We start from the raw sequence: 56,428 nt of genomic DNA on the forward strand, positions 1-56,428 counted from the left end.
CGGACGGCACGGGTGCGCAGGGCGGCGAGGTCGGATCCGGCCTCGGGTTCGGAGAAGAGCTGGCACCACTGGAGGTCGCCGCGCAGGGTGGCCGGCAGATAGCGCTCGCGCTGCTCGTCGGAGCCGTACGCGAGGAGGGAGGGGACCACCCAGGTGGCGATGGACAGGTCGCTGAGCCGGACGCCCTGGGCCCGCGACTCCTGCTGGATCGCCAGCTGTTGCACGGGTCCGGCGCCGAGGCCGTACGGGGCGGGGAGGTGCGGGGCCGCGTACCCGGTGGCGGCGAGGGCGCGGCGGGCCTCGCGCGGTCCGAGGCCCCGGGCGGCGGCGAGGTGGGGGCGGGCCTCGGCACGGTGGCGGGCGGCCTCGGCGGGGAGTTCCAGGGCGAGTTCGCGGCGGGCCCCGCCCTCGGCGAGGCGGGTGGCGCGCAGCCGGTGGTGGTCGGCGGGGCCGAGGAGCTGGCGGGCGAGGACGGCCCGGCGCAGTTGGAGGTGGGCGTCGTGCTCCCAGGTGAAGCCGATGCCGCCGAGGATCTGGATGGCGTCCTTGGCGCAGGTGTACGCGACTTCGGGTGCGGTGGCGGCGGCGAGCGCGGCGACGAGCCCGCGCGCCCCGGCGTCCTCTCCGGCGGCGCGGGCCGCGTCCCAGGTGAGGGCGCGGGCCTGTTCGAGGCGGACGAGCATGTCGGCGCAGAGGTGCTTGACCGCCTGGAACGCTCCGATGGGCCGCCCGAACTGCTCCCGTACGAGGGCGTGTTCGGTGGCGGTGCGCAGGCTGAGGGCGGCGGTTCCGCAGGCGTCGGCGGCGAACAGGACCGCTGCCAGGTCGCCGGGGAGCGCCGGGTCGGGCAGGGGGACGGTCCGGTGCGCCGGTACGTGGACGGCGTCGGCGCGCACCTCGGCGGTGGGCCGGGCCGGGTCGGCGCTGCGGTGCGGGCGGACGGCGAGCCCGGCCGTCCCGGCGTCCAGGAGGAACCAGCGCTCGCCGTCGGGCGCGGCGGCGGGCAGCAGGATCAGGTCGGCCGCGTCGGCGCCGAGGACGGGGGGTGCGACGCCGTCGAGCCGGTGTCCGCCCGGGGCGGGGGTGGCGGTGAGGGTGCCGGGGCCGAGGGCGAGGGCGGCGGTGCGGTCGCCCGCGGCGAACTCCCGGAGCGGTCCGGCCGCGTGCTCCGCCCCGGCCTCCGCCGCGCGGTGCAGCACGGCGGAGGTGAGCACGGTGGCGAGGTACGGGCCGGGGAGCATGGCGTACGCCGCCTCCTCCAGGACGACCGCGAGGTCCAGGAGGTCCCCGCCCCCGCCGCCGTACGCCTCGGGCAGGTGGATGCCGGTGAGCCCCTGGGCGGCGAGCCCCTTCCAGTGGGCGGGGCGGGAGCCGGGGGCGGACGGGCCCTGTGCGTCGAGGAGTTCGCGGGTCTCGCCGGGCGGCACGGCCCGGGCCAGCCACCCCCGTACGGAGTCCGCCAGCGCGCGGTGCTCCTCGGTGATCCCGATGCCGGTGCCGATACCCGTACCGATGCCCATGCGCGTCTCCGCCGGTCGCAGCCACTGGAACGAGCGCAGAGTAGAACACGTTCCAATCCGACGGAAGGTCGGAACATAGGAGAGTTCCAGCCGGAATAGAGCGGCACAGGGAAGCGTTCACCATGCACACACTTGGGGGGAGCCCGGGTGACGACGGCTGCCCGGGAGGCCCCACGCATGCGACGGACGCGACGAATACACACCGCCGGGCAGCCGATCGACCCGTCGAAACCGCGCTCCGGCTCCGTCGTGACCGTCCTCGCCTTCGCCGGCATCACCGTCGCCGTCATGCAGACCCTGCTCGTGCCGGTCATCAAGGACCTGCCGGTCCTGCTGGGCACGACCCCCGCCAACGCCACCTGGGTGATGACGGCCACGCTGCTCGCGGGGGCGGTCTCGACCCCGATCATGGGGCGGCTCGGCGACCTCCACGGCAAGCGGCGCATGCTGCTCGCCTCGCTCGCGGTCATGGTGGCCGGTTCGCTGATCTGCGCCTCCACCGACGACCTGGTCGTGATGATCACCGGACGCGCGCTCCAGGGCTTCGCCATGGGCGCGATCCCGCTCGGCATCGGCATCATGCGCGACGAACTGCCCCGCGAGAAGCTCGGGTCGGCGATGGGCCTGATGAGCTCGTCGATCGGGGTGGGCGGCGGACTCGCCCTGCCCGCCGCCGCCCTGGTCGCCCAACACGCGGACTGGCACGCCCTGTTCCTGGGCGCGGCCGGGCTGGGGCTGCTCGCGATGGCGCTCACGTACGCCTTCGTCCCCGAACCACCGCTGCGCGCGCCCGGCTCCTTCGACGTCGTCGGCGCCCTCGGCCTCTCGCTCGGCCTGGTCCTCCTGCTGCTGCCGGTCACCAAGGGCAGCGACTGGGGCTGGACCTCCGCGCCGACCCTGGGGCTGCTGGCCGCGTCCGTGGTCACGCTGGTGCTGTGGGGGCTGTTCGAACTGCGGACCCCGGCGCCGCTCGTCGATCTGCGCACCACCGCCCGCCGCGAGGTGCTGCTCACCAACCTCGCGTCGATCATGGTCGGGGTCGCCTTCTACGCGGTCTCGCTGGTGCTGCCGCAACTGCTCCAGCTGCCCGTCTCCACCGGCTACGGCCTCGGGCAGTCCATGGTGGTCGCCGGGCTCTGCGTGGCCCCGCTGGGTCTGACGATGATGTTCGTCGCCCCGCTGTACGCCCGGATCTCCGCCCGCCGCGGCCCCAAGGCCACGCTGATGCTCGGCATGCTGGTCATCGCGATCGGTTACGGGGCCGGGCTCGGCCTGCTCTCCGCCGCCTGGCAGACCGTGCTGATCGCGGTGGTGCTCGGCGCGGGCATCGGGCTCGCCTACTCCTCGCTGCCCGCCCTGATCATCGGAGCCGTCGACCCCTCGGAGACCGGCGCGGCCAACGGCCTCAACACGCTGATGCGGTCCATCGGCACCTCGGTGTCGAGCGCCGTCATCGGCATGGTCCTGGCCGACACCTCGGTGGCCATGGGGTCGGTCCGGGTCCCGTCCATGGAGGGGTTCCGGATCTCGTTCCTGATCGCCACCGGAGCGGTGCTGGTCGGCCTGGTGCTGGCCGCGTTCCTGCCCGCCCAGCGGCCGTCCGCGCGCCCGGTGCTGCTGGCGAGCAGCGCGGACGGCGACGCGCGGCGCGCGGACGGCGGCGGAGACGGGGACGGGGGCGGGAACGCGCAGGGCGCGGTCAGCGCGCCGGAGCGTCGAACCGCGGCTCCGTCGTGAGCAGTCGCGACACGTCGGAGTCCGGCGCGAGTTCCCGGGGCGCGGCGGTGCGGGAGAACAGCCGGGCGGGGCGGGCGCCCCGGACGTGGGCCCGGTCCCCGTCGACGCGGAGCCAGGAGCCCTCGCGCAGCCCGAGCACCGGTACGTCGTTCTCCTCCAGGAACTCGGTGAGCCGCTCCTCGCGGGTCTCGCCCTTGTGGGTGCTGGCCGGATCCGGGTCCAGGTAGTGCGGGTTGATCTGGAACGGGACCAGGCCCAGCGCCTCGAAGGACGGCGGCTGCACGATGGGCATGTCGTTGGAGGTGCGCAGGGTCGGGGCGGCCATGTTGGTCCCCGCGCTCGCGCCCATGTAGGGCAGCCCGCCCCGTACCGCGTCGCGCACGGCCTCGCGCAGACCGGTGCGGTAGAGCGCGTCGAGCAGCCGGAAGGAGTTGCCGCCGCCGATGAACACGGCGTCGGACGCGGCGAGTTCGGCGACCGGGTCGGGGTTCTCGTGGACGCCGCGCACGGTGATGCCGGACGGCTCCAGGGCCTCGCGGACCCGGGCGGTGTACGTGGTGTGGTCGGCGAGCGCGTACGGGACGAAGGCGAGCCGGGCGTTCGCGGGAAGGAACGCGGTGACGGTGTCCAGCGCGTGTTCCAGGTAACCGCGGCCGTACTGGGTGGAGTTGGAGAGCAGCAGCAGATTCACGAGATTCCTCGGGTACGTCGGGCGGATCGGGTCGGTCAGGTGGCGCGGGGCCGCCCGGCGCGGGACTTGGGCCGCTGCGGCGGGTGGGTGAGGCGCTGTTCCAGCAGTTGGGCGGCGTGGCGCAGGGCGTCGATCCGGTCCTCGGGCGCTCCCTGGAAGCGGTCCTCGCCGCCGCCGAGGCTGAGGCTTCCGTACGGCTCGCGCCCCAGGAACACCGGTACGGCGACGGTGGCGATCCCGGTGTCGTACTCGCCGACCGTCCAGGCGTAGCCCTGGGCCCGGATCTTGATGAACTCCGCTTCCAGCAGGTCCGGTTCGGTGACCGTGCGGTCCGTGAAGCGCGCCATGGGGCGGCCCCGGAAGAGCCGGTGGCGCTGTTCGTCGGGGAGGTGGGCGTAGTACGACTTGCTGGTCGCACCCGCGTGCGCCGGGTAGAGCTCGCCGACCAGCGGGTAGTAGCGCAGCGGTCCGGCCTCGCCCTCCTCGGCGGCCACGCACCGCATGTGGAAGCTGTCCGGGAGGCAGAACAGGACCGTGTCGCCGGTGGTGCGGCGCAGCTCCTCCAGGACCGGGCCGGCCAGCAGCTCCAGTGAGCCCGAGCGCTCCCAGAGGCGGCCCAGCCGCAGCACGGCGGGGCCGATGCGGTAGCGGCGGGTGACCGGGTCCGAGACCAGGAAGCCCCGGCCGGCCAGGGTGGCGAGCAGCCGCTGGGCGGCGGAGGTGTCCCAGCCGAACTCCTCGGCGACCTCGGTGACGCCCCAGTCGGGCCGGGTGCGCTCGAAGGCGAGCAGCACCAGGAGCGCCCGGTCGACGGTCTGCAGGGCCCCGGCGGGCGTACGCCGGTCCAGATCGAATGCGGTCATCGTCATCTCACCATTCAGACCGGAATTGCATATAGCGGGAAACCATTGCGCTCAACGCTATCCGATCCCGAATGTTGCCTCAGCACCGCGCCCCGCGCTCTTCCCCGTCGAGCGCCGGGCGGGTGTCAGGATCAGGAGAGAAGCCCCCATGTTGAAGTACGTACTGGACATCGTCGAGCTGCTGGACGATCCCCAGGTCACGGGCAAGGCGGTCGTCGGGTACCTCGACGCCGCGGCAGGGGCCGAGGGCTCGTCCGCGCAGGTCACCACCGTCATGGGCGACCAGGGCTCGACGGACTTCGTGCTCGTCCGCATCCCGGGCTCGCGCGGCCGGGCGTCGGGCGGCGACGCCCGCACCCTCGGCGTGGTGGGACGGCTCGGCGGTATCGGCGCCCGGCCCGAGGTGACCGGCCTGGTCTCCGACGCCGATGGCGCGACCGCCGCCATCGCCACGGCGGCCAAGCTGCTCGACATGCGCCGGCGCGGCGACGTGCTGCCCGGTGACGTGGTCGTCGCCACCCACATCTGCCCGAGCGCGCCGACCGAGCCGCACGACCCGGTTCCGTTCATGGGGTCGCCCGTGGACATCGCCACGATGAACCGGCACGAGGTGACCGCCGACATGGAGGCCGTGCTCTCCATCGACACCACCAAGGGCAACCGGATCATCAACCACAAGGGCCTGGCCCTGTCGCCCACCGTCAAGGAGGGCTGGGTGCTCCGGGTCGCCGAGCCGCTCGGCGAACTGCTGGCCGTGGTGACCGGTGAGCCGTTGGTCACATACCCGGTGACCACCCAGGACATCACGCCGTACGGTAACGGTGTACACCACATCAATTCGATCCTGCAGCCGGCCACCGCGACCGCCGCTCCGGTGGTCGGTCTCGCGGTCACCTCGGCCGCCGCGGTGCCGGGCTGCCAGACGGGCGCGAGTCACGAGAGCGACATCGCGTCCGCCGCCCGCTACGCCGTGGAGGTCGCCAAGGGCTTCGGCGCCGGGAGCCTGGACTTCCACGACCCGGTGGAGTTCGACAACCTCGTCCACCGCTACGGGTCGCTGGCACACCTGCAGACCCTCGGCCGCACCACCCAGGAGGTCTGATGGCATCCGCCCCGCGGGCCGACGCCCCGGCCCCCGAAACGAAGAGCATCGGCAGCGACGACTACGCGCTCTCGCGGGTCCCGCGCGACAAACGCTTCGGCTTCTGGTCGATGCTCCTGCAGTGGCTGGCCCAGTCCGGCTCGATCTCGCAGTTCACGCTGGGCGCCACCATCGGTGTCGGCATGACCTTCGGCGACGCCTTCCTCGCCTTCACACTCGGCGCGGTGATCCTGGAGATCGTGATCTTCGCGATCGGTCTGGCCGGCATGCGCGAGGGCCTGGCGACCCCTCTGCTCACCCGCTGGGCGGGCTTCGGCCGCAACGGTTCGGCCCTGGTCAGCTTCGTCATCGCGGTCAGCCTCGTCGGCTGGTTCGGCGTCCAGAACACGATCTTCGGCAACAGCGTCTCCGCGCTGGTCGGCGGCCCGTCCTGGATGTGGTGCGTGATCGCGGGCGTCGCCATCACCGCCCTGGTGATCTTCGGCTTCCGGTACATGGCCCTGTTCGCCAAGATCGTCACGCCGCTCTTCTTCGGCATGGTCGCCTGGTCGATCATCACGACGCTCAACGACCACTCGATCAGCGAACTGATCAGCTCCCCGCCGCCCGGCGAGGCGATCCCGCTGGCCGTCGCCGCCACCGCCATCGCGGGCGGCTACATGACCGGCGCGATCGTCTCCCCGGAGATGACCCGCTACAACAGGAAGGGCTCGCACGTCTTCGTGCAGAGCGCCTCCTCGATGATCCTCTCCGAGTACATCGTCGGCATGGTCGGTGTGCTCCTCGGCCACCTGGTGAAGTCCGCCGACGTCTCGCACATCGTGCTCTCCACCTCCGGCGCCTTCGGGGTGATGGTGGTCCTGATGTCCACCGCGAAGATCAACGACTGGAACCTGTACGGCTCCTCGCTCGGCGTCGTCAACTTCTTCCAGGTGGTCTTCCGCAAGCGGCTGCACCGCGGCGCCGTCACCGTCGTGCTCGGCGTCGCCGGGACGCTCCTGTCCGCGGTCGGCATCATGACCCACTTCACGGAGTTCCTCTCCCTGCTGGGCGTGATGATCCCCCCGATCGGCGGGATCATCGTCGCCGAGTACTGGGTCGTGAAGCGGATGCGCAAGCCGCTGGACGACACCCGCGAGGCAGAGACCCTCCCGGCGACCTCGCCGACCTGGGTGCCGATGTCCCTGGCCATCTGGGCCGTCGCCTTCTGCGTCGGCAAGTTCTACGACGGCGGCATACCGGCCCTCAACTCGCTGGTCGTCGCCTTCCTGCTCTACTGCGTCCTCGGCCGGCTGGGCTGGGTCACGCCGTACGGCACCTCCACCCTGAACGACGAGGACGGCGGCGACCCCTCCCCCGCCGCCCGTGAGACCACCGCGGCAGGAGCGGCATGACTCCCACCCCCGCCTCCGAGCAGGCACAGACCGAGGTCGTGGACCTCTGCGCCGAACTGATCCGGTTCGACACCTCCAACCCGACCAGCGACGAGCGCGCCGCCGCCGACTGGGTGGTGGACCGCCTCGCCGAGGTGGGCCTCGCCTCCGAGCTGGTCGAGTCCGCCCCGGGCCGGGCCAGCGTCATCGCCAGGATCGCCGGGGCCGACCCCGCCCGCGGCGCCCTCCTGGTCCACGGGCACCTGGACGTCGTCCCCGCCGACGCCTCCGAGTGGCAGGTCCCGCCGTTCTCCGGCGAGATCCGCGACGGCTACCTCTGGGGCCGGGGCGCGATCGACATGAAGGACACCGTGGCGGTCATGCTGGCCACCGCCCGGCACTTCGCCCGCACCGGCACCAGGCCGGCCCGCGACGTGGTGCTCGCCTTCCTCGCCGACGAGGAGGCGGGCGGGAAGTTCGGCGCCCACTGGCTCGTCGAGCACCGCCCGGACCTGTTCTCCGGGGTCACCGAGGCGATCGGCGAGGGCGGCGGCTTCTCCTTCGCCCTCGACGACACGCGGCGGCTGTACCCGATCGAGAACGCCCAGCGCGGCATGGCCTGGATGGAGCTCACCGCCAACGGCCGGGCGGGCCACGGCTCGTCGCCCAACGACGAGAACGCGGTCACCGACCTCGCCGAGTCCCTCACCCGGATCGGCCGCGAGACCTTCCCGATCCGGCTGATCGAACCGGTCCGCGCCCTGCTGGAGGAGGCCGCCCGGCTCTACGGCGTCCCGTTCGACGAGAACGACGTCGAGGCGAGCCTGGCCAGGCTGGGCCCGGTCGCGGACTTCATGCAGGTGGTGCTCCGCAACTCGGCGAACCCCACCATGTTCACCGCCGGCTACCAGACCAACGTCATCCCGGGGAAGGCCACCGCACGCGTCGACGGCCGCTTCCTCCCCGGCCACGAACAGGAGTTGATCGACACGATCGACAAGCTCCTGCTCCCCTCCGTGAGCCGGGAGTGGGTCAACCACGACATCGCGATGGAGACGGCGTTCGACGGCCCGCTGGTCGACGCGATGTGCGACGCCGTCCGCGCCGAGGACCCGGACGGCCACCCCGTCCCGTACTGCAACCCGGGCGGCACCGACGCCAAGGCATTCACCCACCTGGGCATCCGCTGCTTCGGCTTCAAGGGCCTGAAGCTCCCGCACGACCTGGACTACGGCCGCCTCTTCCACGGTGTGGACGAACGCGTCCCGCTGGAGGGCCTGCGCTTCGGGGTCCGCGTCATGACCCGCCTCTGGCAGAGCTGCTGACCCGGGCACACGGCTCCGCCGGAGGCCGCCCGCACCCGGGCACACCCCGCGTACGCCCCCGCCGATCCGTTCGGCGGGGGCGTACGGCACGATGGGGCGCCGTTCCGCACGCGCCCCGCCCCACCTGGAGGAACCCGTGACCGCCGACTCCGCCGCCGCTTCCGCTTCCGCGTCCCCGGGCGGTTCCGGTTCCGCCGGTTCCTCCCGGTCCGCCGGGCCCGCGCCGGAGATCCTCGCCGCGTTCGAGGCCGCCAAGGGGTTCATGCCGGTCCACGAGGGGCTCGCCCTGTACGCGGCGGCGACCGAGGCCGGCGCGCTCGGACTGCCGATGCTGGAGGTGGGCACGTACTGCGGCCGGTCCGCCATCCTGCTCGCGGACGCGGCGCGGGCGGCCGGGGTCAGCGCGCTGACCGTGGACCACCACCGGGGCAGCGAGGAGCAGCAGCCGGGCTGGGAGTACCACGACCCGAGCGTGGTGGACCCCGAGATCGGGCTGATGGACACCCTGCCGACGTTCCGCCGCACGCTGCGCCGGGCCGGTCTGGAGGAGCACATCGTGGCGCTCGTCGGCCGCTCCCCGCAGATCGCCGCCGTATGGCACGGGCCGCTCGGCCTCGTCTTCGTCGACGGCGGGCACACCGACGAGCACGCGAACGCGGACTACGAGGGCTGGGCCCCGCACGTCGCGGAGGGCGGGCTGCTGGTGATCCACGACGTCTTCCCGGACCCCGCGGACGGCGGGCAGGCCCCGTACCGGATCTACCGGCGGGCGCTCGCCTCCGGAGCGTTCACCGAGGTCGCGGCCACGGACTCGCTGCGCGTGCTGCGCCGCACGGCACCCGGAATCTGATCGGCCCCGGACCCGCCCGCTCACCTGAGGGACCCGGACCGCACGTACGCCCGCGGGAGCCGGCTTCCGGCGCGGGGGCGGGGTGCTCCGGTACACCCGCGGTATAACCCCGTACGCCCGCGAGGCCCGGTTCCGACGCGGGGGCGTGGCGCTCCCGTACGCCCGCGAGGCCCGGGTCCCCGCGCCGTACGGGATGCTCCGGTACGCCCCATGGGGGCCGGGTTCCGGCGGCCCGGGCGGTCCGGCGCGCCGCGCCGGGGCCGGGGCCCGGGCTGCCCGCATGGGTAGCATCGCCGCGTGCCGTACGACGACAGCCCTCCCCCCACCCGCCGCGCCCGGCCACTGGCCGTGGCCGCCGCGCTGGCCGCCGTTTCCCTGACCGCCGCCGGATGCGGCGGCGAGCAATCCGACCGGCCCGACGCCGCCCCGCCCCGCCCGGGCGCGGACGGGGCCTCTCCCTCCGCTTCGGCTTCCGCTTCCGCTTCCGCTCCCGCCTCCGGGAAGCCGCTGCCGAAGGGCCCGCTCACCGGCCGGACCGTGGTGATCGACCCGGGCCACAACCCGGGCAACCGCGACCACACGCGGGAGATCAACGAGCAGGTGGACATGGGTACCGGCCGCAAGGAGTGCGATACGACCGGTACGTCCACGAACGACGGTTACGCGGAGGCCCGGTTCACCCTCGACGTCTCCCACCGGCTGCGCGCCCTGCTGGAGGCCGAGGGAGCCCGGGTGCGCCTGACCCACGACGCGGACCGCCCGTTCGGGCCGTGCGTCGACGAGCGGGCCCGGATCGGCAACGAGGCGAAGGCCGACGCGGTGGTCTCCGTGCACGCCGACGGATCGGCCGTGGGCAACCGGGGATTCCACGTGATCCTGCCCGCCCGGGTGAAGGGCGGCGGGGCCGACACCACGCCCATCGTGAAGAGTTCGGCCGATCTCGGCGCGCGTATCGCCGGGCACTTCGCTCGTACGACCGGAAGCGCCCCGTCCAATTACGTCGGCGGAAAGACCGGCCTGGACACCCGCGACGATCTCGGCGGACTGAATCTGTCGACCGTGCCCAAAGTGTTCGTCGAATGCGGCAATATGCGTGACCCGGAGGACGCCGCGCTGCTCACCAGCGAGAGTTGGCGGCAGAAGGCGGCCCAGGGCATGGCCGACGGCGTCAGCAGCTATCTGAAGGGGTAGTTCTGCGGTGATATTGGGGGGATACCCGATCACGATCCGGGTTCAGGAGCAACCCGCCCGGTCAGACGATAGATTCATCCGTACGATGGGGAGCCGCTCCCGAGCTTCGAGCCGCACCGGCGGCAGCGACGACCGCCCCGACGAGACGACCGACTAAGGACCTTCACGTGAATATCCGATCCCTCACTCGAGGTGACGGCGTGGTGATCGGAGCAGCGGTCGTGCTGTTCATCGCCTCTTTCCTCGACTACTCCAACTACTGCCGGTCGGGCGTCGACTGCGCCGGGATGGACAACCCGAACGCCTGGGACTCGCTCGGCCTTCTGATGAGCGTCTTCCTCGCCGGTGTCATCGCCGCGGCCCTCGTGGTCGTCAGCCGTGCGCTGCCGGGCCGCAAGGTGGCCTGGCTCGACCTCGGCCAGTTCGGCGCCGCGCTCTCGATCTTCGCCCTGTGGACCGCCTTCTGGACGATCCTCGACATCAGCAACGCGGGCGCCGGCCTGATCCTCGGCCTGCTCGCCGCCATCGTGCTGGCCGCGGGCGCGGTCGCCGGGCCGCTGGTGCCGTTCCTCAAGGCCCCGCTGCTCAGCCCGGCCTCTCCGGCGCAGGGCGTCCAGGGCGGCCAGGCCCCGTACGGCGCGCAGCCCAGCCAGGGCTACGGCTACCCGGGCGGCGGCGCCCAGCAGCAGCCGTACGGCGCGCAGCCGAGCCAGGGGTACGGCTACCCGGGCGGCCCGCAGCAGGGCCGGCCCGCGCAGGCCGACCCGGCGCATACGCAGCAGGCCCAGGCTCCGCAGCCCGCGCAGGGCGGCGCCGCTCCGGCGGGCGACTTCACCCCGTTCTGGTTCGCCGTGCCGGTGGCCCGCCCGCTGTACGGCGAGGACGGTTCGCCGAACCCGATCGCCGAACTGGCTCCGGGCACCTGGTACCTCGCGGTGGAGCAGCGCGGCCAGAGCCTGATCGCCCAGACGCAGGACGGCCGTCGCGGCGTCCTCCAGGACACCACGGGCATCCAGCGCGGCTGATCCCCGACGAGCGTCCCGCGGCCCCTCGCCCTTCCGGGCGGGGGGCCGTTGTCGTACAGTCCACCCGGCATGCTCACCTGACTGGGCGTCAGTTTCGGCTGGAGGAGGCGGAATGCGGCTCGGACTCGCGCTCGGCTACTGGGGCCGCGGCCCGGACCCCGGTCAACTCGCCCTGGTCCAGGAGGCCGAGGCGCTCGGCTACGACTCGGTGTGGACGGCGGAGGCATGGGGCTCGGACGCCTTCACACCGCTGACCTGGATCGCCGCCCACACCTCGCGCATCCGGCTGGGCACCGGCATCGCGCAGATGGCGGCCCGTACGCCGACCGCGACGGCCATGCACGCGCTGACCCTGGACCACCTCTCCGGCGGGCGGATGATGCTCGGCCTCGGCCTGTCCGGACCGCAGGTGGTGGAGGGGTGGTACGGGCGGCCGTTCCCCCGGAGCCCGCTGACCGCGACCCGCGAGTACGTGGAGGTCGTCCGGCAGGTGCTGGCGCGGAAGGGGCCGGTGGAGCTGGCGGGACGCTTCCACTCCCACCCGTACGACGGCCCGGACGCCACCGGCCTCGGCAAGCCGCTGAAGCCGATCACGCATCCGCTGCGGGCCTCGCTCCCCCTCCTGCTGGGCGCGGAGGGGCCGAAGAACATCGCGCAGACGGTGGAGATCGCGGACGGCTGGCTGCCCCTGTACTGGTCGCCGCTGCGCACGGACGTCTACGAGGCGTCGCTCGGCGGCCTCCGGGACGGTTTCACGGTCGCTCCGATGGCCCGCGCCCATGTCTGCGACGACGTGGCGGAGGGGCTGTGGCCGGTGAAGGCGATGCTCGGCTTCTACATCGGCGGGATGGGGCACGCGGCCCGCAACTTCCACGCCGACCTGATGGCCCGCATGGGGTTCGAGGAGGAGGCGCGCCGCGTCCAGGACCTGTTCCTCCAGGGCCGCAAGGAGGAGGCGGTGCGGGCGGTGCCGGACGCGTTCGCCGACGAGATCGCGTTGATCGGGCCGCGCGCCCGGATCGCGGAGCGGCTGGAGCTGTGGCGCGCGGGCCCGGTGACGGATCTGCTGGTCACCGCTCCGGACCCGCACACCCTGCGGGTCCTGGCGGAGCTCAACTCCTGAGGGCCGAGCCGCCGGCCGCTCAGCCGAACGAGGAGCGGTCCAGCCAGAAGTCCAGCAGCGCCGCGTCGCCGAGCACCTCGACCCGCGAACTGGTCGGTTCCAGGCGGCGGTTGAAGACGAGCATCAGATCGGTGAGCGAACCGCGCAGCGCGACGGTCGCCTTGTCGTGCGCGTGCCGCCAGGTGAAGCGGTCGTCGCCGAACTCGATCAGCCACTCCGCACCGGGCACATCGGTGGCGTGCAGGTGCAACGAGCGTCCGCCGCCGCGCAGATCCGCCGCCTCCGGGTCGCCCTCCTCCTGGGCCAGGGCGACGATGCCCAGCCACTCCTCGATGGTGTCGGCGGCGACCTCGGCGTCGACCTCGTACGGGGCGCGGGCGGCGAGCGCCGCGTCCGCCCGGTGCACGGCCGTCTCGTGCGTCATGCGGCGCGCCCAGAAGGCCGTACGCCGCTCGGTCACCCACGTCCACACCTCGGTGTCCGGCCCGGCTTCCCGCAGCGCGGCGACGACGGCGGCCGCGCCTTCGGCGAGCCAGGCGTCCAGCGCGGCCGGGTCCTCGCCGTCCGGCCCCTCGGCGCCGGGCACCTCGTCCTCCGGGAACTCCTCGGTGGCCCGGCTGCGGACGATCTCACCGGCCCAGCGGTGCGCGGCGCCGACATGGACCGCGAGCTCGCGCAGGGTCCAGTCGGGGCAGGTGGGGACGGTCGCGGTGAGATCCGCGCCGGTCAGCACCGCGCGCAGGGCGTCGGTCTGGGCGAGGATCTCATCGCAGTAACGGGCGTGGGAGAGAAGCGTCATGGGGCGCACCTTAACCGGCGGCTCCGGGATGATCATCCGGATTACCGTCAGGGTGGCCATCTGCGCGGATCGGCATTGCGGCGCCCCGCCGCGACGGCCTCGGCTCCGTCCGCCCCCGGTCCACCGCGCGGGCTCCCCAGGCCCTTCGGACGACCGCCCCGACCCGTCCGGCCATCGCCTGGGTTTCACCCTGCGTAAAGCGGCAACCAGACCTCCATGTCTCCCAGAACCCGTTCAGGAACCAGTTCAGCGGCGCGTGTGATCGCCGTCGTGGCCGACATCCTGGCCTTCATCATCATCCTCTGGATCGTGATGTACCTGCTGGACGCCAACCGCGGAAACGACTTCGTGCAGTGGGTGCACGACGCGGCCCGCTGGCTGGCCGGCTGGTCGTACGACCTGTTCACGTTCGACCGGGCCTGGGCGAACGTCGTCGCCGGCTACGGTCTGGCGGCCCTGGTCTACCTCTTCATCGGACACGCCGTGGCGGGCCGGATCCGGCGCTGAGCCGGACTCGCTCACCACACGGCACTGGTTCGGCCCGGCGCGTACGACAGCGCCGGGCCGAACCGCCCTCGTCCCGGCCGGTGTTCAGCGACAGCAGTCCGGCTCCAGGCCGACCGGCAGCCGGTCGCCCCCGAAGACCGCGGTGGTCGCCTCGTCCCCTCCGAGCGCGGCCACCGCGAGCAGCAGTGATCCCGCCGTCCAGGTGGTCAACTCCTCGGGCCAGAAGGCCCGTTCACCCTCGAACACGTATCCCGTCCAGTACAGCCCGCCCTCGGCGCGCAGGTGCTGGATCGACTGGAGGATCTCCAGCGCCCGGTCCGACTCCCCCGTCACCCAGAGGGCGAGGGCCAGTTCACAGCTCTCGCCGCCGGTCACCCAGGGGTTGGGCAGTACGCAGCGCACCCCGAGGCCGGGTACGACGAAGCGGTCCCAGCCCTCCTGGATGCGGGCGGTGGCCTCGGCCCCGGTGACCGCGCCGCCGAGGACCGGGTAGTACCAGTCCATCGAGTAGCGGCCCTTGTCGAGGAAGCGCTCGGGGTGGTTGCGGATGGCGTGCGCCAGCGCTCCGGTCGCCAACTCCCAGTCGGGCTGCGGCTCCTCGCGCTGCTCGGCGATGGCCAGCGCGCAGCGCAGCGCCTGGTGGATCGAGGAGGAGCCGGTCAGCAGCGCGTCGTCGACGGGCTTGCCGTCCGGCTCGCGCTTCCAGCCGATCTGCCCGCCCGGCTGCTGGAGCCGGAGCACGAACTCGACCGCGGCGAAGACCGTGGGCCACATCCGGTCGACGAACGCCTCGTCCCCGGTGGCGAGGTAGTGGTGCCAGACGCCGACGGCCACGTACGCGACGAAGTTGCTCTCCAGGCTCCGGTCGGTCGGCCGGTGCGGATCACCGTCGTGGTAGGCCGCGTACCAGGAGCCGTCCGCGTTCTGGTGGCGGGCGAGCCACTCGTAGGCGCGGGCGGCCGCCTCGTGCTCGCCGGCCGCGTCCAGGGCCATCGCCGCCTCGGTGTGGTCCCACGGGTCGAGGTGGTGCCCCCGGAACCAGGGCAGCGCCCCGTCCTCCCGCTGTACGGCGGCGATCGCGGCAACCGTCTCGGCGGCCTGAGACGCCGTCAGGACGCCGGGGAGAACGAGGTGTTCGGTCTGCTCGGGGGTGCTCACGCCTCGGCCTTCGGAAGGTGCGGCTTGGTGGCGTAGGCGACGAAGCTCTTGCCGACGACCGGGTTGAGGAGCTGCTCGGCGACCCGGGTGGCGAGCGGCTTCTTCATGATGTCCCAGACCAGGAGCTTGTGGTACGCCCGCACCGGCAGGGCCTTGTCGTTGTCGACGCCGAAGGCGCACTTGAGCCACCAGTACGGCGAGTGCAGGGCGTGCGCGTGGTGGGTGCCGTACGGCTTGAGTCCGGCCTCGCGCATGCGGGCGAGGAGCTGGTCGGCCTTGTAGATGCGGATGTGACCGCCCTCGACCTCGTGGTACGCGTCGGAGAGGGTCCAGCAGATCTTCTCGGGGCCGTAGCGCGGGACGGTGACGGCGATGCGGCCGCCCGGCTTGAGGACCCGGACCATCTCGGCGAGGACGCCCTTGTCGTCCGGGATGTGCTCCATGACCTCGGAGATGATCACGACGTCGAAGGAGTCGTCGGGGAACGGCAGGTTGAGGGCGTCGCCCTCCATCGCGGTGGCGGTGGCGCCCTCGGGGGCCTCTCCGGCCTCCTTCATCGCGGCGAACCACTTGGCGACCTCGCGGATCTCCTCGCCGTTCTGGTCGAGGGCCACGACCTGTGCTCCGCGCCGGTAGCACTCGAAGGCATGCCGCCCGGCACCGCAGCCCAGGTCGAGCACTCGGTCGCCGGCGGCGAGCGGGAAGCGGGTGAAGTCGACGGTCAGCACGGGGGCCTGCCTTCGAGGTCGGAGGTACGGGTGGCGATGTGCGGGCGGAGGGCGCCCCGGGGGTGCGCGGTCACCTGCGGACTCCGCGGGCGGCGATCGCCCGGCGGTACAGCTCGGCCGTCCCGGCGGCCGCGCGGGCCCAGGTGAAGTTGGCCAGCACCCTCTCGCGCCCGGCGGCCCCGAGGCGGGCGCGCAGCTCGGGGCTGTCCAGCAGTCGGGCCAGCGCCCCGGCCAGCGCGTCGGGGTCACCGGGGGCGACGGCGAGGCAGGTCTCCCCGTCGCGGCCGGAGACCTCCGGGATCGCGCCGCCGGTGGTGGCGACGAGGGGGGTGCCGGTGGCCATGGCCTCGGCGGCGGGCAGCGAGAAGCCCTCGTACAGCGAGGGCACGCAGGAGACCTGGGCGCTGCGCACGAGGTCCACCAGCTCGGCGTCGCTGATGCCCTTGACGAACCGGACGGCGTCCGCGAGGCCGTGCCGCTCGATCGCGCGGGCGACCGGCCCGTCCTCGGCGCGCTTGCCGACGACGACGAGGTGGGCGTCGGGATTGCCGGTGCGCAGTTTGGCGAGCGCGTCGACGAGGTGGACGAGCCCCTTGAGGGGGACGTCGGCGCTGGAGGTGGTGACGATGCGGCCCGGGACCTCGGCGACGGAGGGGTCGGGTGACCAGAGGTCGGTGTCGGCGCCGATGTGGACGACGCTGATCCGGTCCGCGCGGACGCCGAGGTCCTCGACTATCTCGTCGCGGGAGGAGCCGGAGACGGTGAGGACGGTGTCCAGCTTGCGCGCGACCCGCTTCTGCATGCGGGTGAAGGCGTACCAGCGGCGTACGGAGGCGCGTCGGCGGCGGCCGGTCGCGGCCGCCAGGTCGAGCCGGCGGTCGACGGTGATGGGGTGGTGGATCGTCGTCACCAGCGGGGCCCCGATGTCGCCGAGGAGCCCGTAGCCGAGGGTCTGGTTGTCGTGGACGACGTCGAACTCGCCGCGCCGGGCCAGCAGGTGGCGGCGGGCGCGCAGGCTGAAGGTGAGGGGTTCGGGGAAGCCGCCGGTCCACATGGTGGCGACCTCGGCGAGGTCGATCCAGTCCCGGTACTCCCCGCGCTTCGGCGTACGGAACGGGTCAGGCTGCCGGTACAGGTCCAGGCTGGCCAGCTCGGTGAGCGGAACGCCCTCGTCGAGCACCGGGTAGGGCTGGGCGCCGATCACCTCGACGCTGTGGCCGAGGCGGGCCAGCTCCCTGCTGAGGTGGCGTACGTACACGCCCTGGCCGCCGCAGAACGGATTCCCCTTGTAGGTGAGGAGTGCGATGCGCAACGGCCGGTCGGCGGCCCCGGAGGTGGTGCCGTCGCCCGTGCGGGGGCCTGTCTCTACGGCCTCAGCGGTCACACTCGGCCCCCTTCTGACTGCGTGTTCGCCGGAGCGTAACCGGTCGCGCTAATCTAGAACAAGTTTCAGAGTTGCTGGAACTAGTTTGCTACTTGATCGCTCGACGTGCATCGAATCTACCGGCAGGTAGCGTCGGCGGAGAGGCCGGATCAGGTGATTCGCGCCACGACGGACGCCCCTGGCATGCTGTGCGCGCCCGGACGGCCCGTTTCGCCCGTCCGGGTGGATCAAGCCATGGATCATGGACGTGGATCGGGGGCAGCATGACCGCGGACGCCAGACCGGCAGCGCCTGCGCTGACCGAGCGCCAGGAGGCCCGTCGCCGCCGCATCCTGCACGCCAGCGCGCAGCTGGCCTGCCGGGGCGGGTTCGAGGCGGTGCAGATGCGGGAGGTGGCGGAGGCCGCCGGGGTCGCGCTGGGCACCCTCTACCGCTACTTCCCGTCCAAGATCCATCTGCTGGTGGCGACCATGCAGGATCAGCTCCAGCAGCTGCACACGACGCTCCGCAAGCGGCCTCCGGCCGCCGACGACGCGGCCCAGCGCGTGGCCGAAACCCTGATGCGCGCGTTCCGCGCCCTGCAGCGCGAACCGCACCTGGCGGACGCCATGGTCCGCGCCCTCACCTTCGCGGACCGCGGCGTGAGCCCCGAGGTGGACACGGTCTCCCGGCTCACGACGGCGATCATCCTGGACGCGATGGGCCTGGAACACCCCACGCCGGAACAGCTCTCGGCGGTCCGGGTCATCGAGCACACCTGGCACTCGGCCCTGATCACCTGGCTCTCCGGCCGCGCCTCGATCGCCCAGGTGAAGATCGACATCGAAACGGTCTGCCGCCTCATCGACCTGACGGCGAAGCCGGCTCAGGGCTGAGGGTTCGGGGGCCGGGGCTGAGGATTCGAGGGCCCGGAGCCCATGGGCCAAGGGCCCAGGGGGCTGACCGGGCGGACAGGGGGGCGCGCCGGGGCCGTTCCCCTCGTCCCCTCTACAGCGGCTACTGAGGTTGAACTCGTGATGTCGTGTCTCTGCTCAGGCGGGTCTGATGGTCAGGCCGGTCTCGGCGAGGCAGCCGCCTATGAGGTCGCTGCGGTACTGGATGTGCCGTGGACCGCGTCGGATGCGCTGGACGAGGTGTTCGGGGGTGGAGAAGGCGACGTTGGAGAGCCAGCCGCGTCGTAGGAGGGACCAGATCCCTTCGACGGGGTTGAGGTCGGGTGCGTAGGGCGGCAGATAGTAGATAGCCCGCCAGTCCCGGGAGGCGGCGAACTCCCGCAGTCCGGCGGCTTTGTGGACGTTGAGGTTGTCCCAGATGAGCACGATCGGGCCGCCGAGCTGCTGGTGTGGCGGTCAACATGTCCTGGTAGTCGCGCCAGGAGAAGCTCTTACGGCCGTCGCGCCGACCGTCGCCCTTTCGCGGCCGGTAGATCAGCCGGGACCGGTGGCCGGGTTCGTAGCAGGTCAGCGCTGCGATGGATATCCGTCTGCGGGAATGGCCGGGGACCCGCACCACCGGGGTCCGCCCGCGCTGCGACCAGGTCTTCGCCTGCGGCGGCGTCATGGAGAAACCGGCTTCGTCCTCGAAGACGAGCCAGGCCCCACTTACCGCCGCAAGTCTTCCGCGCAGGGCCACACCTCCCGGGCCCACCCGGCCACCGCACCGTCGTCCCGCTCCATCGCCCGCCGGGCCGGGACCTGGCAGGACCAGCCGTTGCGCACCAGCAGCTTGCGCACACCCTGGATCGTGCAGGTCAGGTGGAAGCGCCGGCCGATCACCGTTCTCACGCGGCTCAGGGCCCAGCGCTGGCCCTCCCAGCCGTGCGCGGCCGGCCCCTTCGCCAGCTCCGCCTCCATGTGGCCGAACTGCTTCTCGCTACGTCGCACGGTCGACAGAGAACAGCGATGCCATGCTCCGAACCCTCGCCAGAGCCTCGCCGACGGTCGAGATCCAGTTGAACGACCTCTCGTTCTCGTAGCGTCCCTCCACATCTTGAAGGCGCTCAACAGGTGAGGCTTCAGGGGTTGTTCCTGTCAGATGCGTGCGATGCTGTGCCAGGACACCGAGATGTTCTCGGTCCGCTTCGGATACTTCGCCAACTCCCGCGCGGACCAGTGCGAAATCCCGGCCCTGTCCGGCGGCGTCACGCGTGTCAGCGCAATGATGCGGGCCCGCTCCTGGGCCGGGGCGGGCACGTGGCGACCATGCGCAGGTATCGCATTTCATTGCGGAGGCGTACAAATATGGCCGAATGCAGCCAGCTGCAAATTTACGAGATCGAGAAGGCAAGTGATCACGGAAGAACATGTACAGTCCGGTGCATCAGCGGAACTGCTCGCCTCGGACAGGTTTTCGTGCTTGCTCCAGAAGATTATGACGCGCCCGCAGGCCTGCATCTCACTTTGACCAGGATTGAACGATATGGAAATGCCGTCGAATTCTTTGACCCTCCCCACACTGCCAAAGTGGAGCTTTCCGGAGACTCAGGGGCGCCCCTGAGTCGCGGGTCGATCATTCAGAGCTCACTCTGATGCATGCTCACCAGCTTCGCTCGCCCACTCGATCAGTCGCGTGCCCTTCGGCCAGTCCTTCCGCCCGTTGAGCCCCTCGGCAACCCCCAGGCCGAATCGTTGACCAGTTCACTTCTGTCCACCAGGCCACACAGCAGGCATGACAGTGCCGGCGGAACACATTCGATATGACCTGAAGGCTTCAACGGGCCTCGTCGCAGGCGAAGGCCACCGAAGGGAACGGCATGGCCATAGGAAATAAGAACCTCCTGGGAATCGCCGGAGATCTTTCTTCATCTTCACCGAAGGCGAGAGAGGAAGCTTCGGAGAGAATCTGCGATTGGGTTCACTCGTTCGACCGGAGAGAGGTTCGAACAGTAGCCACACTTCTCTCATCGGCAGTGGCGACAGAAGAGGACAGAGATTGCCGCGAAAGCGAACTGAACGCTCTCAGCGAACTGACTGCGTCCGGTCTGGTCGAAGCCGAGGACGTCGTAGCACTCCGCGAGCTACGACGTGACCTCCTGACGGAGCCGGACGCCGAACACTACGATTACCTCGCGAGCGAATACTTCTGACATCGGATCGGGGAGATAGACAGAAATCCGATCACTGATTGAAGCATGATGCCTATCCACCACAAATGGTCAATCCTGGCGACCTTCGCCGGCCCGTCAGAGCCGACACGCCCAACGGTCGAGAGCACAAGATGAGTCGAAAAATCGACGAAACGAAATCCCTGGAGCAGATCGAGGGAATCAAATGGCCAGCACCTCCACCCGATGCTACCGGCCTGGTGAAAGCATCCTACGAACTACGCAAACTACCCATGGGCCGTCTTGATGCGCACGAGGTCAGCAGGCTCATCGGGCAGGACATCGGCGTTCCCTGGCTACTCCCGATCGCGCTGGATATCCTTCACAGAACGGCGCATGACCAGTCCTTGAGTGACTTCAACGATGACGATCTGCTGACGGCGGCACTGACGAGGAAGTCGCACGTATGGCGATCCAACCCGGGCTGGGTTACCGAGATGAAAGAGATCATCGCAGCGCTCGACGGCATTTCGTCATACATTCGGGAGGACATTCAGAATTCCTCAAAGAGAGTAGCTCCCAGAAGTAGCTTTCACCGTTCCAAACGTGCTCAAAGCAAAGAGCGCCCATGTGGTCGCCGGCATCGACGTGGAACCGGCCCCCTGACGATCGACGCCACGATGCCCGATGCTCTGGAGCAACTCGACGTACAGCGGCACGCGAAGGCATGGCACCTCGCCGGTCCAAAGTGCGGAGCTGCCCTCATTCCACCGCCACAGGACGGTGGCGCTGCCGTCGGATGGGTTCCCGTACACGACATCGCGCCCCCAGCCCCGCTCCCCTCACTCCTCCGGCGGGAAGACCACCTCGCCCGATCCCGCCAGCGTCAGCGTGATCGCCTCCACCGGGCAGCCCTCCGCCGCCGTCAGGAGCTGTTCGGCCGCGTCGCGGTCCTCCGGGGTCGGGTGGGACTGGCGGGCGGTGTCCAGGCGGAAGGCGTCCGGGGCGTGGTGGACGCACATGGCGGAGCCGATGCAGACCGAGCGGTCGACCTCCACGTGCCAGCGGTCGCCCATCACGCCTCCCGGTAGCCGGCGGGCAGGTGGATCATCTTGTGCTCGAAGAACTCGCCGTAGCCCTCGGGGCCGAACTCCCGCCCCAGGCCGGAGTCCTTGTAGCCGCCGAACGGGCCGAGCATGTCCAGGCTGAAGGTGTTCACGCTGTACGTGCCCGTGCGCACCCGGCGGGCCACCTCGATGCCGCGTTCCGTGTCCGCCGTCCAGACGCTGCCGCTGAGGCCGTACGGGGAGTCGTCGGCGATGCGGATCGCCTCGGCCTCGTCGGCGTACGGGATCAGGCAGATCACCGGGCCGAAGATCTCCTCGCGGGCGATCCGCATGGAGTTGTCGACCGAGCCGAAGAGAGTGGGTTCGACGTACCAGCCGCGCTCCTGCGAGGCGGGGCGGCTGCCGCCGGTGAGGATCTTGGCGCCCTCCTCCTGGCCCAACCTGATGTATTCCAGGGAGCGTTGCTGCTGGCGCCGGGCCACCAGCGGGCCCAGTTCGGTGGCCGGGTCCAGGGGGTCGCCCACGCGCAGGGCCCCCGCCGCCGCCGCGAACGCCTCGGCGATCTCGTCGTACCGGGAGCGCGGGGCCAGGATGCGCGTCTGGGCCACGCACGCCTGGCCGTTGATCATCCAGGCGAACGGGACGATGCCCGCCACCGCCGCCTCCAGGTCCGCGTCCGGCAGGATGACCGCCGCCGACTTGCCGCCCAACTCCAGGGTGACGCGCGTCAGATGGCGCGAGGCCACCTCCATCACCCGGCGGCCGGCCGCCACCGATCCGGTGAAGGACACCTTGTCCACGTCCGGGTGGCCCACCAGGTACTCGCTGACCTCGCGGTCGGCCGGGAGGATGGAGAGGACCCCGGGCGGCAGCCCCGCCTCCTCCACGATCTCCGCCAGCACATAGGCGTCCAGCGGGGTCTCCGGGGAGACCTTCAGGACGGCCGTGCAGCCGGCCAGGAGGGCGGGGGCCAGTTTGGCGGCGGCCGTGAACTGCGGGACGTTCCACGGGACGACCGCCGCCACCACGCCCACCGGCTCGCGGCGGACCAGGAGCGGGCCGAGGACGCCGTCGCGCCGTTCCTCGTACGGGAACGTCCGCGCCACCGTGATCGCCGAGTCCCAGACCATCATCGCGGCCAGCGCCTGCACCATGACGCTCGAACTGTAGGGCGTGCCGTTCTGCGCGCTGATCAGCCGGGCGAACTCCTCGTGGCGTACGGCGAAGGCGTCCTTGATCCGGGTGATCACCGCGATCCGCTCGTCCGGCGTCATGCGGGGCCAGGGGCCCTCGTCGAAGGCACGGCGGGCGGCGGCGACCGCCCGGTCCACATCGCCCTCCGAGGCGTGCGGAACGCGGCCGATGACCTGTTCGGTGTGCGGCGAGATCACCTCGATGACCCCGGTGGAGAGCGGGTCGGTGAACTCCCCGCCGATGAACAGCTTTCCGTGTTCCACGCGCTCGGTCATGCCCGTCGCCTCCCGCCGCCCGGCACCGCCGTCTGACTGTGCGTCAGAACTGATACCAGTTCCTGTTCCAGGAGTCCACGGTGCGAACGGCCCCCCGGCCGAAAGAAGTGGTGGCCCCGGGCTACCACTGGAACGAGTTCTCGTTACAGTGGAGGCCGAGGCGGAGAGGGGAAGCCCATGACGCGGGTGACCGACCACGGCGGAGGCGTCCACAGCATCGAGGTCCCGATCCCGGACAACCCGCTGGGGCACACCCTGGTCCATCTCGTGGACACCGGCCGAGGGCCCGTCCTCATCGACACCGGGTGGGACGACCCCGCCTCCTGGGACACGCTGGTCGCCGGGCTCTCCGCCCTCGGGACCGCGGTCTCCGACGTCCACGGCATCGTCATCACCCATCACCACCCCGACCACCACGGGCTCTCCGGCCGGGTCCGCGAGGCGTCCGGGGCCTGGATCGCGATGCACGAGGCCGACACCGCGATCGTCCGCCGCACCCGGGAGGCGGAGCCCGGCACCTGGCTCGACTACCTCACCCGCAAGCTCGCCGCCGTCGGCGCGCCCGACGACCACCTCGCCCCGCTGCGCGCGGCCCGCGCCGGCGGCCGGCTGCGGACCCTGCCCGGACTGAGCGCCGCCCTCCCCGACCGCGAGATCGTCCCCGGCGAGCTGCTGGACCTCGCCGGACGGCGGCTGCGGGCCGTCTGGACGCCCGGCCACACCCCCGGCCACGTCTGCCTCCATCTGGAGGAGCGGCATCCGGCGAACCTCCCCGGGCACGGGCGGCTCTTCTCCGGGGACCACCTGCTGCCGGGGATCAGCCCGCACATCGGGCTGTACGAGGACCCCGACGACACCGCCGTCACCGACCCGCTCGGGGACTACCTCGCCTCGCTGGAGCGGATCGGCCGGCTCGGAGTCGCGGAGGTGCTGCCCGCCCACCAGCACGCGTTCACCGACGCGGGCGGACGGGTGCGGGAGCTGCTGGCCCACCACGAGGAGCGGCTGACCGGACTCCTCGCCCTGCTGGCCACCCCCCTCACCCCGTGGCAGCTCGCCGAGCGGATGGAGTGGAACCGGCCCTGGGAGCAGATCCCGCACGGTTCGCGGTCGATCGCCGTCTCCGAGGCCGAGTCCCATCTGCGGCGCCTGGTGAAGCTCGGCCGCGCGGAGGCCATCCCGGGCGGCCCCCCGGTGACGTACATCGCCGTGTGAGCCCCACCCGGCCCGGACCCGGTGACGTACAGCGCCGCATGAGCCCGGGGCCCGGCCCGGACCCGGTGACGTACAGCGCCGTGTGGTCCCCACCCGATGACCTGGGTTCTCCCGGCGACGCGCCTCGCCTCTCGGGCCTCGCCCGCCCGGAGCCCCGGTGACGTACGTCGCGACGTGGAGCCCCCGGCCGCTCGCTACGGACCGGTAGAGTGGGCAGGTCGTCATCATGCCCGTACAGGGGGAAGCCGGTGCATATCCGGCACCGCGCCCCAGCCGTGACCCGTCCGTCCGACGGCAGCCGGACCGCCCTCCGCGGAGCGTGACCGGCTCGGGCCACCGGAACCCCGGTGGCCGGCACCGTCGAGGCATACGGGGCCGGAGCCCGGCGCCCCCGTGCGTCCGCGGAGTCCGGCCCTCGCAGGAGAGGCCCAGCCAGCCATGACCGTACGCCGCAGCGCAGCCGCGCTCGCGACCACCGCCGTGCTCCTGGGAGCCGCCGCCCCCGCGGCGGTCGCCGCGCCGAGCCCCTCCCCGTCGGCGGAGCTGCCGGCCGGGCTCTACGGCACCACCGACCCGACCTACGACGGGGTGTGGCGGCAGTCGCTGGCCTTCCTCGCGCAGAAGATCGAGTTCGTCACGCCGTCGACGCAGGCGGTGGACTGGCTGGCGGGCCAGCAGTGCGACAGCGGCGCGTTCACCTCGTACCGGGACGCCTCCAAGCCGTGCGACTCCTCGACGGTGATGGACACCAACGCCACCGCCGTCGCCGTCCAGGCCCTGGTCGAGATCAACCAGCGCCGCGAGGAGGCCAACAACGGGGCCGACTGGCTCAAGTCCGTACAGAACCCGGACGGCGGCTGGGGCTACAACCCCGGCAGCCCCAGCGACGCGAACTCGACGTCCATCGTGATCGGCGCCCTGGCCCGCACCGGCGTCCCGATCAACGAGGTCTCCACCCCCGACGGCAAGACCCCGTACACCGCGCTCCAGTCGCTGGCGATCGCCTGCGGCGAGAAGGACGGCGGTGCGTTCGCCTACCAGCCCGGCAAGAAAGGCGAGCTGGCCGCCAACCCGGACGCCACCGCGGCCTCGGTGCTCGGTCTGATGGGCAAGGGCATCGCCGCCGGGACGTCCAACGCGGTCAAGGACCCCTCCTGCACGAAGGGCGACGACCTCAGCCCGGAGCAGAGCGCCCAGAACGGCGCCTCCTTCCTCGCGGACACGCTGAAGAAGAAGCCGTACCTGGAGCAGGCCCCGATGCCGGGCGCGGAGGACACCGCACCGCAGCCCGACTACGGCAACACCGCCGACGCCGTCGTCGCCCTCGCCGCGTCCGGGCACACGGACAAGGCCGAGGCGTCCGTCGACTGGCTGGAGAAGAACGCCGCCGCCTGGTCGAAGGCGGGCGGCCCCGCCGCCACCGCGCAGCTGATCCTCGCGGCGCACGCCACCGGCGCGGACGCCCGCGGCTTCGGCGGCGTCGACCTCGTCAAGCAGCTCAACGGCATGGGCCCCTCCCCGGCCGCCACCGCGCAGCCCTCCCCCACGCCGACCGGCCCGCAGCCCTCCAGCGGCACCGACAGCGACGACAGCGGGCTGAGCCTGGGCTGGCTGATCGGCATCGGGCTGCTCGCCGGCACCGGCATCGGCTTCCTGCTCAGCATGCGCCGGAAGAAGCAGCAGCCGTGAGCCCCGCCTCGCAGGAGACGGCGGGTGCCGGCCGTACGCCGGGCCCGGCGCGGCCGCGCGTCCCGCTCGTCTCCCTGCTGGCCGCCCTGGTCGCCGCCTCCGCCGTGCTGCTCGGCGGCGCGGGCAGCGCCGAGGCCGCCGGGTACCGCTACTGGTCGTTCTGGCAGGGCAACGGCACGACCTGGGAGTACGCCACCCAGGGGCCGTCCCTGCTGCGCCCGGACGACGGCACGGTCCAGGGGTTCCGGTTCGCCGTGAGCGAGGACTCGGGCGACGCCTCCCAGCCGCGCCGCGCCCCGGACTTCGGGGCGATCTGCGCGGACACCCCGGCGAAGGACGGGTCCAAGCGGGTGGCGCTGGTGATCGACGCGGGTACGGCGGCGGACGCCCCGGACGGGGAGGAGCCGCCCGCTCTGCGCACCGCCTGCGCCCGGGTCGCGCCGGACGCCAGCAGCGCGGAGGCGCTCGCCGCGGTGGCGAAGCCGCTGCGGTACGACAGCAGCGCCATGCTCTGCGCGATCTCCGGCTACCCGAAGTCGGGCTGCGGCGAGCAGGTGTCCGGCGACTCGGGCAGCGCCGAGCCGTCCGCCCCCGCGAAGACGCCCGGTGACCGGGCCGGGGGCGGGGAGGGTGACGGCGGAGGCCCGTCCGTCGGGCTCGTCGTCGGTATCGGCGCCGTCCTGCTGCTGGGCGTCGCCGCCGTGGTCCAGGCGCGCCGCCGCCGGTGACCGGCTCCCCCGCCGTCCCGGCCCGGGTGCTGCGCCGCGCCCTGCACGCCCCCGAGGCGGACCGGGGCAACGCGCTGCCCGCCGGGGCGTGGTGGCTCTGGGCGCTGGGCCTGGCCACCGCCGCGTCCCGGACGACCAATCCGCTGCTGCTGGGTCTGCTGGTCGGGGTCGCCGGGTATGTGGTGGCGGCGCGGCGCACGGACGCGCCGTGGGCCCGGAGTTACGGCGCGTTCGTCAAGCTCGGGCTGTTCGTGGTGGCGGTGCGGCTGCTGTTCTCCGTCTTCCTCGGCTCGTCGATCCCCGGTTCGCACACCGTGCTGACCCTGCCCGAACTGCCGCTGCCCGACTGGGCGCAGGGGGTGCGGATCGGCGGCCGGGTCACCGCCGAGCAACTGGTGTTCTCGCTGTACGACGGGATGAAGCTGGCCACGCTGCTGATCTGCGTCGGCGCGGCGAACGCGCTGGCCAATCCGGCGCGGCTGCTGAAGTCGCTGCCGGGTGCGCTGTACGAGGCGGGGGTCGCCGTCGTGGTGGCGATGACGTTCGCGCCGAACATGGTGGCCGATGTGGTCCGGTTGCGCACCGCGCGCCGGCTGCGGGGCCGGCCGACCGGGGGTGTGCGGGCGGTGGCGCAGATCGGACTGCCCGTGCTGGAGGGCGCGCTGGAGCGGTCGGTGGCGCTGGCCGCGTCGATGGACGCGCGGGGGTACGGGCGTACCGCCGAGGTCCCGGCGGCCGTCCGGCGCACCACGAACGTCCTCACCCTGGGCGGGCTGCTCGGGGTGTGCGCCGGCGCGTACGGACTGCTGGCCGCGCAGGGGGCGGTGTACGGGCTGCCGTTGCTGCTGGCCGGTCTGGTGACGGCGATGGCCGGGCTGCGGCTCGGCGGGCGGCGCTCGGTGCGGACCCGCTACCGGCCGGACCGGTGGGGGGCGCGGGCCTGGCTGGTGGCGTGCTCGGGTGCGGCGGTCGCGGCGGCGATGATCTGGGCGGGCGCGGTCGATCCGGACGAGCTGCGCCCCGGGGTCGTGCCGCTGACCGCGCCGGTGCTGCCGCTGTGGCCCGCCGCGGCGGTGCTGATCGGGCTGGCGCCCGCGCTGGTCGCCCCCGTACCACCGCCGTCCCGGGGGGCCAGGAAGCAGGAGCGACGCGGCAAGGAGAAGGCGTGATCAGGTTCGAGCGGGTCTCCGTACGGTACGAGGGTGCGGAGCGTCCCACGCTGTCCGGGGTCGACCTCACGGTCCCCGAGGGCGAACTCGTGCTGCTCGTCGGACCCTCGGGTGTCGGTAAGTCGACTCTGCTGGGTACGGTCCCGGGGCTCGTCCCGCATTTCACGGGCGGGCTGCTGTCGGGCCGGGTCACGGTGGGCGGGCGGGACACGCGGACGCACAAGCCGCGGGAGCTGGCCGACCTGGTCGGGACGGTGGGCCAGGACCCGCTGGCCCACTTCGTCACGGACACGGTCGAGGACGAGCTCGCGTACGGCATGGAGTCGCTGGGGCTGGCCCCGGACGTGATGCGGCGCCGGGTCGAGGAGACCCTGGACCTGCTGGGCCTCGCGGAGCTGCGCGACCGGCCGATCGCCACGCTGTCGGGCGGCCAGCAGCAGCGGGTGGCGATCGGTTCGGTGCTCACCCCGCACCCGAAGGTGCTGGTGCTGGACGAGCCGACCTCGGCGCTGGACCCGGCGGCGGCCGAGGAGGTCCTCGCGGTGCTCCAGCGCCTCGTCCACGACCTGGGCACGACGGTGTTCATGGCCGAGCACCGGCTGGAGCGGGTGGTGCAGTACGCGGACCGGGTCGTGCTGCTGCCCGCCCCGGGCGAGCCCCCGGTGACGGGGCCGCCCGCCGAGATCATGAAGGTGTCGCCGGTCCGGCCGCCGGTGGCCGAGCTGGGGCTGCTGGCGGGCTGGGACCCGCTGCCCCTGTCGGTACGGGACGCCCGGCGCGCGGCCGGCGGGCTGCGGGAGCGGCTGGCGGGGGCGGCGCCCGCGCTGGCCCCGGGAGCACCGGGGCCGGTGCCTCCGCTTCCGGCGGCTCCGCTTCCGGTGCCTGCTGTGCCGCCGCTTCCGCCGGTCGTGGAACGGCCGCGTCCGGGGCGGTTCGCCCGGCTGCTGGGCCGGGGCCGGGAGCGGGGCGGCGACCGTACGGAGGGTGTGCCCGCCGACGGGTCCGCCGTGCCGTCCGCCGACGGCCCCATCGCCCTGGTCGAGGGACTCGGAGTGCGGCGCGGCCGGGTCGAGGCGCTGCGGCGGGTGTCGCTCACCGTGGCTCCGGGCGAGGCGGTGGCCCTGATGGGGCGCAACGGGGCCGGCAAGTCCACCCTGCTCGGGGCGCTCGTCGGGATGATCGAGCCCACCGCGGGCACCGTGCGCGTCGGCGGCCGGGCCCCCGCCCGGACGGACCCGCGGGCGATGGTGCGCCGGGTGGGGCTCGTACCGCAGGAGCCGCGCGATCTGCTGTACGCGGACACGGTGGCGGCCGAGTGCGCCGCCGCCGACCGGGACGCGGGCGCCCCGGAGGGAACGTGCCGGGCGCTGGTGTCGGAGCTGGTGCCGGGGGTCGCGGACGACACCCACCCCCGGGACCTGTCCGAGGGCCAGCGGCTCGCGCTCGCCCTGGCGCTGGTGCTGACGGGCCGCCCGCCGCTGTTGCTGCTGGACGAGCCGACACGGGGCCTGGACTACGCGGCGAAGGCCCGGCTCGTCGGGGTCCTGCGGGGGCTGGCGGCCGAGGGGCACGCGATCGTCCTGGCGACGCACGATGTCGAGCTGGCGGCGGAGCTGGCGCACCGGGTGGTGATCCTCGCGGACGGGGAGGTCGTCGCGGACGGCCCGACCGGGCGGGTGGTGGTCTCCTCGCCCGCGTTCGCCCCGCAGACGGCGAAGATCCTGGCCCCGCAGGAGTGGCTGACCGTGTCCCAGGTGCGCGGCGCGCTGGAGGCGGGAGCGTGAGGGCCGAGGTGAGGGAGCGGGCGCCCCGGCCCGTGCGGCTCGGGCCGAAGTCGGTGGCCGCGCTGGTGCTGGTCAGCGCGGTCGGAGTGGTCGCCTTCGGGTGGCCGCTGCTGGCCGGTGCCGACTCCGGGCTGGCCCACGCCCAGGACGCCCCGTGGCTGTTCGCCGCACTGCTGCCGCTGCTGGTCGCGGTGGTGGTGGCGACGATCTCCGAGTCCGGAATGGACGCGAAGGCCGTCGCGATGCTCGGCGTGCTGGCGGCGGTGGGGGCCGCGCTGCGCCCGCTGGGGGCGGGCACCGCGGGCCTGGAGCCCATGTTCTTCCTGATGGTGCTGAGCGGGCGGGTGCTGGGCCCCGGGTTCGGCTTCGTCCTCGGCTCGGTGACCATGTTCGCCTCCGCCCTCCTGACGGGCGGGGTGGGGCCGTGGATGCCGTTCCAGATGCTGTCGATGGGCTGGTTCACGATGGGCGCGGGGCTGTTGCCCGGCCCGGACCGGCTGCGCGGGCGGGCGGAGTTGGCGATGCTCGCGGTCTACGGGGCCGTGGCGGCGTTCGCGTACGGCACGATCATGAATCTGTACGGCTGGACGATCGTCCCCGGTCTGGCCTCGGGCATCTCGTTCGTCGCGGGCGACCCGCTGCACGAGAACCTGGTGCGGTTCCTCGTCTACTGCGCGACCACCTCGCTGGGCTGGGACCTGGGGCGGGCGGTGCTGACGGTGGTCCTGACGCTGGCGCTCGGCCCGACGCTGCTGAGGGCGCTGCGCCGGGCCACCCGGCGCGCCGCGTTCGACGCGCGGGCGGTGTTCGGGGAGCCCGAGGGGACGGCCCCGGGCTCATCGTGAAGGGCCACCGGGGCTACTGGGGCCCTCGGGTCGGTCGGGACCACCGGGGCCGTCGGGCCTGCTGAGGCCGTCGGGTCACCGGGGCCCTCCCGGTTGCTGGGGCCGTCGGGGCCACCGGAGCCCTCCTGGCCGCTGGGGCCGTCGGGGCCACCGGGCCTGCCGCCGCCACCGGGCCCGCTGGGGCCGTCGCCGGGTCACAGCCGCTGAATGATCGTCCCCGTCGCCAGGGCGCCGCCCGCGCACATCGTGATCAGCGCGAACTCCTTGTCGCGGCGTTCCAGCTCGTGCAGGGCCGTGGTGATCAACCGGGCGCCGGTCGCGCCCACCGGGTGCCCGAGCGCTATCGCCCCGCCGTTGACGTTGACCTTCTCCAGCCCGTCGAGGTCCGCCTCGAACTCCTGCGCCCAGCTCAGCACCACCGAGGCGAACGCCTCGTTGATCTCGACGAGGTCGATGTCCCGCAGCGACATCCCGGCCTTGCCGAGCACCGCCCGGGTCGCGTCGATCGGGCCGTCGAGGTGGTAGTGCGGGTCGGCGCCGACGAGGGCCTGGGCGACGATCCGGGCGCGGGGCTTGAGCCGCAGCGCCCGCGCCATCCGCTTCGACGACCACAGGATGGCCGCGGCCCCGTCCGAGATCTGCGAGGAGTTCCCGGCGGTGTGGATCGCGCTCGGCATGACCGCCTTCAGCCCGGCGAGCGCCTCCATCGAGGTGTCGCGCAACCCCTCGTCCCGGTCGACGAGCCGCCACATGCCCTGCCCGGCCGCCTGCTCGTCCTCGGTGGTCGGGACCTGGACGGCGTACGTTTCCCGCTTGAAGCGCTCCTCCGCCCAGGCGGCGGCCGCCCGCTGCTGGGAGAGCAGTCCGAGCGCGTCGACCCGCTCCCTGGTCAGGCCGCGTTTACGGGCGATGCGCTCGGCGGCCTCGAACTGGTTGGGCAGGTCCACGTTCCACTCGTCGGGCCAGGGCTTGCCCGGACCGTGCTTGGAGCCGCTGCCCAGCGGCACCCGGGACATCGCCTCGACGCCGCAGCTGATGCCCACGTCGATGACGCCCGCCGCGACCATGTTGGCGACCATGTGGGACGCCTGCTGCGAGGAGCCGCACTGGCAGTCCACCGTGGTCGCCGCGGTCTCGTACGGCAGTCCGACCGTCAGCCAGGCGGTGCGTGCCGGGTTCATCGACTGCTCGCCGGCGTGGGTGACGGTGCCGCCGACGATCTGCTCGACGCAGTCGGCCTGGATCCCGGTGCGCCCGAGCAGTTCACGGTAGGTCTCGCCCAGCAGGTAGGCGGGGTGCAGGTTGGCGAGCGCGCCTCCGCGCCTGCCGATGGGGGTGCGTACGGCTTCGACGATGACGGGTTCCGCGGCCATGAGCTCGTCCTCTCCTCGCGCTTCCGCAGGGGGCGTCCCGGCGCCCGCGGAAGGAACTAGTACGCGTTCTAGTTATGTCGAGCAGTCTCGTGACGGCGGCCCGACTGCGCAAGGGGCGTGCACGCACCGCACGGACGCCTTCCGGCGAGGTGGCCGGTACGCACCGACGAGGTGGCCGGTACCCGACGGCGGCGGCGGAAACCGATCGGGCCGCGGCTCTTGCCACTTGTAGAACCCGTTACTACCTTGCGGGCAACTCCTGATGGACCGTCAGAAAATCGAACAGCTCATCGGACGGCGCCGGTTCGCCGCCGGCCGCCGGAGTGGAGAGGTGCCCATGCGCTGCCCCCATCTTCCCGACGGGTTCGACTTCACCGATCCCGATCTGCTCCAATCCCGGGTGCCGCACCCGGAGTTCGCCCTGATGCGGGAGACCGCCCCGGTGTGGTGGTGCGCCCAGCCGCCCAACATCTCCGGCTTCGGCGACGAGGGCTACTGGGCCGTCACCCGGCACGAGGACGTCAAGTACGTCTCCACGCACCCCGAGTTGTTCTCCTCGCACACCAACACCGCCGTCATCCGCTTCAACGAGACGATCAGCCGCGACCAGATCGACGTCCAGAAGCTGATCATGCTGAACATGGACCCGCCGGAGCACACCCGGGTCCGCCAGATCGTCCAGCGCGGCTTCACGCCCCGCGCGGTCCGCTCGCTGGAGACGGCCCTGCGGGCCAGGGCCCGTTCCATCGTCGGGACGGCTCTGGACTCGGCGGGGGCGGACGGCTCCTTCGACTTCGTCACGAACATCGCCGTGGAGCTGCCGCTCCAGGCCATCGCCGAACTCATCGGCGTGCCGCAGGAGGACAGGTCCAAGATCTTCGACTGGTCCAACAAGATGGCCGCGTACGACGATCCGGAGTACGCGATCACGGCGGAGGTCGGCGCCGAGGCGGCGATGGAGATCGTGGCGTACTCGATGAACCTGGCGGCGGCCCGCAAGGCGTGCCCGGCGCGGGACATCGTGAGCCGGCTGGTCGCGGCGGAGGGCGAGGGGAACCTGTCCTCCGACGAGTTCGGCTTCTTCGTGATCCTGCTCGCGGTGGCCGGCAACGAGACCACCCGCAACGCGATCAGCCACGGCATGCACGCCTTCCTCACCCACCCCGAGCAGTGGGAGCTGTACAAGCGGGAGCGGCCGAAGACCACCGCCGAGGAGATCGTGCGCTGGGCGACCCCGGTCGTCTCCTTCCAGCGGACCGCCACCCAGGACGTGGAGCTGGGCGGCCGGCGGATCAGGGAGGGGGACCGGGTCGGGCTGTTCTACTCCTCGGCCAACAACGATCCCGAGGTGTTCGACGCCCCGGAGACCTTCGACATCACCCGCGACCCCAATCCGCATCTCGGCTTCGGGGGCGGCGGCCCGCACTTCTGCCTCGGCAAGTCGCTGGCGGTGATGGAGATCGACCTGATCTTCAACGCGATCGCCGACGTGCTGCCGGACCTGCGGTTGCTGGAGGACCCGCGGCGGCTGCGGTCGGCCTGGCTCAACGGGATCAAGCAGCTCCAGGTGACGACGGCGACGGCGGCCTGACCCCGGCTCACGGACGCCCGCCCCGCCGGGAGGCGCGGAGCGGGCGTCCGTGCGGTGGGCGCCCGCGCGCCGGGCCCGGGAGGCGCGGGCGCCCGTCAGCCGGGGCGGTGCCGTCTTCCCGGTCGCCCTCCGCTACGTGCCGGCGAGCTTCTCCGCCGGCTCGCGTTCCGGTACGAGGGCGGGCGCGGCGGGCCGCACCGGTGCGGCCTCCGTGGAGGCGGGTTCCGTCTCCACGGGGTCCACCGCCCCCGGCTCTCCGTCCGCCCCCTCGGCCTCCCCGGTCTCCCGGGACGTCCCGGTCTCCCCGGACCTCCCGGCCGACCCGGTCTCTCCCGACTTCCCGGTCGCCCCGGTGCCCCGCTCCCCGTCGGCCGCCAGCCTGCGCGGCCCCGACAGCAGGTACGTCAGCCCGAAGCCCAGCGAGACGACGAGGGCGCCGCCCACCGCGTCGAGCACCCAGTGGTTGGCGGTGGCCACGATCGCGGCGATCGTGAAGATCGGGTGCAGTAGGCCCAGCGCCTTCATCCACAGCTTCGGTGCCAGCATCACGATGACCACCCCGCACCACAGCGACCAGCCGAAGTGCAGCGACGGCATCGCCGCGTACTGGTTGGTCACGGTGGTCAGCGTCCCGTAGTCGGGCTTGGCGAAGTCCTGCACCCCGTGGACCGTGTCGATGAAGCCGAGGCCGGGCATGAGCCGGGGCGGGGCCAGCGGGTAGAGCCAGAAGCCGACGAGCGCGAGCAGCGTGGCGAAGCCGATGGAGGAGCGGACCCACCGGTAGTCGGCGGGACGGCGCACGTACAGCACGCCGAGGATCGTCAGCGGGACGATGAAGTGGAACGTGGAGTAGTAGTAGTCGAAGAACTCGCGCAGCCAGTCGATCTCGACGACCGCGTGGTTGACCCAGTGCTCGATGTCGATGTGCAGCCACTGCTCGATGGCGTGGATCTGCCGGCCGTGCTCCTCGGCGAGCGGGCGGCCCGCCCGGGCGGCGAGGCGGACCTGGGCGTAGGCGTCGTAGACGACCCGGATGAGCAGGAGTTCCAGCAGCAGGTTGGGGCGGGTGCGGACCCGGCGCCAGAACGGCAGGAGCGGCACCCGTCTCCAGCGCGCGGCGGCCGGTTTCGCGTAGTCCGTGGGGACCGGGTGCTGCCAGTACGGCGAGGTGCGGGGCAGGAACGGGGCGAGGCAGGCCGCGCCGAGCGCCGCGAGCAGCAGGATGTTGTCGCGCAGGGGGTGGAGCGCCCCGATGTTCGGCAACAGCATCGTCCCCGGCAGGGTGACGGCCAGGAGCACCACGGACGGCCACACCAGCCGGTCGGAGGCCCGCTTGCCGACCCGGCCGACGACCGCGAGGAGCACCCACAGGAGCTGGTGCTGCCAGGCGGTCGGGGAGACGGCGACCACGACGCAGCCGGTCACGGCCACCGCGAGGAGCAGTTGACCGTCCCGCGCGTACCGCACCGCGCGCCGCAGGCCGACGACCGCCACGGCCGCGGCGATCACCAGGAACAGCGCGATCTCCAGGGGCCCTTCGAGGCCGAGCCGGAGCAGCGCCCCGTGCAGGGACTGGTTGGCCAGGCTGTCCGGCCGCTCCCCGAGCCCGGCGCCCGCGAGGTGGTGCACCCAGTACGTCCACGAGTCCTTCGGCGCGGCGGCCCACGCGGCCGCCGTGGCGAGGGCGAAGGCGGCGCCCGCGCTCACGGACGCCTGCCGCCGGCCGGTCAGCCAGAGGAGGGCGGCGAAGAAAAGCAGCACCGGCTGGAAGGCGGCGGCGATGCCGACGAGGACGCCCGCCGCCCGGTGTTCCCGGACGACGAACCAGCCCAGCAGCACCAGAAGGACCGGCAGGATGCTCGTCTGGCCCAGGTGCAGGGCGTTGCGCACCGGCAGCGACAGCATGAGCAGGCTGATCGCGACGGGCGCCGCGAGCAGCGCCGTCCGGCGGCCCACCGGGGAGGGCAGCGCCCGCGCCGCGACCAGGCCGAGGGCCACGACGAGCAGCAGCGACCCGAAGGTCCAGGCGACGCCGAGGGTCTGCTGGGCCGATGCGGCGAGAGGTTTGAGGACGAGGCCGGCGAAGGGCGTGCCGGAGAACCGGCCGCCGTCGTACAGCGACCCCGTCACGTGCAGGACGCCGCTCTCACCGATCCAGGTCTCCAGATCGAGGAGCCGTTCGTCCGGCGGCTGCCGGAGCACCACCGCCACCTGCCGTACCGCCAGCGCGGCCACGATCAGCCAGAGCAGGGCCCGGGTCAGCCCGCTCCCCGCCGCTCCCGCGTCCGCCACCGCGTCACCGCGCACACTGTGATCCGCATTCACCACGCTGCGCCGACCCTCCCACCGTTCCATGCATCGCCCCTTCGAGTCGGGGCCATGCCGGATGAAGCCTCGCATTGCCCTACGAGGTAGACACAATCAACCCCCTCTTTGCCTGACTGTCATCCTCCCTGGGCGGGAGGATCGGCCGGTTTTCCCCGGTACTCCGGGACGCTTCCGACCGGGGCTCCGGACGCTTCCGGCCGGCCTCGGGGCCGGGGCCGTCGAGCTTCGGAGCCGAGGCCGGCCGGCGTCGGGGCCGGGGCCGCCGGGCTTCGACCCCGGGGGCCGCCGGGCCTCGGAACCGGCGGCACCGGCCCGGGCTCAGGCGGCCGGGCCCTCGGGAGCGTCCGCCTGCCAGGCCGTGAACAGGGGTACGTCGTCGGCCCCGGCCAGCACGACGACGCCGAAGGGCCGGTCGAACGCGATGTGCTTCACCCGCTCCGGGCGGGGCGCGGCGCCCGCCGGGGCCATGGCGACCACCGTCACCGCCGCGGCCTCCACTCCCTCCTCGGCGACCTTCAGCACGGCCTCCTGGACCACGTCGGAGATGAGGAGGGGCCGGGGCGAGAGGCCGGAGAAGTCCGCGTCGTCGGTCAGGGCCAGCCGGATTCCGAGGGCGCCGAGCTGCCGGGTGACCGGCACCCGCGTCCGCAGCGCGAGCCGGGGCAGCCCGACGGTCACCCGGTCGGTGTCCAGCGGAGCGCCCGCCCCCCGGGGCGCCCAGCCCGCGGGCAGCACCCGGTCGGCCCCGGCCCCCGGCTCCCCCAGGACGAACCGGACCCGGGCCCCGGGCGCGCCGCCCGCCTCCGCGACGCAGCGCAGTTCGACGACGTACGCCCCGCCGACCGTCCAGGCGTCGGCGAGCGGCACCGCCTTGACCATGGTCGGCACCGGGACGGCGGTCCCGGAGGCGTCGGTGAACGGCCGGTCCTGAGTCAGCCACCCCTCGAACGGCGATTCCCAGCGGGCCTTGAGCGCGAGCACGTTGACCAGGGCGAGCAGGGTGTCGTCGGTGATCTCCAGCGGCAGCCGCTCGATCAGGCCGCCGGTCGCCTCGCGCACCCAGGCGTCGACGGCCGCCGGGTCCATCGGACCGAAGGGGACGTCCGGCAGGGCCTCCTGGTACGCGCGGTGGACGGGGACGCGGCTCCAGACCCGGGTGGCCACGCCCAGCGCCCCGGTCCGGGCCAGCTCGCGGGCGACCGCGGTGGCGACCGGAGCCGCCTCCCGGCCGGCGGTGCCGAGGAGGGCGCGCAGTTCGACGGCGGTGTCGCCGCGCGCACCGGCGGCGACGGCGGCCAGGGCGAGCCACAGCCCGGCGGGCGAGCAGACGAAGCCGAGGGCCGACCGGCCGGCCCCGCCCCCGCTCTCGCCCCGGTCCGGTGCGGCGGCCATGCCCTCCCGTATCCAGCGCTCGGCGAGCTGCTGAATCGCTCCGGTCGTGGCTGCCGCCGACTCCGCTCCGGTGACGGACACATCAGTCACTACTGCCCCCTACACATAAATGACGTCGTGGTTCGGCTGTACGGCAACGAGAATGCCGCACATGACCTGGACCGTGGCCGCCGAACCTTTCGACTCCCCCGACGCGAGCGCCCTGCGCCGGGACTACTACGACGAGGTCGCGAGCCGCTACTGGCAGCGGCCCGCGACCGCCGAGGAGATCGCGGACGGCCTCGACGGCGACGGGGCCGACCTGCTGGCACCGCCGACCGGGCAGTTCGTCGTCGGCCGGTACGGGAGCGACGCGGCGGGCTGCGCCGGGCTGGTGCTGACGGAGTCCGCCGAGCCGGGCACGGCGGAGCTGACGCGGGTGTACGTGCGCCCCGCCTACCGGGGGACGGGCGGCGGCGGTGCGCTGCTGGCCTCGGTGGAGGAGGCGGCGCGCGCGTACGGCGTACGGCTGCTGCGGCTGGACACCCGGCACGACCTGGTCGAGGCGCGCGGCCTGTACGCGAAGCACGGCTACCGGGAGGTGCCCGCGTTCCACCGCCGCAATCCGTACGCGGAACGCTGGTTCGCGAAGGAGCTGTGAGCGCACCGGGGCGGCGGGAGCGGCGGGCTCCCGGCGACGGTGCTACGGGGAGCCGGGGCGATCGGGCCGGTCGCGGCTTTCGCGTTCGGCCTGTGCAGCGCGTTCGGCCTGCTCCGCCCGCTCGGCCTGTGCCTCCCGTTCGGCCTGCTCCGCGCGCTCGTCGTGGCGGAGGTGGGCCTCGTGGTCGCGGGGAGGCGCCGGGGAGTGGGGGCGCTCCCGGGTGGAGCCGCTGACCTCGGCGGTCAGCTCCCTGACGAGCGCCATCAGGTCCGTGGGCCGCTCGGGCCCCCACCAGTCGCCGAGCAGCTCGGCCAGGGAGTCCTCGCGGGCCTGGGCGAGCCGGACGACCGCCTCGCCCCCCGCCTCGGTGAGGACCATCTGCAGGCCCTCCCGGCGGGCCAGCCCGCGCTCCTCGACCTGCCGGGCCGCGTCGGTGATCACATGGAGCGGCACGGGGGCGGTCTCGGCGAGGCGGGAGGGCTCGACCATCCCGTGCCGTCTGATGCGCAGGAGCAGCCAGCTCGCCGCGGGCAGCAGGTCGTACCCGGCCCGTGCGGTGATCTTCTCGTAGATCTCGCGGCGCCCCTCCCGGGTGGCGAGCACCGACAGGGCGCGGGCGCACTCGTCGTACGAGGAGCGCTCGACGGGGTTGGAGGCGAGGGTCTGGCTGCTGTCGGGGGCGGTCACCGAGCCCCGCAGCTTGTCCTCGCGGAGGAACCAGGCGAGGACGAAGGCCAGCAGGACGACCGGGACGGCGTACAGGAAGACGTCCGTGATGGAGGTGGAGTACGCGCTCAGCACGGACGGCCGCAGGTCGGCGGGGAGCTGCCCGATGGCCCGGGGGTCGGCGGCCAGCCGTCCCGCGTCGACGCCCGGTGGCAGCGGCTGCCCGGTGAGCGCGTCCGTCAGCTGTCCGGTCAGCCGGTTGGTGAAGATGGTCCCGAAGACGGCCACGCCGAACGCGGCGCCGATGGACCGGAAGAACGTCGCGCCGGAGGTGGCGACCCCGAGGTCCCGGTAGGCGACGGAGTTCTGGGCGACCAGGACGAGCACCTGCATCACCAGGCCGAGCCCGGCGCCGAAGACGAAGAAGTACGCGCTCATCAGCCAGGTCGAGCTGTTCTCGTCGAGCTGGTGGAGGAGCAGGAGTCCGCCGGCCGTGAGGGCGGTCCCGAGGACCGGGAAGACCTTCCAGCGGCCGGTCCGGCTGACGACCTGGCCGGAGCCGGTCGAGGTGATCAGCAGGCCGAACACCATCGGCAGCATGTGCACGCCGGACATCGTCGGGGTGATGTCGTGGACCACCTGGAGGAAGGTCGGCAGGTAGGTCATCGCGCCGAACATGGCGAAGCCGATGACGAAGCTGATCACGGCGACGAGGCTGAAGGTCCTGATCCGGAACAGCTTCAGCGGCAGTACGGGTTCGGCCGCGCGCCGTTCGACGGCGACGAAGGCCGCCAGCAGGACGGCGGCGAGCACGGCGAGACCGATGATCTGCGGGGAGCCCCAGCCCCAGGTCGTACCGCCGAGGGAGGCGACGAGGACCAGGCTGGTCGCGACGGCCGCGATGAGGAAGGTGCCGAGGTAGTCGATGACGTGCTTCTCGCGGCGGACCGGGATGTGCAGGACGGCCGCGATGACGACGAGCGCGACGACGCCGATCGGCAGGTTGATGTAGAACACCCAGCGCCAGCTGAGGTGCTCGGTGAAGAACCCGCCGAGGAGGGGGCCCAGCACGCTCGTGACGCCGAAGACGGCGCCGAAGAGGCCCTGGTACTTTCCGCGCTCGCGCGGGGTGACCAGGTCGCCGACGATCGCCATCGACAGCACCATGAGGCCGCCGCCGCCCAGCCCCTGGAGCGCCCGGAAGCCGATGAGCTGCGGCATGTTCTGGGCGATCCCGCAGAGGGCCGAGCCGATCAGGAAGATCACGATCGCGGTCTGGAAGAGCTTCTTGCGGCCGTACTGGTCGCCGAGCTTGCCCCAGAGCGGGGTCGCGGCCGTGGCGGCCAGCAGATAGGCGGTCACCACCCACGACAGGTGGTCGAGCCCGCCCAGCTCGCTGACGATCGTCGGGAGCGCCGTGGAGACGATGGTCTGGTCGAGGGCCGCGAGCAGCATGCCGAGGAGCAGGGCTCCGATCGCCACGAGGACGCCCCGGCGGGACTGCCCCTCACCGGGGGCGGGGGCCGGGGGTGGCGGGCTCAGCTGCTGGGCCATGGGCGTCGTCTCCTCGATCCGTTCGCACCGTGCGGGCCGCCGGATCCGCCCGATCAGCTCGACGCACTCGTCCGCCGATGCGCCGGTCAGCTGTTCCGCTGAACCGCTGAACCGCTCGATGCCCTGATCCGCTACACCCCCATCCTGAACGTTTCGCCCTGTTATGGCCTGCTGAGGGCGTCTCGTGCTCCCTCGCCCGACCCTTCATACCCTCGGGTGGGCTGCGGGGCGGCCGGGGGCGGGCTGCATAATCGCAGGCAGTTCAAGGGGAGGGGACTCATGATGACGGGACACGCATGCCCGGAGTGCGGGAGACCGGCGGCCGGGGAGCCCGGTGCGGGGTACGGGACGCCGTGCTGGTGCGGGGCGGGTACGGACCCGGCCCGCACCACGCCGGACGGGCGGTGGGCGGCCCCTGACGACCACCGCGCGGACCGTACGGTCGAGATCGCGCCGGTGGATGACTTCGACCCGCTGAGCGTCCGCCCGTACGTGACGCTGCCGGAGGCCGCCCACACCCCGGAGGCGGGCTCCGCGGGCCCCTCGGCCGTGGCGGGCGCGGCGCCGACGACGCCGCTGTACCTCGGGGGCGACTCAGGACCGTACCCGGGTGCCGGTACGGCGGTGGGCGCGGGCGCCGAGCCGGTGTGGGGCCGGGGCGTGGAGCCCGGCACCGCGCACACCGAGCCGGGCGGCCGGCACCGGCGCACCCCGGGCTCCGCTCCCGCCCCCGTCCCCACCCCCGCCCCGTCGCAGCGGCAGCGCCCCTTCGTGGTTCTCGCCGCGGCGGCGGCGGTGGCAGCGGTGGTCGGCACGGCGGCCTTCGCGGGCGGGCTGTTCGGCGGGGCCGAGGACCGTACGGACGAGGCGCTGCCGGAGACCACGACGAGCGTGCCGGACGCCGAGGACGGACCGGCCGCCTCGGTGGCCCCCTCCCCCTCCGCTTCGGCCGCCGCGCCCCGTACGCCGTCGGCTTCGGCCACCGCGTCGGCCTCGCCGTCCGCCTCCGCCTCGCCGAAGGAGAAGAGCCAGGAGCCCACCCCGACCGGGTCGGCCTCCGCTTCCGCCTCCGCGTCGCCGGGGAGAAGCCCGTCGGCCACCCCGGGCGGCGACACCCCGACCGAGGCGCCGACGGCCGAGCAGCCTCCGCCGGCGATCGCCGCCGGGACGCTGCGGCCCGGCGATCGGGGTCCGCAGGTCGCCGAGTTGCAGAACCGCCTCCGGGAGATCGGGCGGTGGCTCTACTCGGGCCCTCCGACGGGGACTACACCGACCGGGTGGCGTACTCCGTGGCCTACTACCAGTCGTACATGGGTGTCCACGGCGACCCGACCGGCGTGTACGGCCCGAACACCAGGAAGCTGCTGGAGGCGCAGACGAGCGGACGGGACCGCGACCACGGACGCGGGCATGGGCGCGGCCACCGCTGACCCGCCCCTCACCCCTCACCCCCTTCTTTCCCCCCACCCGCTCGGTTCGGGTCGGGGGGATTGGCGTTCCGGCCCCGGTTTTTGTATCGTGATGGAACAAAGTAGCTCCCGCCCGCACTCCCTGACCGGCGGGCGGGGGTTGCTCTGTCACCGAACGGCGTTCCGCACACCTCTCACAGAGGCGCGGAATCCCGTACGACCCCGTGTCCCCCCATCACGGCCCCGCACCTCCGCGGCGTACCGCGGACACCCGGGCGTGATCGCACACCTCCCCGCGTTCTGGAGCAGCCGATGCCGGCCACCGTCCTCACCGCCTCCGCCCTCCTGCTCGACATGGACGGCACCCTCGTGAACTCCGACGCGGTGGTGGAGCGCTGCTGGCGGCGCTGGGCGACCGATCACGGGCTGGACCCGGAGGAGGCGCTCAAGGTGGTGCACGGCCGCCAGGGGTACGCCACGATGGCCGTCCTGCTCCCGGACCGCCCGATGGAGGAGAACTACGCGGACAACCGCGTGATGCTCGCACGGGAGACCGCCGACGTCGACGGCGTGGTGCCGGTCGGCGGGGCGCCCGCGTTCATGGCCGCGATCGCCGGACTGCCGCACGCCCTGGTGACCTCCGCCGACTCCGCCCTCGCGGCCGCCCGGATGGGCGCCGCCGCGCTGCCGATGCCCGCGGTGCGCGTGACCGCCGAACAGGTGTCGGCCAGCAAGCCGGACCCCGAGGGCTTCCTCAAGGGCGCGGCCGAGCTGGGCTTCGCGGCGGCGGACTGCATCGTGTTCGAGGACTCCGAGGCGGGCATCGCGGCCGGCCGGGCGGCGGGCATGCGCGTCGTCGGCGTCGGCCCGCGCGCCGCGGCCCTCGCGCCGGACGCCCATGTGGACGACCTGACGCGGATACGGGTGGAGGCGGCCGAGGACGGCACGATCCGGCTGCACATCGCCGAGCACTGACCGGCCCGCCGGGGAAACACCCCGCACGGCCCGAGAGCCCCCGCACCGGACCACTGTCCGGGCGGGGGCTCTTCGCGGCATACCGCCCGACCCGCGGCAACCCGACCCACCGGCCGCCCGACTCACCGGAAGCGCCACGCGCCCACGACAGCGAGGCGGCGACCGCACCCCCACACCTCCGCTCGGGGCCCGACGGGGGACGGCAGGCCGGGCAACGCACGTCACCGGCACGCCCCGAGGGGGCGCGAGCCGGGCAGCGCGCGCCCCGCAGGCCGTCAGAATCAGCCGCATGACGGCCCGATGACCGTTCCGCGCGCCCTAACGACCCGTCACTCCCCCCGCACACCCCTTGATGTGACGTGCACATGTCGTCACCCTGTTACCTGACGCCCACCCCACAGAAACCTGGCGTCGCCACGCTGGCCGGGTCCGCTCGATCGCCCGCCCACGCACCCCCCCACGTCAAGGGAGTTCGCATGTCCGGAATCTACGCGCGTCGCCTCTCGGTCGCCGCCGCCACCGCCGCGCTCGCCGCCACCTCGGCCCTGTTCACCGCTCCGAGCGCGCAGGCCGCCATGCCCACCCCGGTCAGCGCGGCGACCGCGCGCACCTACCTCGGGCAGCTCACCGTGGGCGCGGAGGGCTCCTCCAGCGGCTACAGCCGCGACAAGTTCCCGCACTGGATCACCCAGTCCGGGGCCTGCAACACCCGCGAGGTCATCCTCAAGCGCGACGGCACCAACGTCCAGCAGGACTCCTCCTGCGCGGCGGTCAGCGGCAGTTGGTACTCCCCGTACGACGGCGCGACCTGGAAGGCGGCGTCCGACGTGGACATCGACCACATGGTGCCGCTGGCCGAGGCGTGGCGCTCCGGTGCCAGCGGCTGGACCAACGCCCAGCGCCAGTCGTTCGCCAACGACCTGACCCGCCCTCAGCTGATCGCGGTCACCGACAACGTGAACCAGGCCAAGGGCGACAAGGACCCGGCCAAGTGGATGCCGCCGAGCTCCTCGTACAAGTGCACCTACGTCCGCGCCTGGGTCCACGTCAAGAAGTACTACAACCTGAGCGTGGACTCCGCCGAGAAGAGCGCCCTGCAGTCGGCCCTGAGCGGCTGCTGACCGGCGGCCTGTCTACCGACACCCGTGCGCCCCGCGCTCGCGTTCTGTACGTTACGGAGCCCATCCGTGACGGCGTCGCGAGGAGACAACACATGGCCGGGCTGCGCCTGGGACCACTGCTGCGGTACGTCGACTGGGAGACAGGGTCCACCGCGACCGTATGGGTCGAGGCGAGCCGTCCGTGCACCGTGGAGGTCCGGTGCGCGGACGGCGCCGGCGGGACGGCGCCGACGTTCTCGGTCGCCGGCCACCACTACGCCCTGGTGGTGGTGGACGGCCTGACGCCCGGGTCCACCACGGCGTACGAGGTGCTCATCGGCTCCCGGCGGGTCTGGCCGCCCGAGAACTCCCGCCTCCCGCCGAGCACGATCACCACACCGCTCGCGCCCGGCGCCACGCCCACCGTCGAACGCGCCGCCGGGGACGACGCGTCGTCAGCGGCGGACGGCCATGCAACGGGCGGCCCGGCGGACGGCCGTGCACCGGGTGGCCCGGCGGACCGGAAAGGCTCCGGATCGCCCGACGCCCCCTCAGGCGTCCGGGTCTCGTTCGGGTCGTGCCGGTGGGCGGCGGCCCCCGGCGACGGGAACGATCCCGTGGGGCCGGACGCCCTGGTCACCCTCGCCACCCGTCTCGCGGCGGACCCGGCGGCCGAACGGCCCGACGTCCTGCTGCTCCTCGGCGACCAGGTGTACGCCGACGAGACCTCCGTCGCGACCCGCCGCAGGCTCGCCGCCCGCCGGGACCTGGACGAGCCGCCGGGCACGGAGATCGCGGACTACGAGGAGTACACGTACCTCTACGACGAATCGTGGCGCGACCCCGAGGTCCGCTGGCTGCTCTCCACGATCCCCAGTTGTGCCGTCTTCGACGACCACGACGTGATCGACGACTGGAACACCAGCGCCGCATGGCAGCGCGACCTGCGTGCCACGCCCTGGTGGCACGAGCGGATCGTCAGCGGCCTGATGTCGTACTGGGTCTACCAGCACCTGGGCAACCTCTCCCCCGCCGAGTTGGACGCCGACCCCGTGTACGCGGCGGTCAGGGCCGACCCGGACGGCACCGAGGTGCTGCGCCGCTTCGCCGCCGAGGCCGACGCGGAACCCACCCGCACCCGGTGGAGCTACCGACGTGTTTTCGGCCGAGTACGACTCGTGATGGTCGACACCCGCGCGGCCCGCGTCCTGGCCGAGGACCGGCGGGCGATGCTCGACCCGCAGGAGGCGGCATGGGTGCGGAGCGCGGTCCTGGATGACCCCTCTTCGTATGATCATCTGCTCATCGGTAGCTCGCTGCCCTGGCTGCTGCCCCCGCTCATCCATGACGTGGAACGCTGGAACGCGGCACTGTGCGCGGGCGTACGCGGGTCCCGGTGGGCGCGCTTCGGCGAGAAGCTGCGCCGCGCCGCCGACCTGGAGCATTGGGCGGCTTTCCCGGACTCCTTCGACCGGTTCACGGAGCTGCTGCGGGAGGCCGGGAGCGGCCCGGACGCCCCGGCGACGGTGTGCGTCCTCTCGGGCGACGTGCACCACGCCTACATCACCGAGCCGCACTGGCCGAAAGGCCGCCGGACGCCCGGAGCCGACAGCACCCCCGGGCCGCGCCGGGGCCCCGCCGCCGGTTCCGGTACCACGTCCGGCGAAGCGCCGACGGCCCGCATCCTCCAGCTGACCTGCTCCCCCGTGCACAACTCGGTCCCCCGGTCCATCCGGGCGGGTTTCCGTTTCGGCTGGAGCCGGACCGGCCGGCGGATCGGCCAGGCGCTCGCCCGACACGGGCGTACGGGCAGGTCGCCGGTGGAGTGGGGCAGGGAGGGCGGCCCGTGGTTCGGCAACCAGCTCATGACGCTGACCTTGCGTGGCCGGAATGCTGCGCTGACATTGGTACAGGCCACAGCAGGCGCTCAGGGGGCCCAGCTCGAAGCAGTTCTTGAGCGGTCACTCACCCCTGAGGATGAGGCGATTTTCGGACACTCGACAGAATGTTGAAGTTGCAAGTACTGCTGAGGTTTGCCTAACCTCGGGCGCTCAGTCGGTTCACGTCCCCACCACGACCGAGGGAGCACCCCCCATGCCCGCCCGCTTGAACCACGCCCAGCCCTACGTCCTCAGCCTCTTCCGCTTCGTCATCGGCCTGTTGTTCGCCATCCACGGAGCCGCCTCGCTCTTCGGGATGTTCGGCGGCAACCAGGCGGAGGCCGGCGCCTGGCCCGGCTGGTACGCCGCCCTGATCCAGCTGGTCTGCGGTTCCCTGGTCGCTCTCGGTCTCGGCACCCGCGCCGCCGCCTTCCTCGCCTCGGGGTCGATGGCCTACGCGTACTTCAAGGTGCACCAGCCCGAGTCGCTGCTGCCGATCGAGAACGGCGGCGAGCCGTCGGCGCTGTTCTGCTGGGCGTTCCTGCTGCTCGTCTTCACCGGCCCGGGGGCGGTCGCCCTGGACCGCCTCTTCGGTGCACGGAACACGGCGACAGCCTCCGAGGACACCCCTCGCCACGACCGGACCCCGGCCGTATCCATCTGACCCCGGCCGCCTCGATCTGCCCCTGGCCGCCTCGATCGGGCCGGACCGGCCCCGGGCGACCGGGCAACCGGGCCACCAGGCCGAGGCTCATCGGCACCGTGCGGCGGGCCCCCTTCGTCCACACCACAGGAGGGACGGGAGCCCGCCGCACGGCGTTTCCCGGGCGGGGCGTCAGGTCACCCCGCCCCCCGGCCCCGGTCCCGGGGCGCCGGCCCGCTCACCCACGCGCCCGGGGGCCGAACGAAACCGTGAAGCAGGCCGCCCGCTCCCCCGCGCCGCCCTGGCGGTCGTGGATGATCACCGACCGGGCACCTCCCTCCCGGAACACCCAGTCCTGCCGCGCCTTCGCGCTCCCGTCACCGTCCTCGTCGGTACGGAAGTCGAGCCACACCTCGTTGACCGGATCGGCGGTCGCCGCCGGGCGGTGCTGGTAGTGGGGCCCGGCGGCGGCGGGATCGGCGCCGCACGGCGAGGTGTGCACGTGCATCCCGTAGGCGCGGCCGGGTACGAGCCCCCGCAGCCGGGCTTCCACCCGGGTGCCGGACGGATCCGCGAACTCCGTGATCTCGACGCGTGCGCCCGCCGGCACCAGCCGGGTGTCGTACGTCAACGCGTCGGACGGCACGAACGATCCGGGCGGCGAGAACACCCCGGCGGCCCGCGTCCACGAACTCCCGCCGGCGGTGACGGCATCGTTCCTCCGGCTCGGGTCTCCCGCACCGCCGGCCCCCAAGGTCGACGTCGCCCCGACCGGTGCGCCGTGCGCGCCATGGCCGGTGGCGGCGCCGAACCGGCCGCCGTCGCCCGCCCCGTGGGCGACACCGCCGCCGCAGGCCAGCATCGCCAGAGCCACGGCCCCCACCAGCACACCCGGGACCCGGAGGGCCCCGCCGCCGCCCGGCACACGGGAGGCGCCCCGCTCCCGCGCGGAGGCCCCGCCCTCCCGCTCCGCCTTCCACTGTTCGAAAGCCGGGTGCGCCGGGCCGGTTTCCGTGCGTAGCATCCATGCCGTCATACGCTGCTCCTCGTCCGTGCCGGAATGTTCACCCCGCCTAACGGGAACACGGCCGCAAGGTGTACGTGACCTGGACAACATCAACCGCCCTGGGCGAAGGCCGGGGAACCCTCACGCGTACGCTGTAAAGCCGAACCTGCCGCTCCTGCCGCTCCCCTGCGACGTCGCGGCGTTGACACGATCGGGGAGTAGTAGACGGTGTTGGAGAGTGTGGGCGCGCTGACCAGCAGTCCATGGATCTACGCGGTGGTCGCCCTCTCCGTCCTGCTGGACGTCTTCCTGCCCCTGCTCCCCAGCGGTGTTCTCGTCATCACGGCCGCCACGGCGGCCGCGGCCGGCTCGACCACCGTGAGCGGTGGCGGCGGTCAGGTCCCCTCGCTCGTCGTCCTCGTCCTGTGCGCGGCCACCGCCTCGGTGCTCGGCGACCTCGTCGCGTACCGGCTCGCCTGGCGCGGAGGCGACCGGCTGGACCGGGCCATCGCCCGCTCCCGGCGTCTCACCAGCGCGCAGGAACGTCTCGGCGCCGCGCTCAGCCGGGGCGGCGGCGCGCTGGTGATCATCGCCCGGTTCGCTCCGGCGGGCCGCTCGGTGGTCTCGCTCGGCGCGGGCGCCGCCCACCGCAGGAAGCGGGACTTCCTGCCGTGGTCCGCGCTGGCAGGTCTGGCCTGGGCGGGTTACAGCGTGGGGCTCGGCTACTACGGCGGGCGGTGGCTGGGCTCGACGTGGTTCGGCACGGCCGTTTCCGTGCTGGCCCTGTTCGCCGCCGGTGCGCTGGCGGCGTTCATGGTGAAGCGCCGCCGCCCGGCGACGGACTCCGGCCCCGAGGCGGCGACGGCGGGCGGCCCGGCGGTCCGGGAGGCCGACATCCCGGCCCCCGGGCCCGGACACGCTTCCGTACCGCCGTCGACGGCCGTCGCTCCGGCCGCCGCGGCGGCGCTGCCGCTCGTGCCCGTACCGACGCCGTATCCGGGGGCCGGTCCCCTGGGCAAGCCGTCCTCCGCCCGCTGACGGGACGCGGCCCCCGGCTTCCCGGGGGCCGCGGGGCAGCCGGACAGCCGGTGTCAGTCGCGCGCGGCGGCGCCGCGCACCACGAGACCGTCGAGCAGCTTCATCGTGGAAGCGGTGATCTCGTCGACGGCCTGGTCGAACACCTCCCGGTTGTGCGCGGCGGGCGCGCGGAACCCGGAGACCTTGCGGACGTACTGGAGGGCGGCTGCTCTCATGTCCTCCTCGGTGGCCTCTTCGGGGAGAGCCGGCGGGCGAAGCGTCTTGATGCTGCGGCACATGTCTCCAGTGTGGACCGCCCCACTGACAACCGACACCGGTCACCGGCGAGAGCACCGGTGACCGGCCGCGCTCGCTCAGCCGGCGGTACGCCTCGTACGGTCGGCGTCCCACCGGTCGGTGCACAGGGCCCAGATGACGAAGACGTCGATCGCGATGGTGACGATGGCCCAGACCGGGGTGTACGGGAGCCACATGAAGTTGGCGACGAGGTTCAGGCAGGCGAGTACGACACCCGCGGCGCGGGCCCAGGTCGCCCCCTGCAGGATGCCGACGCCCACGAGGACGAGGATCACGCCGAGGACGAGGTGGATCCAGCCCCACGAGGTCACGTCGAACTTGAAGACGTAGTCGTTGATCCGGGTGTAGACGTCGTTCGAGGCGATGCCGGCGATGCCCTTCAGGATCCCGAGGATGCCGTCCACGAGGAGCAGGACTCCGGCGAACATCGTTCCGCCCGCCGCCCACGGGCTGCCGGGATCCGCGCCCGGAGGGGGCTCGGCGGGGCGCTGGGCACCCGGAGTGGGTGCGTTGAACTGCGACATGGGGACTCCTTTCACGGCGCGCTGACCGTGACGACGCGTCCTTGTGCGTCGACGGTGAGGGCTTGCCTCTCCACACGGTTGACCATGGCGACGACGGCCCAGACGACGCCCCACGCGCAGCACGAGAAGACGGTGAGGAAGGCGTGCAGCACGTGGTTGACGGGGTGGCCGCGCACCAGGACCACCTGGCTGCCGGAGCGTGATTCGACGCGCCAGCCGCCCGCGATGCGGCGGCTCACGATCCAGTCGAGGATCAGCGTGCGCTGCGCCGAGTCCGGCGGGTCGCCCCCAGCCGTGTAGTAGCCGGGCGGCGGTTCGATCGTGGCGCTCTCGCGCACCGTGCGACGACGCTTCACGGGATCACCCCCAGGTGTCGAGGTCGCCGCCGCGCCACTCGATCAGGCCGGGGCGGTCGAGCTCGACGGCCTCGTCGGGCCCCGGGGCGAATCCGACGGCCCGCAGCAGCGCGGCCACCTCGCCCCGTCCGTGCGCCAGGCCCACGATCTGTCCGTGCACGGTGACCCGCCGTCCTCCGTTCGGGGAGGGCGGATGGACGATCACGGGCGGGTGCTTCGCCATGCCTCCACGGTGCCCCGAGCGCTGCCCCCGCGCATCCCGGGGCCCGGAGGGCCCCCGGGCGGGGCCGGGGGCCCGGAACCGGTCCGCGCCCTCCCGACGTCCATGCAGACATTCATACGATCGATCATGAACGGCATCACGGCGATCATGAACGGCACCATGGAGGGTCCGCCCATGACGGCAACCGGCGCCCGCTACCTGTACATCACCCGCCACGGTCAGGCGTCCGAGGACGAGAGCACGCTGACCGAAGCGGGCCGCCGGCAGGCCGCCCTGCTCGGGGAGCGGCTCAGCGGGACGCCGATCACCGCGATCCACCACGGGCCGCTGCCACGCGCCGAGGAGACGGCGCGGCTGATCGGCGCACATCTGGCGGGGGCGCCCCTGGTGCGCTCCGAACCGGCCGGCGACTACCTGCCGTACCTGCCGCGCCGCGAGGAGCTGCCGCCGGAGTCCGCCGACGAGACGCTCGCCCGGCTGGCGGGCTTCCCGGCGGCCGAGCGCGAGCAGGGACCGGGGCTGGCGCGGGAGGCGCTCGCACGGTTCACGGGAGCGGTCGAGGGCGACGAGCCCCGCCACGAACTCCTCGTCACCCACAACTTCCTGGCCGCCTGGCTCGTCCGGGCCGCGCTGGAGGCCCCACCCCACCGCTGGCTGGGCCTCAACCACACCAACGCCGGTCTGACGGTGATCCGTTACGCGCCGGGCCGCGCGCCGTCCCTGCTGCTGTACAACGACACCGGCCACCTGCCGGCCGACCTCCGCTGGACCGGCTTCCCGCCCGAACTGCACGTCTGACCGGGGCGTGCGGGGCGGGGCAGGCAGCACGTACGCGCCCCGCCCCGGGCGGAGGGACCGTATGTACGGGCTCCGGCCGGACCGGGCCGGGCCGGGAGAAGCGCGGCCGGGGACCACGCCTCAGCAGCGGATTCCGCTGCCCCCACCGGCCTCACACCCACGGCTCTCACGGCTCTCACCGCTTTCGCCGCCCGTGACCATCGACATGAGCAGCTCATGGGTCTCGGCATCCGCGGCGGCGACGAGTCCACGGCCCCCTGCCCCGAGGGGAGCCCCGTCGATCCCGGTGACGACGCAACTGGCGGCCCGGCACAGCGCGATCCCGGCGGCGAAGTGCACGCTTTCGGCGAGGTCGGCGCCGTCGGTGACGTAGGCGGCCCGCCGGCCGGCCGCGACCCAGGCCAGCGCGAGCGACGTGGAGACGACGCGCGGGCGGAAGTGCTCGACGAACCCGGGGTGCGCGAGGAGGCCGACCGCCCGGAACGCGGGGGCGTTCGGGAAGGGCGGATCGAGGTTCACCTCCACCAGCCGCGAATCGCCGGTGGGCGACGCCGGTACGTCGTGCCCCGCGCCGGACCGGGTCCACGCCGAGCCGCCGTCCGTGAGGAAGACGTCACCGCCGAACGGATCGGCCACGGCGGCCGGACCGCCGCGCAACGCCACGTTGACGGCCACCAGGTGGGAGCCGACCGCGTAGTTGAGCGTCCCGCACAACGGGTCCACCAGCCACTCCCTCGCCGCCCCGACCGCCCCGCGCCGGCCGCCCTCCTCACCGTGCACGGCGTCCCCGGGCCGAGCCGCGCGGAGAACACCGAGCACGGCCTCCTCGGCCGCCACGTCGACGTCGGTGGCGAAGTCCCCGCCCCCTTTGTCGATACGGGAGTGGAGCGTCCGGTACCGGGCACGCACGACGTCGGCCCCGGCCAGCGCGGCGGCAACCGCCACCTCGGTGTCCGTCGAACTCGCCGCTGATTCGATCATGACAAGCAGCGTAGCCACGGGCGACCTCGACCGTACGCCCCCCGGTCCCGGCGTTCAGGAACGCGCGCCTTCACGCCAGGGCCCGCCGGGATGCAACAGCACCTCCGAACCGACCGGCCGGTACCCGGCGGCCTGGAACGCCCGGATGCTGCGCGCGTTTCCGGCGGCCTGCTGCGACCAGAGCGGCTCGCCCGGCGGCACCAGGTGCCGCGCGGCGACAGCCAACTCCCGGCCGAGCCCCCGGTGGCGGGCACCCTCGTCCACTTCGACGGCCACCTCCCAGCGGTCGGCCACCCCGCGCCCGAGAACCAGCACTCCGCCGTCGGCCTCCCACACCCGCACCCCGTCCCGACGCCTGCGGGCACTCACCGCCCTCGGGTGCACAGGGTCGGTGACCTCCCGCAACTCCGTCTCCGCCGCCCCGGGAAGCCAAGTGGCCACGGTCAGGAGGTCGATGGTGTCGGTGACCCGCCCGGTGCGGTCGAGGAGCGCGGTCAGGAATCGCGGATGCATGGTCGCGGCCAGCGCGTCGCAGTCCGCACCGTCCAGCAGGGCGTAAACCCACTCGGGATCCTCGTCGGTGAACACGACGGAGTGCGCGGTGAAGGCGATCACCCCCGTGTCCCGCGCGTTCGGCGCCCGGACGACCGTCGTGCCCCCGTCAGCCTCAGGAAAGCGCCCGCAGGCGGCCTCGTCCAGAATCTCGCCCAGCGTCTGCCCCATGGATTCCCCCGTGTGCCGGGCCGTCCGCCGACGTCGTCGCCGTGCCTCCGGTCGGAGACACGGAACCACACGGGGAGACTCCGGCACAGAGCCCGGCGGAGAAACGCCGAAGCCCCCGGCCACGATGGGCCGGGGGCGTTCTGGCTGGTGGGCGCGGACGGTTTCGAACCGCCGACATCTGCTTTGTAAGTTCGGCCTTTCCTCTTCCATGGCGCCTTCGTCGGCCGATCCGATGGTCACCAAAGTCTGCTGTTGCATGCCGCCGTCCACCCTCGTTGATGTCACTGTTGGATGTCAGAGGGATATCCGCGGAGCTGGGCAGACTTCCCTGGTTCTCTCGACAATCAGCCCCCTCCCTCTCCCCCGCGCCAAGTGTGTCGACCAGCGGACCGCCACAGAGCGGCAGATTCTCCGGCCGCGTCGTCTCGCCTGGACAACGCGTGCCCTCACGGTAGGCACCTGTTACTCGTGACACGCCCCGCCCGTTCTGGCACGCGAGCGGCACGAGCTTGATCGTCCCTGCCTTGACGCACCGACAGGACAGCGAACGGATCGCGTCCGTGTTCATCATGCGATCAAGTATCGACATGACAGTGAAGCAATATGACATGCAACGCTCTAAATGCGCCAATTAACGGATTAAGCTGCTGAATAGCCAGCAAGAGTCCTATGGTTGCGTCTTATCGCGGCCAGACATCAAGTTGCTGGCCCGGAAAGGATGCTGTAGGTGACCATCACCGTTGACCCCTCTCGCCTGTCGCTGACGCGCGAGGAGTCCACCTACCTGGCGATTCGGACCACGCAGGGAGGACGCACGGTCTACACGACCCGTATCCCTCTGTCGGAGCTCCCGGTGATCCTCTCGATCCCGGACCCGGCCAAGCCCGACCCGGACAACCGCCGCGTTGACCCCAATCACGCAAAGGGCTTCGGTAGCTACCTGGCGGAGAACCCCGGTTGGGTCGCCCCGGCCCTCCTCATTCGTGACACTGGTGGCTGCCGCTTCGAGCCGATCAGCGCGGACGGGACTGTCGGGTACCTCACCGTCCCGTGGGCCATTGGAGGCATCGGGCGTCTGATCACGATCGACGGCCAGCACCGCGTGCTCGGGGTCCACCTGGAGAAGAAGCGCATTACGGACGAGATCGCGCGCATCGACCGAGAGACGGTCCGTGCCAACGAAATCAAGAAGCAGAAGCTCGAAGAGGAACGCGAAGCCCTGATCCTCCGACTCCAGCGCCTCAAGGAGGAGTTCATCGGCGTCGACATCTATGTGGAAGTCGACGGCGTCCGCGGGCAGCAGATGTTCGTCGATGTCGCTGACAACGCCAAGGGCATCTCCGGTGCCGTCCGGGCCCGATTCGACACCTCACGCATTGCCAATCGAACGCTGACCGACATCGTCGCCCACCCCCTCTTCGTAGGAAAGATCGACGTTGAGCGCGACCGCATGACCCTGACCAACCGCAACCTTATGGGTGCCAAGCAGGTCGCCGACATCACTCGCTCCGTCATCGCTGGCCCCGCTGGGCGCGTGAACAAGAAGGTTGAGTCCCTCACCGATAACGAGGTCATTGAGAGTGTCCGCGGTTTCCTGGACGTCATCTCCACAGTCTTCACCGACCTGGCGGCGATCACCGAGGAAGACGTCGACAACTATCACCCCTCCCTCTCTGAGAAGCGCAAGAACGAGCCGCCAGCTCCCCCCACCAAGGCGATGCAGCTCCGCGTGTCCTCCCTCCTCGGCTCTGTGGGTATGCTCCGCGTCCTCGGTGGCGTTTACCGTAACCTCAAGGAGGACGGAGTTGACGACGGTGACATCCAGGAGTTCTTCAAGCGGCTCGACCGCCACATGGGCGCCCCGGTCACCGAGCAGAGCATCTGGCGCACCACCGCGGCGAACGAGGACTTCGAGCCCAACGCCTCCGCGCCGATCATGCGCCAGCAGAACATCATCCACCTGACCAAGGTGATCACCGACTGGTACAAGAAGGCGCCTGCCGCCATCTGATCGATCGGACAGCAGCGAGGCCTCTCCGGAACTCAAGTAGAGGGGCCTCGCTCTTGCGGGCTATTCGAGCAAGATCTCTTCTGGGCGTCGGTTCGTGATCGCGATCTCCCTATGGGTGAGGATGTGACCGAGGCACGCTTCCAGATCTCCCCCGTGATCGTCCCGGGCCATGCCCCTAAGTTCCCTGGCCAGTTCCAAGCCGTTGATCAAGACGATCGGGTACTGGTCTTCGACCATCTCTGTCTGTGCCGGCACGGAGTAGGCCCCGGTCGTGACGTACACGCCGATCCAGCCGCGGCGAAGTCGGGCCACGACACGGGCGATCTGTTCCGCGGTGACGAGGTTGTCGAGCTTGACGCATTTGGCCTGCCCGAGGACGACAAGGCTGGTGCCAGCCAAACCGCTGCCGATGTCGAGTCGGCCTACGAAGTCGGCACCACCATCGCCTGATCGACGCGTCAGCCACCCTTCGACGTAGCTGTTCCCGGCGCCACGCAGCACCCGTGCTGCTACTGCTGAGGCCACTGCCTCGAAGTCGTGCTTACGCCCGTCGAAGTGATTGTAGATCAGCTCCAGGTCTTTGGCCTCAACAGTCCCGGGCTTAGCCCGCTGCTCGGGCACTTTGGTCACCTTGGCCCGGGCGACCCGCCGGCGAAGTCTGGGCAGGGCTGAGTGCCCGTGCTTGACCCACTCTCGCCAAGCCTTTGGCGCGAGTTCGAGCGTCTGCGCGTCGGCCAGAGTCTTGTCTCTGCGAGAGTCGATCCAAGCCCAGGACACCGTGTCGTCTTCAGCAGTAAGGTCGATGAGGGCGATGTCGTAGACGTAGTTCGTGAACGTCGCGTGGTCGCTGCCGCTCCACTGCACTAGACGCTCCGCCCGCTCGATCACGCCCAGTCCGCAGAATTCGACGTGCCCCTTGACCTTCCCGCTGCGCGATACTGCGCGGAACAACAACAGCGGGACGGCAGTTGCCCGCTCCTCAGGCGTGTGCCCCTGGTGCCCGGTGAAGGCATCGAGCAGGGCCGCGTTGCCCGTGGTCCTGCCTGGCGCCGCGGTGGTTGTGGCCTTGTGGTCCCCGAAGTAGCGCACGTGTCCGTTGTCCATGTCGAAAACGTCGTGCCAAGGTGTCTGCTCTGAGCCAGCCTTCCAGGGACTCGACCGGATGAGAATCACTGGGCGGCGCTCGCCGGCCGATGTCCGGACCTTGGCCATGCCGTTGATCCCAGCCTCCAGCAGAGCCCTGGCTCGGTCCGGCGAGTGAGTCACGTGGTGGAAGTTAGGGTGCCCCTCGATCGTCGCCGGCTTTGGGTCCTTGCCAGTCGCATAGCGAAAGACCTGACCAATACGCAACTGACCACCCACATGAACCCCCACAACAGAACTGGCCTGACGATCACCATGACCGTAGCGGTCAGCACTGACAGGCGGTCCAGACTCGTAGAGGGCCCCTGAGCTTGGGAATCAACGCTTCTCCAGCTTGTTGCGCCGCCCTGACCAGCAATGACGGGCATCGAGGGAGCCTTCAGAGGTCCCCTTCGACGCCCGCCATTCACCGTGATTGCCCGGGCACGGCGTTGAGTGCTGACCTGTTCGTCCCGAAGCAACTTCAAGGAGCCTTCGACCTTGGGCCGATACGCCCCTCACCTGCTGTAGAGGTCCGCAGGCGTATGCGTGTGTCCACCGCAGTCCATCGGCGTTGTCACGCAGTTAGACACGCAGGAGAGCCTCGCCTGGGGCTACGCCTCCGCCTTGTACCACACCCTCGTGCAGGTGGGAGCCCCTGAGATCTCGCCCGCCGTTCCGCCGTACTCGCGACCAGACGGGCTCTTGAAGGTGAACTCGTGAACGCCCGTGTCCAATGCGAAGGACGAGGCGATCTCGATGAGGTCCTCACCCACCTCCGTGTAGTGCAGTGCGATGTGAGTCCGGACTAGTTCCGCTGCCTGCGCACGATCAAGTGGCTGACTAGGGAATGCGCTCTGCGTGCGCCCCTTCACCTTGGAGATGAGGAAGCCGATGCCAGCTCCGATGCCCATACCGCCGGCGCCGCCTAGGGCATCGCTCGAGAGCTCCAGGATGAACTCTCCAAACGACCCAGACGCTCCCCAGTTCGTCTCAGAGGTCTGCACCGACAGTGAGTTGGACACAGGGAAGTCGAGCTCGCCGTCGAGAGTGGTGAGGGTGGCCAAGTCCTCCTTGATCCCTTCGACCGGCACCCCGATCTCTATCAGTGACAGAGTCCAAGCTTCGCGGGGTGGCCTGTGTAGACCGGATGTCAGCCTGACTGCGATGCGGGCACTGAGAACTTCCACTCGGACTCCTTGCCTATGCACTATGTGATGTTCGCAGGCTACTGCGGCCGTCACTGGTCCCCGGTTCCCTGCTGGTTGCCGGCCGATCGGGCGCGGGAGCCTTCTGATCCGTAGCTCTGGCCGGATCGGTCATCTACGGCCATTCCAGCCTCCAAGAAGCCCCGTAGAGACGGTAGCGGACCGGGGCGGGTGCTGGGGTTGCGGTACTCCGCGGCTGTACTGA

Annotated in this window: 49 protein-coding genes and 2 pseudogenes (1 of these 51 running past the window's edge); 28 read left to right on the forward strand and 23 right to left on the reverse strand. The window is 72.2% G+C overall.

Annotation, left to right across the window (positions count from 1 at the left end; all coding sequences use genetic code 11):
• Positions 1–1,520, reverse strand: the 5' portion of a protein-coding gene (locus IF19_RS0110585; protein ID WP_030276445.1) for an acyl-CoA dehydrogenase family protein. Its footprint begins 745 nt before the window's first position; the window shows 1,520 of its 2,265 coding nt (coding positions 1–1,520); its start codon is at positions 1,518–1,520; the stop codon falls past the left edge of the window.
• Between the two features lie 177 nt (positions 1,521–1,697).
• Here IF19_RS0110585 and IF19_RS0110590 point away from each other — a divergent pair, with 177 nt between their 5' ends.
• A complete protein-coding gene (locus IF19_RS0110590; RefSeq protein WP_078580671.1) occupies positions 1,698–3,257 on the forward strand; it encodes an MFS transporter in 1,560 nt (519 codons plus the stop codon).
• Here the strand turns inward: IF19_RS0110590 and pepE are convergent.
• On the reverse strand, positions 3,220–3,948 hold the full coding sequence (gene pepE / locus IF19_RS0110595) for a dipeptidase PepE (RefSeq protein WP_030117891.1): 729 nt from the start codon (positions 3,946–3,948) through the stop codon (positions 3,220–3,222). The two genes, IF19_RS0110590 and pepE, sit on opposite strands and share 38 nt — an antisense overlap.
• 35 nt (positions 3,949–3,983) lie before the next feature.
• Positions 3,984–4,811: an IclR family transcriptional regulator gene (locus IF19_RS0110600; protein ID WP_030121927.1), complete on the reverse strand. Its 828-nt coding sequence runs from the start codon at positions 4,809–4,811 to the stop codon at positions 3,984–3,986.
• Positions 4,812–4,959: 148 nt separating this feature from the next.
• On the opposite strand from IF19_RS0110600, the gene IF19_RS0110605 reads away from it, so the two are divergent.
• The 7 genes from IF19_RS0110605 to IF19_RS0110635 all read left to right on the forward strand — a co-directional run bounded on the left by IF19_RS0110605 (position 4,960) and on the right by IF19_RS0110635 (position 12,800).
• The gene (locus IF19_RS0110605; RefSeq protein WP_030117888.1) at positions 4,960–5,913 is read left to right on the forward strand and encodes a DUF1177 domain-containing protein; all 954 of its coding nucleotides are present in this window, start codon (positions 4,960–4,962) and stop codon (positions 5,911–5,913) included.
• The gene (locus IF19_RS0110610; RefSeq protein ID WP_030121926.1) at positions 5,913–7,307 is read left to right on the forward strand and encodes a cytosine permease; all 1,395 of its coding nucleotides are present in this window, start codon (positions 5,913–5,915) and stop codon (positions 7,305–7,307) included. Before IF19_RS0110605 ends, IF19_RS0110610 begins: the two co-directional genes overlap by 1 nt.
• The gene (locus tag IF19_RS0110615) at positions 7,304–8,611 is read left to right on the forward strand and encodes a M20/M25/M40 family metallo-hydrolase (RefSeq protein WP_030276447.1); all 1,308 of its coding nucleotides are present in this window, start codon (positions 7,304–7,306) and stop codon (positions 8,609–8,611) included. The genes IF19_RS0110610 and IF19_RS0110615 overlap by 4 nt, the downstream gene beginning before the upstream one ends.
• A 262-nt stretch (positions 8,612–8,873) precedes the next feature.
• A complete protein-coding gene (locus IF19_RS0110620; RefSeq protein ID WP_234310379.1) occupies positions 8,874–9,461 on the forward strand; it encodes a class I SAM-dependent methyltransferase in 588 nt (195 codons plus the stop codon).
• A gap of 297 nt (positions 9,462–9,758) precedes the next feature.
• A complete protein-coding gene (locus tag IF19_RS0110625) occupies positions 9,759–10,652 on the forward strand; it encodes an N-acetylmuramoyl-L-alanine amidase (protein WP_030117882.1) in 894 nt (297 codons plus the stop codon).
• 167 nt (positions 10,653–10,819) lie between these two features.
• On the forward strand, positions 10,820–11,677 hold the full coding sequence (locus IF19_RS0110630; protein ID WP_030729091.1) for a DUF5336 domain-containing protein: 858 nt from the start codon (positions 10,820–10,822) through the stop codon (positions 11,675–11,677).
• Between the two features lie 112 nt (positions 11,678–11,789).
• The gene (locus tag IF19_RS0110635) at positions 11,790–12,800 is read left to right on the forward strand and encodes an LLM class F420-dependent oxidoreductase (RefSeq protein WP_030117879.1); all 1,011 of its coding nucleotides are present in this window, start codon (positions 11,790–11,792) and stop codon (positions 12,798–12,800) included.
• Positions 12,801–12,819: 19 nt separating this feature from the next.
• Here the strand turns inward: IF19_RS0110635 and IF19_RS0110640 are convergent, their stop codons facing one another.
• Positions 12,820–13,599: a maleylpyruvate isomerase family mycothiol-dependent enzyme gene (locus tag IF19_RS0110640; RefSeq protein WP_030117878.1), complete on the reverse strand. Its 780-nt coding sequence runs from the start codon at positions 13,597–13,599 to the stop codon at positions 12,820–12,822.
• A gap of 216 nt (positions 13,600–13,815) precedes the next feature.
• Here IF19_RS0110640 and IF19_RS0110645 point away from each other — a divergent pair, with 216 nt between their 5' ends.
• Entirely contained in the window at positions 13,816–14,106 is a 291-nt protein-coding gene (locus tag IF19_RS0110645) for a hypothetical protein (RefSeq protein ID WP_030729087.1), read from the forward strand.
• A gap of 84 nt (positions 14,107–14,190) precedes the next feature.
• On the opposite strand, the gene IF19_RS0110650 is transcribed toward IF19_RS0110645, so the two are convergent.
• The 3 genes from IF19_RS0110650 to IF19_RS0110660 form a co-directional block, all read right to left on the reverse strand.
• Entirely contained in the window at positions 14,191–15,264 is a 1,074-nt protein-coding gene (locus tag IF19_RS0110650; protein ID WP_030276449.1) for a glucosidase family protein, read from the reverse strand.
• The gene (locus tag IF19_RS0110655; RefSeq protein WP_030117874.1) at positions 15,261–15,992 is read right to left on the reverse strand and encodes a class I SAM-dependent methyltransferase; all 732 of its coding nucleotides are present in this window, start codon (positions 15,990–15,992) and stop codon (positions 15,261–15,263) included. Before IF19_RS0110655 ends, IF19_RS0110650 begins: the two co-directional genes overlap by 4 nt.
• A gap of 70 nt (positions 15,993–16,062) precedes the next feature.
• A complete protein-coding gene (locus IF19_RS0110660) occupies positions 16,063–17,376 on the reverse strand; it encodes a glycosyltransferase family 4 protein (protein WP_030117873.1) in 1,314 nt (437 codons plus the stop codon).
• Positions 17,377–17,639: 263 nt separating this feature from the next.
• Between IF19_RS0110660 and IF19_RS0110665 the strand changes: the two genes are divergently transcribed.
• Positions 17,640–18,251 (forward strand): TetR family transcriptional regulator, encoded by a 612-nt coding sequence (locus tag IF19_RS0110665; RefSeq protein ID WP_030117872.1) that lies wholly within the window; start codon positions 17,640–17,642, stop codon positions 18,249–18,251.
• Positions 18,252–18,407: 156 nt separating this feature from the next.
• Here the strand turns inward: IF19_RS0110665 and IF19_RS1000000138900 are convergent.
• Positions 18,408–19,265 (reverse strand): annotated as a pseudogene (locus IF19_RS1000000138900) (IS630 family transposase); the annotation flags it as partial.
• An 863-nt stretch (positions 19,266–20,128) separates the two neighbouring features.
• On the opposite strand from IF19_RS1000000138900, the gene IF19_RS1000000137400 reads away from it, so the two are divergent.
• Entirely contained in the window at positions 20,129–20,461 is a 333-nt protein-coding gene (locus tag IF19_RS1000000137400; RefSeq protein WP_128647755.1) for a hypothetical protein, read from the forward strand.
• 131 nt (positions 20,462–20,592) lie between these two features.
• A pseudogene (locus IF19_RS1000000138905) lies at positions 20,593–20,892 on the forward strand (contact-dependent growth inhibition system immunity protein); the annotation flags it as partial.
• Between the two features lie 369 nt (positions 20,893–21,261).
• Here the strand turns inward: IF19_RS1000000138905 and IF19_RS0110695 are convergent.
• Positions 21,262–21,495 (reverse strand): ferredoxin, encoded by a 234-nt coding sequence (locus IF19_RS0110695; RefSeq protein WP_030117870.1) that lies wholly within the window; start codon positions 21,493–21,495, stop codon positions 21,262–21,264.
• Positions 21,495–22,955 carry an aldehyde dehydrogenase gene (locus tag IF19_RS0110700; protein ID WP_030276456.1) on the reverse strand — a complete coding sequence of 487 codons (1,461 nt, stop codon included), beginning with the start codon at positions 22,953–22,955 and terminating at the stop codon, positions 21,495–21,497. The genes IF19_RS0110695 and IF19_RS0110700 overlap by 1 nt, the downstream gene beginning before the upstream one ends.
• A gap of 177 nt (positions 22,956–23,132) precedes the next feature.
• Between IF19_RS0110700 and IF19_RS0110705 the strand changes: the two genes are divergently transcribed.
• The 6 genes from IF19_RS0110705 (at position 23,133) to IF19_RS0110730 (ending at position 30,385) form a co-directional block, all read left to right on the forward strand.
• On the forward strand, positions 23,133–24,170 hold the full coding sequence (locus IF19_RS0110705; protein WP_030117867.1) for a Strvi_7410 family MBL fold metallo-hydrolase: 1,038 nt from the start codon (positions 23,133–23,135) through the stop codon (positions 24,168–24,170).
• A gap of 438 nt (positions 24,171–24,608) precedes the next feature.
• Positions 24,609–25,859: an SCO2321 family membrane protein gene (locus tag IF19_RS0110710; protein ID WP_030117866.1), complete on the forward strand. Its 1,251-nt coding sequence runs from the start codon at positions 24,609–24,611 to the stop codon at positions 25,857–25,859.
• The gene (locus IF19_RS0110715; protein WP_030117865.1) at positions 25,856–26,587 is read left to right on the forward strand and encodes an SCO2322 family protein; all 732 of its coding nucleotides are present in this window, start codon (positions 25,856–25,858) and stop codon (positions 26,585–26,587) included. The genes IF19_RS0110710 and IF19_RS0110715 overlap by 4 nt, the downstream gene beginning before the upstream one ends.
• The gene (locus IF19_RS0110720) at positions 26,584–27,756 is read left to right on the forward strand and encodes an energy-coupling factor transporter transmembrane component T (RefSeq protein ID WP_030121917.1); all 1,173 of its coding nucleotides are present in this window, start codon (positions 26,584–26,586) and stop codon (positions 27,754–27,756) included. Before IF19_RS0110715 ends, IF19_RS0110720 begins: the two co-directional genes overlap by 4 nt.
• The gene (locus tag IF19_RS0110725) at positions 27,753–29,540 is read left to right on the forward strand and encodes an ABC transporter ATP-binding protein (protein WP_030276457.1); all 1,788 of its coding nucleotides are present in this window, start codon (positions 27,753–27,755) and stop codon (positions 29,538–29,540) included. Before IF19_RS0110720 ends, IF19_RS0110725 begins: the two co-directional genes overlap by 4 nt.
• Positions 29,537–30,385: an ECF transporter S component gene (locus tag IF19_RS0110730; protein ID WP_030117860.1), complete on the forward strand. Its 849-nt coding sequence runs from the start codon at positions 29,537–29,539 to the stop codon at positions 30,383–30,385. Before IF19_RS0110725 ends, IF19_RS0110730 begins: the two co-directional genes overlap by 4 nt.
• Positions 30,386–30,579: 194 nt before the next feature.
• Here the strand turns inward: IF19_RS0110730 and IF19_RS0110735 are convergent, their stop codons facing one another.
• Complete coding sequence (locus IF19_RS0110735) at positions 30,580–31,758, reverse strand: steroid 3-ketoacyl-CoA thiolase (protein ID WP_030117859.1); 1,179 nt, start codon at positions 31,756–31,758, stop codon at positions 30,580–30,582.
• A 337-nt stretch (positions 31,759–32,095) separates the two neighbouring features.
• Between IF19_RS0110735 and IF19_RS0110740 the strand changes: the two genes are divergently transcribed.
• On the forward strand, positions 32,096–33,349 hold the full coding sequence (locus IF19_RS0110740) for a cytochrome P450 (protein WP_030117858.1): 1,254 nt from the start codon (positions 32,096–32,098) through the stop codon (positions 33,347–33,349).
• A 132-nt stretch (positions 33,350–33,481) separates the two neighbouring features.
• Here the strand turns inward: IF19_RS0110740 and IF19_RS0110745 are convergent, their stop codons facing one another.
• Positions 33,482–35,704 carry a bifunctional glycosyltransferase 87/phosphatase PAP2 family protein gene (locus tag IF19_RS0110745; RefSeq protein ID WP_234313203.1) on the reverse strand — a complete coding sequence of 741 codons (2,223 nt, stop codon included), beginning with the start codon at positions 35,702–35,704 and terminating at the stop codon, positions 33,482–33,484.
• Positions 35,705–35,995: 291 nt separating this feature from the next.
• Complete coding sequence (locus IF19_RS0110750; protein ID WP_030276461.1) at positions 35,996–37,159, reverse strand: serpin family protein; 1,164 nt, start codon at positions 37,157–37,159, stop codon at positions 35,996–35,998.
• A gap of 61 nt (positions 37,160–37,220) precedes the next feature.
• Here IF19_RS0110750 and IF19_RS0110755 point away from each other — a divergent pair, with 61 nt between their 5' ends.
• The gene (locus IF19_RS0110755; RefSeq protein ID WP_030191323.1) at positions 37,221–37,709 is read left to right on the forward strand and encodes a GNAT family N-acetyltransferase; all 489 of its coding nucleotides are present in this window, start codon (positions 37,221–37,223) and stop codon (positions 37,707–37,709) included.
• A 42-nt stretch (positions 37,710–37,751) separates the two neighbouring features.
• Here IF19_RS0110755 and IF19_RS0110760 read toward each other — a convergent pair whose 3' ends face one another.
• Complete coding sequence (locus IF19_RS0110760) at positions 37,752–39,929, reverse strand: MDR family MFS transporter (RefSeq protein ID WP_030119544.1); 2,178 nt, start codon at positions 39,927–39,929, stop codon at positions 37,752–37,754.
• Between the two features lie 1,235 nt (positions 39,930–41,164).
• Here IF19_RS0110760 and IF19_RS1000000138805 point away from each other — a divergent pair.
• From IF19_RS1000000138805 to IF19_RS0110785, 5 genes are all read left to right on the forward strand, one after another.
• Entirely contained in the window at positions 41,165–41,359 is a 195-nt protein-coding gene (locus tag IF19_RS1000000138805) for a peptidoglycan-binding protein (RefSeq protein WP_324605216.1), read from the forward strand.
• A gap of 291 nt (positions 41,360–41,650) precedes the next feature.
• Positions 41,651–42,313, forward strand: a complete 663-nt coding sequence (locus tag IF19_RS0110770) for an HAD-IA family hydrolase (RefSeq protein WP_030119542.1) — start codon at positions 41,651–41,653, stop codon at positions 42,311–42,313.
• Positions 42,314–42,789: 476 nt separating this feature from the next.
• A complete protein-coding gene (locus IF19_RS0110775) occupies positions 42,790–43,434 on the forward strand; it encodes an HNH endonuclease family protein (RefSeq protein ID WP_030119541.1) in 645 nt (214 codons plus the stop codon).
• A 92-nt stretch (positions 43,435–43,526) separates the two neighbouring features.
• On the forward strand, positions 43,527–45,425 hold the full coding sequence (locus IF19_RS0110780; protein ID WP_030276462.1) for an alkaline phosphatase D family protein: 1,899 nt from the start codon (positions 43,527–43,529) through the stop codon (positions 45,423–45,425).
• Positions 45,426–45,507: 82 nt separating this feature from the next.
• Positions 45,508–45,957 carry a DoxX family protein gene (locus IF19_RS0110785; protein WP_030276464.1) on the forward strand — a complete coding sequence of 150 codons (450 nt, stop codon included), beginning with the start codon at positions 45,508–45,510 and terminating at the stop codon, positions 45,955–45,957.
• Between the two features lie 217 nt (positions 45,958–46,174).
• On the opposite strand, the gene IF19_RS0110790 is transcribed toward IF19_RS0110785, so the two are convergent.
• The gene (locus IF19_RS0110790; protein WP_031012841.1) at positions 46,175–46,972 is read right to left on the reverse strand and encodes a superoxide dismutase family protein; all 798 of its coding nucleotides are present in this window, start codon (positions 46,970–46,972) and stop codon (positions 46,175–46,177) included.
• 198 nt (positions 46,973–47,170) lie between these two features.
• Between IF19_RS0110790 and IF19_RS0110795 the strand changes: the two genes are divergently transcribed.
• Complete coding sequence (locus IF19_RS0110795) at positions 47,171–47,980, forward strand: DedA family protein (RefSeq protein ID WP_234313202.1); 810 nt, start codon at positions 47,171–47,173, stop codon at positions 47,978–47,980.
• A gap of 53 nt (positions 47,981–48,033) precedes the next feature.
• Here the strand turns inward: IF19_RS0110795 and IF19_RS0110800 are convergent, their stop codons facing one another.
• From IF19_RS0110800 to IF19_RS0110815, 4 genes are all read right to left on the reverse strand, one after another.
• On the reverse strand, positions 48,034–48,258 hold the full coding sequence (locus tag IF19_RS0110800; RefSeq protein ID WP_030119535.1) for a DUF2277 domain-containing protein: 225 nt from the start codon (positions 48,256–48,258) through the stop codon (positions 48,034–48,036).
• A gap of 75 nt (positions 48,259–48,333) precedes the next feature.
• Complete coding sequence (locus tag IF19_RS0110805; protein WP_030119534.1) at positions 48,334–48,801, reverse strand: DUF7144 family membrane protein; 468 nt, start codon at positions 48,799–48,801, stop codon at positions 48,334–48,336.
• Between the two features lie 11 nt (positions 48,802–48,812).
• Entirely contained in the window at positions 48,813–49,157 is a 345-nt protein-coding gene (locus IF19_RS0110810) for a hypothetical protein (protein WP_030119533.1), read from the reverse strand.
• Between the two features lie 4 nt (positions 49,158–49,161).
• Entirely contained in the window at positions 49,162–49,380 is a 219-nt protein-coding gene (locus IF19_RS0110815; RefSeq protein WP_030119532.1) for a hypothetical protein, read from the reverse strand.
• Positions 49,381–49,554: 174 nt separating this feature from the next.
• Between IF19_RS0110815 and IF19_RS0110820 the strand changes: the two genes are divergently transcribed.
• Positions 49,555–50,178 carry a histidine phosphatase family protein gene (locus IF19_RS0110820; protein WP_030119531.1) on the forward strand — a complete coding sequence of 208 codons (624 nt, stop codon included), beginning with the start codon at positions 49,555–49,557 and terminating at the stop codon, positions 50,176–50,178.
• A 120-nt stretch (positions 50,179–50,298) separates the two neighbouring features.
• Here IF19_RS0110820 and IF19_RS0110825 read toward each other — a convergent pair whose 3' ends face one another.
• Positions 50,299–51,159 (reverse strand): inositol monophosphatase family protein, encoded by an 861-nt coding sequence (locus IF19_RS0110825; protein WP_050493828.1) that lies wholly within the window; start codon positions 51,157–51,159, stop codon positions 50,299–50,301.
• Positions 51,160–51,213: 54 nt separating this feature from the next.
• Positions 51,214–51,882, reverse strand: a complete 669-nt coding sequence (locus IF19_RS0110830) for a GCN5 family acetyltransferase (RefSeq protein WP_030119528.1) — start codon at positions 51,880–51,882, stop codon at positions 51,214–51,216.
• A gap of 727 nt (positions 51,883–52,609) precedes the next feature.
• Between IF19_RS0110830 and IF19_RS0110835 the strand changes: the two genes are divergently transcribed.
• Positions 52,610–53,893, forward strand: a complete 1,284-nt coding sequence (locus IF19_RS0110835; protein WP_030119527.1) for a DNA sulfur modification protein DndB — start codon at positions 52,610–52,612, stop codon at positions 53,891–53,893.
• Between the two features lie 60 nt (positions 53,894–53,953).
• Here IF19_RS0110835 and IF19_RS0110840 read toward each other — a convergent pair whose 3' ends face one another.
• Both IF19_RS0110840 and IF19_RS0110845 read right to left on the reverse strand, forming a co-directional pair.
• Complete coding sequence (locus tag IF19_RS0110840) at positions 53,954–55,159, reverse strand: restriction endonuclease (RefSeq protein ID WP_234313201.1); 1,206 nt, start codon at positions 55,157–55,159, stop codon at positions 53,954–53,956.
• 470 nt (positions 55,160–55,629) lie between these two features.
• The gene (locus IF19_RS0110845; protein WP_136975132.1) at positions 55,630–56,205 is read right to left on the reverse strand and encodes a hypothetical protein; all 576 of its coding nucleotides are present in this window, start codon (positions 56,203–56,205) and stop codon (positions 55,630–55,632) included.
• Positions 56,206–56,428: the final 223 nt, after the last annotated feature.

This window comes from Streptomyces californicus (assembly GCF_000717645.1).
Classification (GTDB): domain Bacteria; phylum Actinomycetota; class Actinomycetes; order Streptomycetales; family Streptomycetaceae; genus Streptomyces; species Streptomyces californicus.

What these genes read in the sequence shown, in the direction of transcription:
- IF19_RS0110590 (WP_078580671.1), top strand. Translation starts at nt 1,698, where the DNA reads ATGCGACGGACGCGACGAATACACACCGCCGGGCAGCCGATCGACCCG.
- IF19_RS0110600 (WP_030121927.1), bottom strand. Translation starts at nt 4,811, where the DNA reads ATGACCGCATTCGATCTGGACCGGCGTACGCCCGCCGGGGCCCTGCAG.
- IF19_RS0110605 (WP_030117888.1), top strand. Translation starts at nt 4,960, where the DNA reads ATGTTGAAGTACGTACTGGACATCGTCGAGCTGCTGGACGATCCCCAG.
- IF19_RS0110610 (WP_030121926.1), top strand. Translation starts at nt 5,913, where the DNA reads ATGGCATCCGCCCCGCGGGCCGACGCCCCGGCCCCCGAAACGAAGAGC.
- IF19_RS0110615 (WP_030276447.1), top strand. Translation starts at nt 7,304, where the DNA reads ATGACTCCCACCCCCGCCTCCGAGCAGGCACAGACCGAGGTCGTGGAC.
- IF19_RS0110620 (WP_234310379.1), top strand. Translation starts at nt 8,874, where the DNA reads ATGCCGGTCCACGAGGGGCTCGCCCTGTACGCGGCGGCGACCGAGGCC.
- IF19_RS0110635 (WP_030117879.1), top strand. Translation starts at nt 11,790, where the DNA reads ATGCGGCTCGGACTCGCGCTCGGCTACTGGGGCCGCGGCCCGGACCCC.
- IF19_RS0110640 (WP_030117878.1), bottom strand. Translation starts at nt 13,599, where the DNA reads ATGACGCTTCTCTCCCACGCCCGTTACTGCGATGAGATCCTCGCCCAG.
- IF19_RS0110645 (WP_030729087.1), top strand. Translation starts at nt 13,816, where the DNA reads ATGTCTCCCAGAACCCGTTCAGGAACCAGTTCAGCGGCGCGTGTGATC.
- IF19_RS0110665 (WP_030117872.1), top strand. Translation starts at nt 17,640, where the DNA reads ATGACCGCGGACGCCAGACCGGCAGCGCCTGCGCTGACCGAGCGCCAG.
- IF19_RS1000000137400 (WP_128647755.1), top strand. Translation starts at nt 20,129, where the DNA reads ATGGCCATAGGAAATAAGAACCTCCTGGGAATCGCCGGAGATCTTTCT.
- IF19_RS0110695 (WP_030117870.1), bottom strand. Translation starts at nt 21,495, where the DNA reads ATGGGCGACCGCTGGCACGTGGAGGTCGACCGCTCGGTCTGCATCGGC.
- IF19_RS0110700 (WP_030276456.1), bottom strand. Translation starts at nt 22,955, where the DNA reads ATGACCGAGCGCGTGGAACACGGAAAGCTGTTCATCGGCGGGGAGTTC.
- IF19_RS0110705 (WP_030117867.1), top strand. Translation starts at nt 23,133, where the DNA reads ATGACGCGGGTGACCGACCACGGCGGAGGCGTCCACAGCATCGAGGTC.
- IF19_RS0110710 (WP_030117866.1), top strand. Translation starts at nt 24,609, where the DNA reads ATGACCGTACGCCGCAGCGCAGCCGCGCTCGCGACCACCGCCGTGCTC.
- IF19_RS0110735 (WP_030117859.1), bottom strand. Translation starts at nt 31,758, where the DNA reads ATGGCCGCGGAACCCGTCATCGTCGAAGCCGTACGCACCCCCATCGGC.
- IF19_RS0110740 (WP_030117858.1), top strand. Translation starts at nt 32,096, where the DNA reads ATGCGCTGCCCCCATCTTCCCGACGGGTTCGACTTCACCGATCCCGAT.
- IF19_RS0110745 (WP_234313203.1), bottom strand. Translation starts at nt 35,704, where the DNA reads ATGGAACGGTGGGAGGGTCGGCGCAGCGTGGTGAATGCGGATCACAGT.
- IF19_RS0110755 (WP_030191323.1), top strand. Translation starts at nt 37,221, where the DNA reads ATGACCTGGACCGTGGCCGCCGAACCTTTCGACTCCCCCGACGCGAGC.
- IF19_RS0110760 (WP_030119544.1), bottom strand. Translation starts at nt 39,929, where the DNA reads ATGGCCCAGCAGCTGAGCCCGCCACCCCCGGCCCCCGCCCCCGGTGAG.
- IF19_RS0110770 (WP_030119542.1), top strand. Translation starts at nt 41,651, where the DNA reads ATGCCGGCCACCGTCCTCACCGCCTCCGCCCTCCTGCTCGACATGGAC.
- IF19_RS0110775 (WP_030119541.1), top strand. Translation starts at nt 42,790, where the DNA reads ATGTCCGGAATCTACGCGCGTCGCCTCTCGGTCGCCGCCGCCACCGCC.
- IF19_RS0110780 (WP_030276462.1), top strand. Translation starts at nt 43,527, where the DNA reads ATGGCCGGGCTGCGCCTGGGACCACTGCTGCGGTACGTCGACTGGGAG.
- IF19_RS0110785 (WP_030276464.1), top strand. Translation starts at nt 45,508, where the DNA reads ATGCCCGCCCGCTTGAACCACGCCCAGCCCTACGTCCTCAGCCTCTTC.
- IF19_RS0110790 (WP_031012841.1), bottom strand. Translation starts at nt 46,972, where the DNA reads ATGACGGCATGGATGCTACGCACGGAAACCGGCCCGGCGCACCCGGCT.
- IF19_RS0110800 (WP_030119535.1), bottom strand. Translation starts at nt 48,258, where the DNA reads ATGTGCCGCAGCATCAAGACGCTTCGCCCGCCGGCTCTCCCCGAAGAG.
- IF19_RS0110805 (WP_030119534.1), bottom strand. Translation starts at nt 48,801, where the DNA reads ATGTCGCAGTTCAACGCACCCACTCCGGGTGCCCAGCGCCCCGCCGAG.
- IF19_RS0110815 (WP_030119532.1), bottom strand. Translation starts at nt 49,380, where the DNA reads ATGGCGAAGCACCCGCCCGTGATCGTCCATCCGCCCTCCCCGAACGGA.
- IF19_RS0110820 (WP_030119531.1), top strand. Translation starts at nt 49,555, where the DNA reads ATGACGGCAACCGGCGCCCGCTACCTGTACATCACCCGCCACGGTCAG.
- IF19_RS0110825 (WP_050493828.1), bottom strand. Translation starts at nt 51,159, where the DNA reads ATGATCGAATCAGCGGCGAGTTCGACGGACACCGAGGTGGCGGTTGCC.
- IF19_RS0110830 (WP_030119528.1), bottom strand. Translation starts at nt 51,882, where the DNA reads ATGGGGCAGACGCTGGGCGAGATTCTGGACGAGGCCGCCTGCGGGCGC.